The following is a 53030-nucleotide window of genomic DNA, read 5'->3' on the forward strand; positions in this document are numbered from 1 at the left end:
GCGTATGTTCCGCGCCTCTCATTTCGACCGCGCGGAGACCTGCGCGACCACCGCAGGGATACGACCATGGCCAAACCGGCTTCGATCAAGATCCGCCTGAATTCGACGGCGGACACCGGCTTCTTCTACGTCACCAAGAAGAACGCCCGCACCAAGACCGAGAAGATGGTGCTGAAGAAGTACGACCCGGTCGTGCGCAAGCACGTCGAATTCCGCGAAGGCAAGATCAAGTAAGATCGCCTCGTCGCACCGACGATTCTCGAAAACGCCCGGCGGCAACGTCGGGCGTTTTTGTTTTTCCGGTCCCTGGAATAGGTTCATCGCGTGATCGTTCGCCTCGCCCTCGCCTTCTCCGTCATGGCCGCCCTGCCCGCCTGCGCCCAGCCGGCGCCGGTGCAGAGCTACGAGGTGGTCCGCACCTATCCTCACGACCGCCAGGCCTTCACCGAGGGCCTCCTGGTGCGCGACGGCCAGCTCTACGAGAGCACGGGCCTGGAAGGCCGCTCGTGGGTGCGCAAGGTCGATCTGGAGACCGGCGCTGTGCAGCAGCAGGCGGACCTGGATCCCAAGTATTTCGGCGAGGGCATCGTCGACTGGGGCGACCAGATCATCCAGCTGACCTGGCAGAACGGCATCGGCTTCGTGCGCGATCGGGCGACCTTCGCCGTCAAGTCGACCTTCAGCTACACCGGCGAAGGCTGGGCCCTGACCAAGGACGACCGCCGCATCATCATGAGCGACGGCACCGACGAGCTGCGGTTTCTCGATCCCAAGACCCTGAAGGAAACCGGCCGGGTCAAGGTGACCGACGACGGTCGCCCCGTGGACCAGATCAACGAGCTGGAATTCATCAAGGGCGAGGTCTGGGCCAACATCTGGCAGACCGACCAGATCATCCGCATCGATCCCAAGACCGGCAAGGTGGTCGGGCGACTCGACCTGTCGGGCCTGCTGACGCCGCAGGAGGCTCGCCGGGCCGACGTGCTGAACGGCATCGCCTACGACGCCAAGGCGGACAGGATCTTCGTCACGGGCAAGTTCTGGCCGTGGCTGTTCGAGATCAAGGTGGCGAAGTAGGCGGCGCTCAGGCCGCCTTGCAGACCACGGCGTTGCGGCCGGCGGCCTTGGCCTCGTAGACGCCGCTGTCGGCGCGCTTGAGCAGGGCCTCGGGGGTGTCGCCCGCACCGGTGGTCGCCGAGACGCCCACCGAGATGGTCACCGTCAGCATTTCCTGGCCGCCGGCCACGCGGAACGGCGAGCCGGCCACGTGCATGCGGATGCGCTCGGCGATGCGCACGGCGTCGGCCAGCTGGGTGTCAGGCATGATCACCGTGAACTCCTCGCCGCCGTAGCGGCAAGGCAGGTCGATGGCCCGCACGTTCGAGGCCAGGCGCAGGGCGAACTCGCGCAGCACCTCGTCGCCGACGTCGTGGCCGAAGCCGTCGTTGATCTTCTTGAAGTAGTCGATGTCGATCAGCAGGGCCGAGACCGGGTCGCCGCCCATGGTGGCGCGGTTAACCAGAGCCGACAGCTGGCCGGTCATGTAGCGGCGGTTGTGCAGGCCGGTCAGCGGATCGGTGACGGCCAGCTCCAGCGAGTGGTCGAGGTTGTTGCGCAGATAGTCGGTGTAGCGCTTGCGGCGCACCTGGGTGCGGACGCGGGCGGCCAGCTCCTGCGGGTCGATCGGGCGCGGCAGCACGTCGTTGACGCCGATATCCAGCGCCTTGACCATCCGCGGGCGGTCGTCGGGATCGACCACGGCCAGGATCGGCAGGTGCCGGGTGCGCTCGCTGGAGCGCAGCGTCGCGGCGAAACGCAGGCCGTCGAAGCCGCGGGCGGCGGCGTTGACGATCACGAGATCCACCGGCCCGCCGGCGCTGATTTCCGCCTTGGCCAGGTCGGTTTCGATCACCGGGCGGTGCTCGACCGCCAGTTCGGAGGCCACGCGCTGGGCCTGGCGTTCGTTGTCGTCGACGATCAGCACCCGGCCGCCGATGCCGTCGAGGCGGGCGGCGGCGCCGGCGATCACGCCGATGCGGCGGCCCGAGGCCTCGCGCTGGCGCAGTTCGTCGATGACCATCTTCAGGCGGGTCAGGCTGCGCACGCGGGCGAACAGCATGACGTCGTCGATGGGTTTCGTCAGAAAGTCGGCGGCGCCCGCCTCCAGGCCCTGGATGCGATCGGCGCGGCCATCGAGGGCCGTGACCAGCACCACCGGGATATGGCGGGTGGCGGCGTCTTCCTTGAGCTTGCGACAGACGGTGAAGCCGTCCATGCCGGGCATCATCACGTCCAGCAGGATGATGTCGGGCAGTTCCTCGGCCGCCTTCGCCAGGGCCGTCGGGCCATCATAGGCGTAGGAGACCTGATAATACTCGGCCGACAGCTTGGCCTCGAGCAGGCGCACATTGGCCTCGATGTCGTCGACGACGAGGATTCGCGCGCTCACGACCTGTTACCTCTCCAGCAGCCGGCGGATGGTTTCGAGAAAGTGCGACACCGAGATCGGCTTCGAGATGTAGGCCTCGCAGCCGCCCTCGCGAATCCGCTCTTCATCGCCCTTCATCGCAAATGCCGTAACAGCGACCACGGGTATATGTGACAGATCGTCGTCCTCCTTGAGCCACTTGGTCACTTCCAGGCCCGAAATCTCGGGCAGCTGGATGTCCATGAGGATCAAGTTAGGGCGATGTTCACGGGCGATCGACAGCGCCTGCAGCCCTTCACGGGTCTGCAGGGTCTCGTAGCCCTGGGCCTCGAGCAAATCATGAAACAGCTTCATGTTCAGCTCGTTATCCTCGACGATGAGGACCTTCTTCGTCATCCTGACCCCGACCATACGGTCCGTGGCGACACGTGAGGGATTCGCGCCGCTTCTTCATCCTCAGATCGCACGAATATCCTTAAGCCCGCGCTAATCGCGTTTCCAACGACCGATCGCACACAAATGGACGCCCGCTCTCTCGACCTCAAGACCTGCACGCTGGATGCGCACCGTCCGCTCGTCATCGTGGACGTCGACGAAGTCCTGGCCCAGTTCATGGCCGGCTTCGGCGCGTTCATCGGACGGCATGGCTTCGAGCTGCGCGTCGACCGTTTCGCGCTGTTCCAGAACATCTATCGCCCGGGCGAGGCCGAGCACCTGGACCTGATCGCCGGCCGGGCCCTGTTCAACGACTTCTTCCGCGATGGCGGCGAGGACCTGCTTCCGGCCGAAGGCGCGGCCGACGCCCTCGCCGACCTGTCGCTGGACGCCAATGTGGTGATCCTGACCAACGCCCCCGAGCACGGCCGCCAGACCCGCGCGCGGTGGCTGAAGACCCACGGCTTCGACTATCCGCTGATCATCAACTCCGGCCCCAAGGGTCCGTCGGCGGCCGACCTGGCCGGGCGGGTCGAGAAGCCTGTGGTGTTCATCGACGACCTGCTGCCCCAGCTCGAATCAGTGGCCGAGTACGCGCCGAGCGTGGGCCGCTTCCAGATGGTGACGGACGAGCGCCTGCGCCCCCTGGCCCCCAGCGCGCCCGACCGGCACACGCGCATCGACCTGTGGCCCGACCTCAAGGTCGCTCTCCGCGAGGCGCTGGCGCTCGACGGGCGATGAAGGCTCTCTGCCGCGACTGCCTGTGGACCGGCGAGCGCAAGGCGCCGCGCTGCCCGTCGTGCGGCTCGCCGCGCACGGTCTTCCACGAGGAGCTGGGCGTCCTGTCGATGGCCCACCTGGACTGCGACGCCTTCTACGCCTCGGTCGAGAAGCGCGACGATCCCGCCTTGCGCGACAAGCCGGTGATCGTCGGCGGCGGCAAGCGGGGCGTCGTCACCACGGCCTGCTACATCGCCCGGATGAGCGGCGCGCGCTCGGCCATGCCGATGTTCAAGGCGTTGCAGCTGTGTCCAGACGCCGTGGTCGTGAAGCCCAACTTCGCCAAGTACAAGCACGAGAGCGCGCTGATCATGGCGCGACTCTCTAACCTGACGCCGCTGGTCCAGCCGCTGTCGCTGGACGAGGCCTGGATCGACCTGGCCGGCACCGAGCGCCTGCACGGCGCGCCGCCGGCGGTGATGCTGGCCAAGGTGCAGAGAGAGATCGAGGCCGAGCAGAACCTGACCGTCTCGATCGGCCTAGCCCCCAACAAGTTCCTGGCCAAGATCGCTTCGGAGCTGGACAAGCCGCGCGGCTTCTCGGCCATAGGCGCGACCGAGGCGGTGGCGTTCCTGGCGACCAAGCCGGTGTCGATCCTGCCCGGCGTGGGGCCGGCCACGGTCTCGACCCTGGCGGGCCTTGGCCTGCGCACTGTCGGCGACATCGCCAATGCGGATCTGAAGACCCTGGCCCAGGCGCTGGGAACCGGCGGCCTGCGCCTGCATCGGCTGGCCCACGGCCAGGACGCCCGGGCGGTGGATCCCGACAGCGTGCGCAAGACGATCAGCGCCGAGACCACCTTCAACGACGACCTCTTCCGCCGCGAGGACCTCGAGGACCAGCTGTGGCCCCTGTGCGAGAAGGTGGCCCGTCAGGTGCGGCGCGAAGAGGTGGCGGGCCGGGTGGCGACGCTGAAGCTGCGCACCCCCGACTTCAAGATCCACACCCGCCGACGCACCCTGCCCGTCCCCACCCAGACGGCCCAGACCCTGTTCCAGGTGGCGCGGGAACTGTTGGCCGCCGAGCCGCCGGGACGGTCCTATCGCCTGATCGGGGCGGGCCTGACCGAGTTCGTGCCCGCCGCGGGCGCGGCCGACGACTTCTTCGCCGGCGACGAGCGCCGCGCTCTCAAGAGCGAGACCGCCATCGACGCCCTGCGCGGCAAGTACGGCCTTGGCGCCGTCGTCACCGGGCGGGCGCTGAAGAGCAAGTAGCCTCGACCAGCGCCTCGCCCGCCGTCGCCCGCACCGCCGCCGTCAGGCGATCCAGCAGGCGCGCCGACAGCCGCGAACGCTGCCAGTAGAGCGTCACCGCGATAGCGTGGCCCGGCGGCAGTTCGACCAACCGGCCGGACGCCAGGTGCGGCTGCGCGAGCGTGCGCGGGGTCATGGCCCAGCCCAGGCCCGCCAGGTTCATGTCGAGCATCCCTTGCGTGGCCGGCGTCCAGTGCACGGGACCTTCGGGAAGCACGCCCAGCGCCTCCTGCGCCCAGCGGGCCTGAAGTCCGTCGCGGCGGTCGAAGCGCAGCAGCGGCGCATGGCGCAGCCGCTCGGCGCCGAAGCCGTCCGGAAAGACACGCGCCATGAAGGCGGGGCTGGCCGTGGCCACGTACTCGATCGCCCCCAGCGGAAAGGTCTTGCAGCCGGCCACCGGCGCCGGATCGGCGGTGACGGCGGCCAGCACCTCGCCATCGCGCAGGCGCTCGGCGGTGTGGGCCTCGTCGTCCATGACGATATCGAGCATGGCCCCGGTCTCTTCGGCGAAGCGGGCGGCGGCGAGCGGGAACCAGGTGCTGACGCTGTCGGCGTTGACGGCGATACGAACCACGGCCGGCCCCTCGGCTAGATCGGTCAGGCGCGGCAGGTCGGCGACCAGATCGCCCTCCAGCAGCCGAACCTGCTCCACATGGGCGCACAGGCGCGCGCCGATGGCGGTGGGGCGGCAAGGCTGGCCACGGGTCAGCAGCACCGCGCCCAGGCGCTCTTCCAGGGCCTTGACCCGCTGGGACACGGCCGAGGGCGTGACGCCGAGGACGGTGGCGGCCTTGTCGAAGGCGCCCTCGCGCGCGACCGCCGCCACCGCGGCCAGGGAGGCATAGTCCAGCATTAGCTCATCTAATTTCGATTTAGCATCCTTAGTTAGACTACAGACGCCGCCGTCGTCATCAAGACGGCCATGAGCACCGCCCTCCTCCCCGCCTTTGCAAAAGGTTTCGCCCTCTCCGCCGGCCTGATCGTCGCCATCGGCGCGCAGAACATGTTCGTCCTGCGCCAGGGGCTGAAGCGCGAACACGTGCTGCCGATCGTGCTGTTCTGCGCCCTGGCCGACGCCACGCTGATCATCGCCGGGGTCAATGGGCTGGGCGCGGTTCTGGCGCTGATCCCGGGACTGTCGCTGGCGCTGAGCCTTGGCGGCGCGGCGTTCCTGGCCTGGTACGGCGTCGGCGCGCTGCGGCGGGCGGCCAATCCCGAGGCGCTGGCCCTGGCCGAACAGCCGAGCATCACCCTGGGCGCGGCGCTGGCCGGCACGGCCGCCTTCACCTTCCTGAACCCGCACGTCTATATCGACACGGTGATGCTGATGGGGGCGGTCGGCGCCAGCCTGCCCGCCGCCGAACGCCCGCTGTTCATGGCCGGCGCGGCCCTGGCCAGTTTCTCCTGGTTCTCGGCCCTGGGCTTCGGCGCCCGCTTCCTCGTCCCGCTGTTTTCCCGCCCCGCCGCCTGGCGCGTGCTCGACCTCGTCATCGGCGCGGTGATGCTGCTGCTGGCCGTCAGCCTGCTGGTCGCGGCGGCGGGTCACTAGGGTGCCATTCAGAGAACTCTGCTTGACAGAGCTTATCGGCGCAAGCACTCTGTCACACAGAGAGCTTTGAGGCTCACATGGAGGATGTGATGGTGCTGACCAAGGACGAAGCGGCCGCCGCATTGGCCGACATTCAGGAAACCACCCGCCGGGGCGCCACCCTGCGCGGCTACCGCATCGGCGGTCCGATCCTGATGCTGTGGAGCGTGATCTGGATGCTGGGCTATCTCGGCATGGGCCTGCTGCCCTCGCACCAATGGGGCTGGGCGTGGCTGGTGCTCGACACGGTGGGCGCGATCGGTTCGATCCTGCTGGCCCGCCCCGCGGAAAAGGCCGCGCGCGCGGCCGGCGTGAAGGGTGACCGAAGCTCGCTGAAGATGATGGGCGGCATGGCGGTGGCCATCGTCTTCGTGATGTCGACCTTCTACGTGCTGCGCCCCACCGATCCGGCCGCGTACCTGGCTTTCCCCGGCCTGATGGTGGGAGCGATCTATGCGGCGGTCGGCGTCTTCGTGGCCGGGCGCTACCTCGGGATCGGCGCGGTGATGTTCGCCCTGACCCTGGTCGGGTTCTACGCCTTCCCCGACATCCTCGCCTTCTGGATGGCCAGCGCCAGCGTGGCGCTGTTCGTCAGCGGCGTCTGGCTGGCGAGGGCCTGAGCATGGCGCAGGCCGACGACCTGATCCACCAGCCCCTGCGCCTTAAGATCATGGCCGCCCTCTATGCCGAGCGCGACGGCGAGCCGCCCGAGTTCTCGCGCCTGAAGACTGTCACCCAGGCCACCGACGGCAATCTGGGCAGCCACCTGAGCGCCCTGGAAAAGGCCGGCTATGTCGAGATCCTGAAGGACCACGTCGGCAAGCGCCCCCGGACCCGCGCCAAGGTGACGGCGGACGGCGCCAAAGCCTTCCGCGGCCACGTCGCCTACCTAAGGGAACTGGTAGAGGGGATCGACTGAGGCACGCGAAGATTGAAACCGGACATGGCGGGCGTCACATTGACGCTCGCCATGATCGCTTTTCTCCTCGCCGTCGCCCTGCAAGCCGCCCCATCGGCGCCTCCTCCGCCGCCCTCGCCGCCCTCGCCGCCTCCGGGCCCGCACACGGATGAGGTGATCGTCTATCACCCGTCGGGCTCGACAGGGACGAGGGCGGTCTCGGAGCACGCCATCGACGCGGCCGTTCAGCAGATTCGGTTCTACAAGCCGGCCAAGGTCATCGTCCAGTCACACACCGATACGGTCGGCTCCAGCGACAGCAACATGGCGCTATCGACGGGTCGCGCCGAGGCGGTGAGAAGGGCCCTGGTCGAGGCCGGCGTCGACGCCCAGCTGATAGAGCTACAGCCGATGGGCGAGACAGCCCCGGCAGTGAAGACCGCCGACGACGTCGCCGAACCCGTCAACAATCGGACAGTGGTGATCCTTCGCCAGATCACCCTGCCGAAAGGCTGACTACATCAGCGAGCCCTTGCCGCTGGTGACTTCGGTGTAGCGATGGACCCGCACGGCCTGCACGAGGCCAAAGCCGATCATCACCGTCATCATCACGGTGCCGCCGTACGACAGCATCGGCATGGGCACGCCCACCACCGGGGCCAGGCCCATGACCATGGCCCCGTTGATCAGCACGTAGAGGGCGAAGGTCGCCGTCACGCCCGAGGCCGCCAGGCGCCCGAAGTGGCTGTGGCTGATCGAGGCGATGCGCAGGGCCATGAAGATCACCACGCCGTACAGCGCCAGCACCCACAGGCAACCGACGAAGCCGAACTCCTCGGCCAGGGTGGCGAAGATGAAGTCGGTCTGCTTTTCCGGCAGGAAATTCAGCTGGCTCTGCGAGCCCAGGCCAAAGCCCTTGCCCAAGAGGCCGCCGGAGCCCAGGGCGATCTTGGACTGGTAGATGTGGTAGCCCGAGCCCGACTGGTCGGCCTCGGGGTTGAGGAAGGTCAGGACCCGCTTGCGCTGGTAGTCGTGCAGCACGAACAGCACGAAGGGCGGGATGGCCACCAGGGCCCCGATGACGCCGGTGGCGATCACCCGCCAGGAGAGGCCCGCGAGCACGACGATGGCCAGCCCCGTCATGGCGATCAGCATGGCGGTGCCCAGGTCGGGCTGGTGGGCGACCAGCAACACCGGCGCGCCGATCATCGCCAACGGGACCAGAAGCCGCCAGGAGAACCGGGCGCTGTCGGCCGACAGGCCGTGGTAATAGCGGGCCAGGGCCAGCACGACGCCGATCTTCATGATCTCGGACGGCTGGAAGCGGAAGCCGCCGATCGACAGCCAGCGCTGGGCGCCCAGCGACACGTCGCCGACCACCTCCACCGCCACCAGCAGCAGGAGCCCCACCCCGTAGACGGGATAGGCCAGGGTGAACCAGACCCGCAGGTCGACCATCGCCAGGATGATCATCATGATGAAGTAGAGGCCGAAACGCAGCAGGTGCTTGTCGGCCCAGGGCTCCCACGAGGCGCCCGCGATCGAGAACAGCATCAAGGCCCCCGAGCCCGCGATCAGGCACAGGAGCAGGCAGAAGGTCCAGTCGATCTCCATGAACTTGATGATCGGCCGGTCGCGTTCGCCGGGCCGGGAGAGGCCGCCGCTGAGGGTCATATGTGGCCTCCCTGGGGTGGCTGGCCGGTCGTCGGGGTCGTCGCCTCGGGGGGCGGCGGAGCGCCCTCCTCCGGCTCGTCGGGCGCGGCGCCTTCGACGACGCCGTCGGCGGTCTCGACCGGGGCCTCGGGCAGAGGCATGGGACGCTCGATGCGGGCGCGGATCTCCGGATCCTTCAGCAGGGCCACCCGCATCACCTCGCGGGCGCGCGGGGCGCCGGCGGTGGCGCCGCCCAGGCCCCCGTGCTCGACCAGCACCGCCACGGCGTAGCGCGGGTCGTCATAGGGCGCGAAGGCCACGAACAGGTTGTGGTCCTTGAGCTTCCACTGCACCGACGCGCTGTTGCGGCTCTTGGCCTTGTCGTAGCTGCGGACCTGGGCCGTGCCGGTCTTGCCGGCCATCTGCACGTCGCCCAGACCCAGCTGGCTCTGGCGATAGGCCGTGCCGCGCACGTCGTTGGCCACGGCCGCCATGCCGCCGCGCACGTAGTCGAGGTGCTCCTTGGAGAAGGGCAAATCGGGCACGTCGGCGCCGCTGGGCTGCTCAACGCCGCCGACCGACTTGATCAGGCGCGGGTTCAGGGCCTTGCGGCCATTGGCCAGGCGCGCGGTCATCACCGCCAGTTGCAGGGCGTTGACACTCAGCGCGCCCTGGCCGATGCCGTAGCTGGGGGTCTCGCCCGGAAACCAGATCTGGTTGGCCGGATTGCGCTTGAAGGCCCGCTTCTTCCACTCGCGGTCGGGGACGATGCCCTTTTTCTGGCCGGGAATGCCGATGTCGAAGATCTCGCCGAAGCCCATGCCGCGCGCGGCCGTGGCGATGGCGTCGGGGCCAATCTTCAGCGCCGTCTGGTAGAAGTAGATGTCGCACGAGTTCTTGATGGCGTCGTGCATGTTCTGGGCGCCGTGGCCGCCCTTCTGCCAGCAGCGCCAGGTGCGGCCGCCGTAGTACCAGCTGCCCGGGCAGTTGATGCGGATGTTCGGATCGATGCCCGCCGCCAGCGCGGCCAGGCCCACCGTCGGCTTGAAGGTCGAGCCCGGCGGATAGGTGCCGGTCATCGCCTTGTCGAGCAGCGGCTTGCGCTCGTACTCCGACAGCGCCCGGTATTCCGCGCCCGACAGGCCCTTCACGAAGCGGTTGGCGTCGAAGCTGGGGGCCGAGACCATCGCCAGCAGGTCGCCGTTGCGGATGTCCATGACGACGATCGCGCCGCTTTCCTCACCCATCACCTCAAGGGCGCGGTTCTGGATGTCGGCGTCGAGGGTGAGGCGCACTTCCTTGCCGGGCGTGGCCGGGATGTCGCCGGCCGGGTCGAGGCTGACCACGCGGCCCTGAGCGTCGACCTCGGCCTTGATGGCGCCGGCGCGGCCGCGCAGATCCAGGTCGAAGGCCTTCTCCACGCCCTGGCGACCGATGCGGAAGCCGGGGTTGTGCAGCAGTTCCTGGTCCTGGGTCGGATCCTTCTTGGCCGCCTCGACGTCGCGGTCGGAGACCTTGGCGACATAGCCGATGACGTGGGCGAAGGCGCCGCCGAACGGATAGACCCGCACCTCGCCCATGTCGGCGCTGATATTGGGCAGCTCGGGCGCGCGGATGTTGATCCGGGAGAACTCCTCCCAGGTCATGTCTTCCATCACCACCACCGGCGCCTTGCGCGGGGCGTTGTTGATCTCCCTGAGGAGACGCGCGCGGCGCGTGCCGTCGATCGGCACCAGGGTCCCCAGGTCGTCGAGGGTCGCCTCGACGTCCATGCCCTTCTCCTTGATCACCATCAGGCGGAAGTTGGGGCGGTTGGAGGCCAGGGCCACGCCGTTGCGGTCGAGGATCAGGCCGCGCGGCGGCGGCACCAGGCGGTAGTTGAACTGGTTGCCGGCCGAAAGCTTCTGGTAGCGCTGGGCTTCGACCAGCTGCAGCTGGGCCAGGCGCCCGGTCAGGGTAAGGAGGCCCGCGCCGGCCAGGCCGCCGAGCAGGAACGCGCGGCGGTGGAAGACCCCCTGCCGCTCGTTGACCTCGAAGAAGAAGATCGACGGTTCGCTCATCGCCTCACCGGAACCGGACGTCGGCGTCTTCGAAGCGATCGATCAGCCGGTGCGCGAACGGGAACAGCAGCGCCGTGGCCAGGAACTGCCAGAACACGGCCACCAGGCTGGGCATGGCCAGGCTGTCCATCATCGTGAACAGGAAGCCGGCGGTCATGGAAAGCGCGCAGGCGCCGGCGTACCAGACCCACAGCATCGGCCGGCTCTGGCCGGTCAGCATGTTGCGCACCGCCAGCACCGAGGCGTAGGCGACAAGCAGCGACAGGCCCCACAGGCCCGTGGGGCCGCCCCAGAAGGTGTCGAGGAACAGGCCCAGCAACAGCAGGGCGAACGGCGCCAGGATCGATGGGCGGATCACCGCCCAGGCGAAGGCCGGGACCATCGCGAAGATGGGTTCGGGCAGTTGCAGGCCCCACATGCGGATCGGGGCCGCGAACAGGATCGTCGCCAGGATCACGAACAGCATGGGGACGCCCAGCCAGCGCCCCGGATTGAGGGGCCGGGCGCCGGTCATTGCGGCGTCCTGGCCGGCGCGGGCGCCGGGCTGGTGGTCGAGGGCCTCGTCGTCGCGGGCGGCCGTGCGGCGCTCGTTCCCGCAGCCGCGGGCCGAGTCGCCGTCGGAGCGGGCGTGGTCGGCCGGGCCGCGGCCGGGGCCGTCCCCGTCGTGGCGGCCGGAGCCGTCGTCGCCGGGGCGGCGGGCGGCGGGGTCGCGGGACGGGCCGGACCCAGGATCGACTGCTCGGGGTTCTCGGTGATCACCGGCGGCAGCACCTTGGCGGCCAGGGCCTGCTGGTCGGCCAACTGGGCGAAGTCCTTGAACAGCAGGATCCGGATGTAGTCGATCGAGGTGCTGTCGGCGAACAGCACCACGCGCCAGCGGCCGTCCAGGCCCTTGACCGCAGCCCCCACCGGCAGGCCGCGCGGCACGACGCCGCCGTCGCCCGAGGTCACGACGCGGTCGCCGGCCTGGATCGGCTCGGAGCCGCGCAGGTATTCCAGCTTGGGATTGGGGCCGCCGTCGCCGGTCAGGATGGCGCGCGAGTTGGTGCGGTCGATCATCACCGGCGTGCGCGAGGCGATGTCGGTCAGCAGCAGCACGCGGCTGGCGCCGGGCGCGACGCCGACGATGCGGCCCACGAGCCCGCGCTCGTTCATCACCGGATTGCCGACGACGACGCCCTTTTCCTTGCCGGCGTCGGCCAGGCGGGTGTTGGCGAAGGGGCCGCGGCTGTCGGCCACCACGCGGGCGGCGACCATCGGGATCGGCGGATCGGTCTTCAGGCCCAGCAGCGACTTGTAGCGCTCGTTCTCGTCGACGAGAGCCAGGTACTTGTCGCGGTAGGTCCGCATCTCCTTGAGCTCGGCCTTCAGGCGCGCGTTCTCGGAGCCGGCGAAGAAGTAGTTGCGCACCGCGTCGACGCCGACGCCGGTCCAGCGGCCGGGCGCGGCGATGACGCCGCTGACCGGCTTGGCCACGGTGTCCACCGTCTGGCGGGTGACGCCGTAGGCCTGCTGTTGCAGCGTCTCGCGCCGGTCGGCCAGGAGAAAGGCCACCGCGATCACGACCGCGACGATCAGCGCCACGGCCGCGGTCCAGGTGAGCGGCACTTTCAGGTCGCCGAGCGGACCTTCGCGAAAGGGCACGAACTATTCTCCTGGCGCCCGCCGGACGCCGATGCGGATTGTATCAGGGCTTAGGCGAGGGTCGATTCCAGGACGCCCTTCATCCACTTGGGATGCTCGAGCACCTTGCCGCAGCCCAGGGCAACGCACGACAGCGGATCGTCGGCCACGGTCACCGGCAGGCCGGTGTGGTCGCGGATCTCGGCGTCCAGGCCGCGCAGCAGCGCGCCGCCGCCGGTCAGCATGATGCCCTTGTCGGCGATGTCGCTGGCCAGTTCCGGCGGGGTGGCTTCCAGGGCCACCTTCACGGCTTCGACGATCTGCCCGACCGGTTCGGCCAGGGCGTCGGCGGCCTGCTTTTCCGAGATACGGACTTCGCGCGGCACGCCCTGCATCAGGTCGCGGCCCTTTACGTCGATCGACAGGCCTTCGCCGTCGGCCGGCGCGCGAGCGGTGCCGATTTCCTTCTTGATGCGCTCGGCGGTCGTTTCGCCGATCAGCAGGTTATGGTGGCGACGCATGTAGCTGATGATCGCCTCGTCCATCTTGTCGCCGCCGACGCGGACCGAGCGCGAATAGACGATGCCCGACAGCGACAGCACGGCCACCTCGGTGGTGCCGCCGCCGATGTCGACGACCATCGAGCCGGTCGGCTCGTGGATCGGCAGGCCAGCGCCGATGGCGGCGGCCATCGGCTCGTCGATCAGGCCGACGCGGCGGGCGCCGGCGTTCAGGCAGCTGTCATTGATGGCGCGGCGTTCCACGGCGGTGGCGCCCGACGGCACGCACACGATCACCTTCGGGTTCACGAAGCCCTTGCGGTTGTGAACCTTGCGGATGAAGTACTTGATCATCTCCTCGGCGACTTCGAAGTCGGCGATGACGCCGTCGCGCATCGGGCGGATGGCTTCCATGTGGCCCGGTGTGCGGCCCAGCATCTGCTTGGCCTCGATGCCCACGGCGTGGACGACCTTGCGGCCGCCGACGTTGCGCAGCGCCACGACGGACGGCTCGTTCAGCACGATGCCCTTGCCCTTCTGGTAGATCAGGGTGTTGGCGGTGCCCAGGTCGATGGCGATGTCGTTCGAGATGACGCCGAAGAGGGAAGAGAACATCGAAAACCCTGACTGAGGGGTAGAAGGGGCGAGACGTCAAAAACCACGGGGGAGCCCGCGGTGCGGAGCCCTTTCCGCCGAATGACCGGAGGAGCAGGCGAGAAAAAGGCTCCTACTGCAAATCAGGAAGAGGACAACATGATTCCCCGCGTACGCGGATCATCGTCCCTTCCCGCCTTGCGCCTTCTTGTGGCGACGGGAGCGCCGCCGCCGGGCCGCGCCGTCGTCCAACCACCGGAAGAGTGAGGGAGACGCCGCCCGTTTGCACCGCGAAAGCGTTGATTTCAAGGTCTATTCGCCAAGCCTTCTCACCTGTTTCAAACTCGTGTGCGAGCCGGCAGGGGGAACGCATAAAAGTGTCTATTTCTAGCCGAGCGCGGCCATGACGACTCCGACCGCCGTAACGGCCCCTGCGAGGACCTGAAACAGGGTCAACCGTTCGGCGAAAAGCCGTCTTCCGGCCAGGGCCGCCATCGGCATCTCGACGACGCCCACCGCCCTCACCGGCCCCACCGGCGACAGCGCCATGGCCGTGAACCAAAGGCCCGAGGCGGCCGCGCCGCAGAAGCCCGCGCCCAGCGACTTGCGCCAGGCGGCCAGCACGGCGACCACCGCGTCGGGATTGCGCACCATCAGGATCGAGGTCAGCACCGCCGACTGGATGGCCTGGACGACCATCACCGTGACGAAGGCCGAATAGGCCAGGTGCGCAGGATCGAAGGTCAGCGAGGCCTGGCGGAAGCAGTTGGCGCTGAGCGCGAACATCGCGCCCGAACCCAGACCCGCCAGCACCGCGCCGCGCTTGAGGGTCACCGCGCCGCGCGGCCAGGACAGGGCGGCCAGGCCCGCGGTGGCGACCAGACCCCCGCCCCACTGCATGGCGGTGATCCGATCACCGAACAGCAGCGCGCCCCAGACCAGGGCGAACGGCAGGCCGCTCTGCTGCATGGCCGTGCCCAGCGCGAAGGACGAGCGCTGCATGGCGACCAGCAACGCCGCGGTCGCCGCCATCTGCAGGCCCGCGCCCGCGAAGGCGCCGAGCCAGAAGCGCATGGTCAGGTGCGCCTGCGGGTCCTGGGTGACCAGGAACGCGATCCCGGCGAAGACGATCGCGAACGGCAGGCCGAACAGGAACCGCACGAGGGTCGCGCCCCAGGGGCCGGCCCCGCCCATCACCGAGCGCTGCGCCGCGTTGCGGGCGACCTGCAGGGCCGCGGCGGCGATGGTGATGGGGATCCAGATCATGCCGCTCTCTTGGCCGCCACCAGCACGCCCGAGGCCCAGTCCATGCCGACGATCGCGAAGCGCGGATCGCCCGCCAGGCGCAGCACCAGGTCGTCGACCCGGGCCTGGTGGCCTTCAGGCCAGTTCGGCTGGGGCGACATGTCGTCGACCACGTAGACGCCGCCCACCTGCAGCAGGCGCAGGGCGTCTTCCAGGCCTTCGTACTTGCCCGGCATGGCGTCGGCGAAGATCAGGTCGAAACCGCCATCGCTCTGGCCGGCCAGATAGGCCGCGCCGTCCTCGGTGATGAAATCGACGCGGGGATCCTCGCCCAGCACTTCGCGCGCCACGGCCTGGACCTTGGGATCGTTGTCGACGGTGGCCAGGCGGGCGTCCTCGTCCATGCCGTCCAGAAGCCAGGCGGTGGCCGAGCCGGTGCCCGTGCCCATCTCCAGCAGCGCCTTGCGGCCGACGGCGAGCGTGCGGAGCATTTCGCCGATGCGCGCTTCCGACGACATGTCGAAGCCCGCCTCGATGGTGCGCCTGGCGATCTCGTGCCAGCGGGGCGGCGAAGCAACGCTGTTTTCCAAGGTCGAACCCATCGATCGGCTCCTTATGCCGCCCTTACGCCGGCGGCGGGTTTATGAATGGCGCCCTGACGCGGGGCGGCGTCAGAACAGCGGGGTTGGCGCACATAAGCTGCGTTTCCTAACAAGGCGTTCACCATGTCTCTCCATCCGCTCCGTCAAGCCGCTCAGTTTCTGCTGGGCGTCCCGACCGACGGGATCGATCCGACGCTCGACCGTATGCTGGAACTGGCCCAGGCCACGCCGCTGTGCTTCGTGGCGGTGGCCGGACCGGACGCCGCCGAGGCCATGGGACAGCTGTGGCGGCGCGGCTACCAGCGTGTTGAAATCGCCCGCCGGGCCACCTGCGCGGCCGCCGACGAACGCAGCGACGTGCTGCTGGTCGTGGGCAGCCCCACGGCCGACGACATGCGCGCGACCGCGGCCTCGACCCTGGGCCTGCTGCGCCCGGGCGGGGTGATGGTGATCGACGTGGGCGCCCTGGTCGACGCCGCGCAGCGCGCCGCCCTGTGCGAAGGCCTGGCGCAGCTGGGTCTCGACGTGCAGCCGCAGGCGCACCTCGCCGCCGAGATCCTAGCGACGCGCCGCTGGGGCTGGCGCAAGGCGGCCTGAACCACCCTTCCCCTACTCGCCTGCAACGCATCGCCCGGCTCGTCCGGGCGATGTCGTTTCAGGAGCGGATCAGAACCCGCTGGCGATGGCCGCCGGCGCGCTCTTTTCCTTGCGGGCGAAGAGGTTGTTGAGGGCGTTGACGTACGCTTTCGCCGAAGCGGTCAGGGTGTCGGTGTCGGCGGCCGCGCCGGTGGCGATGCGGCCGTCCTCTTCCAGACGCACCGAGACCTGGGCCTGGGCGTCGGTGCCTTCGGTGACCGCGTGCACCTGGAACAGCCGCAGGGCGGCGCTGTGCGGCACGATCTTGTGGATGGCGTTGAACACCGCGTCGACCGGACCGTCGCCCGAGGCCTCGGCGCTCTTGGCCTGGCCGTCGACGTCCAGGGTCAGCTCGGCCGACTGGCCTTCGGTGCCGGCCACCACGCGCAGGTGCGAGACGCGGATCTTCTCCGAGCCGCGGGCCAGGGCGTCGTCGACCAGGGCGATGATGTCGTCGTCGTAGACGTGCTTCTTGCGGTCGGCCAGGTCCTTGAAGCGGCCGAAGGCCTCCTTCAGGGCGTTCTGGCCCAGCTCGTAGCCCAGGTCCTTCAGCTTGGCGCGGAAGGCGTGGCTGCCCGAGTGCTTGCCCATGACCAGGCTGGACGGCGCCTGGCCGACCGACTCCGGGGTCATGATCTCGTAGGTCTCGCGGTTCTTGAGCATGCCGTCCTGGTGGATGCCGCTCTCGTGCGCGAAGGCGTTCTTGCCGACGATGGCCTTGTTGTACTGCACCGGGAAGCCGGTGATGGCCGATACGTAGCGGCTGGCGCGGGTGATGTGGGTGGTGTCGATGCCGGTCTGGAAGGGCAGCTTGTCGCCGCGCACCTTCAGGGCCATCACCACCTCTTCCAGCGCGGCGTTGCCGGCGCGCTCGCCCAGGCCGTTGATGGCGCACTCGATCTGGCGGGCGCCGCCCTGCACGCCGGCCAGGCTGTTGGCCACGGCCAGGCCCAGGTCGTTGTGGCAGTGCGTCGAGAAGATCACCTTGTCGGCGCCCTCGACATTGTTGACCATCCAGTTGAACAGGTCGGCGTATTCCGACGGGTAGGTGTAGCCCACCGTGTCGGGCAGGTTGATCGTCGTGGCGCCGGCCTTGATGGCGGTCTCGATGGCGCGGCGCAGGAACTGGCGGTCGCTGCGGGTGGCGTCCTCGGCCGACCACTCGACGTCGTCGCGCAGGTTGCGGGCGTGGGTCACCGAACGGGCGATGACGTCGATGACGGCGTCCGGCTCCATCTGCAGCTTGTGCTTCATGTGCAGGTCGGAGGTGGCGATCACCACGTGGATGCGGCCGCGTTGGGTCGGGCGCAGGGCCTCGGCGCAGCGGTCGATATCCACCTGGTGGGCGCGGCACAGGCCGGCGATCGTGCTGTTCTTGACGATCTTGGCGATTTCGTTGACCGACTGGAAGTCGCCGTTCGAGGCGATCGGGAAGCCGGCCTCGATGATGTCGACCCCCATCTCCTCGAGGATCTTGGCCAGCTCCAGCTTCTCTTCCAGCGACATCGAGGCGCCGGGCGATTGCTCGCCGTCGCGCATGGTGGTGTCGAAGATGACGACGTTGTCGCGGCCCGACACGATCTTGGAATCAGCGGCGACGGGCGAGATGGGGGCGGTCATGGGAGTGTCTTTCGCGAGGTCCGGAAGGCTGAAGGGCTGTTGTCCCCTGAGCGACCGGCCGCGACGATACGTACGCGCGGCTAGACGGACGCCCAGGGGCGGCTAAGCCCCAGCGCAAGGAGAAGAAGGTTGTCGCGTTCGCGGCACATGCGGTTGTATTACCCAACCACGCCAAATCCAGCAAGCCGTTTGCTCACAAGGCAGTCAATTCGCCGCGCAAGGGGTAGGAAATACCCCGAACCCGATTATTGATCGGCTTGTTCTTCCTTGGCCTTCAGCCAATTGCGGGCGACCCAACCCGCACCGATCCAGATCGCGGCCGCAACGACCAGCAGGACGACGTGCTGCACGCCCCCGCCCCGCATCGCCTGGACGATGGTGTTGCCGGCGAAGGCCGTCAGGGCAATCTTCGGAATGATGCCGATGGCCGTGCCGCTAACGAAGTCTCGCACCCGCATCGGCGTGACGCCGGCGGCCATGTTGACGACGATGAACGGCGCGGACGGCACCAGGCGCACGATCAGGCTGGCCATGAAGCCGTTCTTGCCGATCAGCTTCATGAACTTGTGCACGCCGTCGCTGGGCAGGCTGGCCAGCATCTTGCCGCCGAACGCCCGGCCGACCCAGAAGCCGACCATCGACGAGACCAGGGTGCCGATCCAGCTGTAGGCGAAGCCGGTCCACGGGCCGAAGGCGACCACCGCCGCGGCGATCAGCACGAACTGCGGCACGCCCACGAAGGCCAGGGCCGCGAAGGCGCCGACGGCCACAGGCAGGGCCCAAGGCCCGTGCGCGGCGGTCAGCCAGTGCTCGACCGTGGTCTCGCCATCCAGGCCCAGAAGCTGAGCGCCGAACAGGAAGACGATCCCCACCCCGCCGAACAGCACGAAGGAGACGGCCACCGCGCGCCAGGCGCGGGCGTCCATGTTGGTGAAGAAATCGATGAGACGGCGGATGATCACGGCCCCTGCCTCGCGCATGGCTATCGCCGGGTCAAGCGCCCCGATGGCGTCAAAAGCGTGGCCGGTGCGCATTCGGGGCCAAACTTCGCCGTTCAGGCGGGCGCCTGAGGCAGGATTCCCGCTTCGCGACATTTACGTTGCGATAACGTCGTAGAGCGACGCTACTTATCCACAGGCCTGCAGGGGGACGCGGGCGCTTGGTGAGGAAACGTACGTGAAGACCTTGGCTGTCATCTCGCGCAAGGGGGGCGCGGGCAAAACCACTCTATCCGTCAACCTGTCGATCGCCGCCCATCTGGCCGGCTGCCGCACGATCCTGGCCGACATCGATCCGCAGCGCTCGGCGTCGGACGTGCTGCGCGGCCGCGAGGCCGACGGTCCGGCCCTGCTGGAAAGCAGCGCCGGCAAGCTGTTCCAGGCCCGCTACCACGCCGAACACGAGCGGGTGGACCTGATGCTGATCGACACGCCCGCCTCGCCCGAGGCCGACGTCGTCACCGCCATCAACACCGCCGACCTGTGCCTGCTGGTCTGCCGCCCGACCTTCCTCGACATCGCCGCCGTGGCGCGCTCGGCAGAGGCCGTGCGGCGCCTGGGCAAGAACGGCCTGATCGTCATCAACCAGGCGCCGGCCAAGCGCGGCGGCCAGGAGCCGGCCAGCGTGGTCAAGGCCGCCGAGGCCCTGCGCTTCTGCGGCCTGCCGCTGGCGGCCGTCGGCCTGCGTTCGCGCGCGGCCTTCCAGCAGTCGATCGCCCACGGCCGCTCGGTGCTGGAGTGGGAGCCCGCCGGGGCCGCCGCCCAGGAGATCAGCCGCCTGTGGACCCAGGTCGCCGGCCATCTGGCGCTGCCGGTCGCCGCCCCGGCCGCCCGCGCCAGCTGAACCTTGCCCGCCCCGCCCGACGGCGGGCATGGTCGCGGCTCCTACAGTTTCGGAGTCGCGCATGAACCTTCTCGGCATTTCCGGCAGCCTGCGGGCCGGCTCGTTCAACACCGCCCTCCTCCGCGCCGCCCAGGGCCTGGCGCCTGACGGCGTGTCGATCACCCAGTTCTCGCTGCGCGACCTGCCGTTCTTCGACCAGGACCTCGAGGCCGAGGGCGATCCCGCCGCCGTCGTCGCCTGGAAAGAGGCGGTGCGCGCTGCCGACGGCCTGCTGATCGCCTGCCCGGAATACAACGGCGGGATCACCGGCGTGCTGAAGAACGCCATCGACTGGGCCTCGCGCGGCAAGCCCGCGCCACTGGCCGGCAAGCTGTGCTGCCTGGTCGGCGCCTCGCCGGGCATGACCGGAACCGTCCGCGCCCAGGACGCCCTGCGCCTGTCCCTGCGCCGCTCCGGCGCCCGCACCGAACCGCAGGGCGACGTCCTGGTCGGCCAGGCCCACACCAAGATCGAGGAGGGCGCGCTAACCGACGAGCGCACGATCGAGGCCCTGCGCCGGCACATCGCGGAGTTCGTGGAGTTGGTGCGGGCCTAATGCCCCTCCCCCCGAAGGGGGAGATGGACCGGAGGGCCGGAGGGGGAAGCGGCTGCTGCACTGCCGCAATCACTTCCCCCTCCGTCGCTCTGCGACAGCTCCCCCTTGGGGGAGGGTCCCCTGGAACTACTTCACCTGCGACGGGTCGTAGTTGGCCCCGAAGTCCAGCACGAACAGCGGGCCCAGCACCACGGTCTGCTTGGCCGAGCCCAGGTGCAGCGACACCGCCGCCCCGCCCTTGTCGGCGTCCATCGTGGCGCGGCCGCTGACGGTGTAGATCTTCCAGTCGGGGCTATCGACCTTGATCGCCCCGCCCTCGACGATGCCGCCCCACGGCTCGGCTGACTGCTGGACGCGGACATTGGTCACGGTGGCGGCCGGCGCGCCGCCTTCCACGGCCTCGGCCTTGGCCCAGAAGGCCACGGTGATGACGTCGCCCTTGGTGATCTTGCCGTTGACCGCCTGGCTGCCCGAGACCCGCCAGGCCGCCGCCGGATCGGGCGTGGCGACTGCCACCCGCACCCCGCCGCCGCCGACCACGGCCTTGTCCTTGACGTAGGCGTTGGTCTGGCCGGGTCCGTAGACGTTCCAGGCCGTCGACGGCTTGTTGATGGCGTACTTCATGATTCCCTCGTCGGCCGCCGTGGCGACCGGCGCGGACAGCGACAGGGCGAGCGCCGCGACGGCGGCCCCGAGAATCGTCTTCTTCATATGGCTTCCCCCTTCCGAAAGGCATGATCTTGCTCGCCCGCGCGATGCGAACGAACGGCCGTCTCCTTCCCTGGAGGATTGTCGAAAATGCTCCGACCACGTCCCCCGACGCGGGGTTCCGTCGTGCGCGCGGCGGAACCTTGTTCTCTAATGGTAGCGGTAGCGCGAGCGACACAAACTGGCAAGAAGCCGCGCTTTGCGGCCCCTCCCGCGTTGCACCGCGAGGGGGTCGGGCGTAAAGACCGCCGCAATCCTGAAACCGGTCCTTTCCAGGGGAGTCCAAGACAATGTCGCTCGAGTCCGCCGCACTGCGGCGCATCGCACCGTCGGCCACCATCGCCATCAGCGCCAAGGCGCGCGCGCTGAAAGCCGCCGGTCGCGACGTGATCGCCCTTTCGGCCGGCGAACCGGACTTCGACACCCCGGACAATATCAAGGACGCGGCCATCGCCGCCATCAAGGCCGGCAAGACCAAGTACACCGACCCGGACGGCATGCCCGAGCTGAAGGCGGCCATCTGCGCCAAGTTCAAGCGCGAGAACGGCCTGGAGTACAAGCCGAGCCAGGTGCACGTCGCCCCGGGCGGCAAGCCGGTGATCTACAACGCCTTCGTGGCCACCCTGAACCCGGGTGACGAGGTCATCATCCCGGCCCCGTACTGGGTGTCGTACCCCGACATGACCCTGCTGGCCGGCGGCACGCCCGTGCCGGTCGAGACCACCGCCGAGAGCGGCTTCAAGATCACGCCGCAAGCGCTGGAAGCGGCGATCACGCCCAAGTCCAAGTGGCTGATCATCAACAGCCCGTCCAACCCCTCGGGCGGCGCCTATACCCGCGCCGAGCTGCAGGCGATCGCCGACGTGCTGCTCAAGCACCCTCACGTCTGGGTGCTGACCGACGACATGTACGAGCACCTGGTGTTCGACGACTTCGAGTTCACCACCATCGCCCAGGTCGAGCCCAAGCTCTATGACCGCACCCTGACGATGAACGGCGTCTCGAAGGGCTATTCGATGACCGGCTGGCGCATCGGCTACGCCGCGGGTCCTGAGGCGCTGATCAAGGCCATGGGCAAGATGATCAGCCAGACGACCTCGAACCCCTGCTCGATCAGCCAGTGGGCCGCGCTCGAGGCTCTCAACGGCCCGCAGGACTTCATCAAGCCGAACGCCAAGCTGTTCCAGGAGCGCCGCGACCTCGTCGTGTCGATGCTGAACCAGGCCACCGGCCTGCACTGCCCGACCCCGGAAGGCGCCTTCTACGTCTATCCCTCGTGCGCCGGCCTGATCGGCAAGACCGCCCCCTCGGGCAAGGTCATCGAGAGCGACGAGGACTTCGCCGTCGAACTGCTGGAGACCGAGGGCGTGGCCGTGGTGCACGGCGCGGCGTTCGGCCTGTCGCCGTTCTTCCGTATCAGCTACGCCACCAGCAATGACGTGCTGGAAGACGCCTGCTCGCGCATCCAGCGCTTCTGCGCCAACGTGAAGTAGGCTTTCCGGCCTATCCGGAAACGACGAAGCCGCGGCCCTCAGGCCGCGGCTTTTTCATTGCTCAGTGCTTCTCGCGCCAGCCGGCCTTGGCGTCTTCCTGGGTCATGCTCAGGTGCACCGCGTCGTCGTCGACGTATTCCACCCACGACAGCGGGATCATGTGGTGCTTGAGGCCTGAGCCCAGGTCGAGCTTTGTCAGCTCGATCTCCGTGCCGACCACGTGGTCGACCCGGCCGACATGCTTGCCGTCGGAACCGACCACCTCGAGATGCTCGCGGATCAGAGATGCATCCATCATCGGACATGTCCTCCCGTCGGCGCCGTCTCCACGGCGGCGCCATGGCCCTTGAAACGGCTGTGGGCGACCATTGGTTTCCCGATTGCCGAGCCCATGCGTTCGCCTTACGTTCGCCGGCAGGACCGCAAGGCCAGGCGGTTCAAGGAGACGCGTCATGCTCACCCTCTTCCATGCCCCGCGATCGCGCTCGACGCGCTTCCTCTGGCTGCTGGAGGAACTGGGCGCGCCCTATCGCATCGAGAAGGTCGACATCTTCCGCAGCATGAGCGGCACGGGCGCGCGCGACCCGCGCAACCCCCATCCGCACGGCCAGGTGCCGGCCCTGCTGGACGACGGCGTGCTGATCACCGAAAGCGCCGCCATCGCCCTCTACCTGACCGACAAGTTCCCGACCGCGGGCCTAGGGCCGATGATCAGCGACCCGCACCGCGGCCCCTACCTGTCTTGGCTGGCCTATTATGCGGGCGTGCTGGAGCCGGCGGTGACCAATCTCTGGAAGCAGCGGCAAGACGACCAGGACAAGCTCCAGTACGCGGCCCTGGACGAGCGCCTGCGCACCACCCTGGAAAAGCAGCCCTGGCTGCTGGGCGAGCAGTTCTCGGCGGCCGACATCCTGTTCGTCAGCCTGTTGCAGTTCGCACGCCAGATGCTGCCGGCCCATGCGGTCTATGACGACTGGCTGGCCCGCGCCAACGCCCGCCCCGCCCTCGCCCGCGCCCTGGCCAAGGACGACCTGTCTTGAAAAAAGCCGCCCTCGCCGTCGCCTTCCTGCTGAGCGCCGCCACCCCGGCGCTGGCCGGACGCATCGACGCCGTGCTCAGCGACGACGCCCTGACCGTCACAGAGGACGGCAGGACCGTGCTGGTCTACCGCACCAAGCCGCTGGACCCGGCCAAGGAGCCGGGCCGCTCCAACTACGTCCACCCGCTGTACGCGCCCGACGGCACGGTGCTGACCGAGGATCGGCCCGCCGATCACCTGCACCAGCGGGGGGCCTTCTGGAGCTGGCACCAGGTGCTGGTCGACGGCAAGAGCATCGGCGACGGCTGGTTCATGCAGGGCCTCTCCTTCAACATCCACGACCGCAGCTTCGAGGGCGACGCGGCCGGACGCGGCAAGCTGACGGTCAAGGCCGATTGGCTGGTCAATTCCGGGCCCGAAGTGGTCTATGCCGCCACCGAGACGACCTCGATCATCGTCCACCCGCTGAAGGGCGGCGCGCGGCGGATCGAGTTCGACACCACCATCACCGCCCGCACCGACAGCCTGGCCCTGGGCGGCAGCAACGACGTCAAGGGCTATGGCGGCTTCTCGATCAGGCTGATCCGCCCCGACGCCCTGGTGTTCGGCTCGGACGGCAGGCAGGTCAAAGCCCAGAACGAGCCGGTCGACGCCGGCAAGGCCATGGGCTTCGCCTGGCCCGCGGCGCCGGGCGTCCCGGCCTGGACCGTGGGCCTTAGCTGCAAGGCCAACGGCAAGCCGATCACCCGCTGGATCCTGCGCAACGAACTGTCGATGCAGAACTGCGTCTTCCCCGGCCGCGCGCCCTATGTGATCAAGAAGGGTGAAAGCCTGCGCCTGCAGGAAACCCTCGTCATCCGCCCGGCCAGCAAGCGCACGCCCGCTCCGGCCGCCACGCCCCAATCCCAGCCCCTGTCCCAACCCAAGACCTGAACCATGGCCGAGATCCTCAACCTCAACCACGCCCGCAAGGCCAAGGCCAAGACCAACGCCAAGCAGACGGCCGCCGAGAACCGCGCCCGCTTTGGCCGCACCAAGGCCGAAAAGACCCTCGACTCGGCCCGGGCCGAGAAGCTTTCGCGCGCCCTCGACGGCGCCAAGCGCGAGGAATGAGCGAGCCCTTCCACCGCGACCCGCGGGCGGAATCCTTCACCTCAGGCCAGCGGAAATGGGCGGAGGCGGCGATCTACGCCGGCGTGGTCGGCGCGCTGCTGGTCGGCTGCCATCTGTTCTGGAACTGGATGATCCCGCTGGATCCAGCCTGGTCGCCGCCGCCGCGCAACCAGACCCTCGTCGCCAGCGGCGTCTTCGCCAGCAGCACCGACGCCTTCCAGCCGCGCGGCTATGACTTCGTGGGCCTCGGCGGCGGCCACCTGCGCCTGCGCTGCACGCCCTATGCCGACGCCTCGCCGACCATCAGGGGCAACTGCCTGGCCGGACGCGGTCGCCTGGGCGACTACGGGGGCCAGCGCGTCAGCGTGCGCTACTACGAACTGCCCGGCTTCGATGGCGAACCCGAACGCATCCTGTTGAGCGCCAACGCCGGGCGGCGCTGGATCCTGTCTCCTGAGGACCAGGCCGATCGTCTGGCGGCCGGCGCGGCGAGCCAAAGGCGCAACGAGGTTTCTCCACGCGCCATGACGTCGTTCACGGGCGCGATCATCCTCTTCGTGATCGCCGCCATGATCTTCGATGTGGCGCGTCGCAGGACGCGCCCCCGTCCCGCTCCATCGAACAAATGACCGAACAGCCCCGCTCCCCCTGGCCGTTTCAGGCCCTGGCGTTCCGCTTCGCGCCGGTGCTGGTGGCCGTCATCGCCTGGAACGCGATCTGGGATTGGGCGACACCGGTCGATCCGGCCTGGACCCCGCCGCCCTGCGAACGAACGGTCCTGACCATCGGCGTCTTCAAGACCGCCACCGATGCGCCTCGGGCCGACGGCTACGAATTCGAGACGGTCGACGGACGCCGCCTGCGCCTGCGCTGCCGGCCGGCCGGCGCGGTCGCCGACGATTGCCTGAACGGCGGGGGAAAGGTCGGCGACCATTCGGGCCGCTACACTACAGTGCGTTACTACGAGCGGATCGAAGGCCAGGGCGCCGCGCCCAGGCTTGTGTTGCTGGGCGCAAAGTCGGGCGCGGAGTGGTTGCTGCGCACCGACAACCAGAAAGCGAAACTGACCGCGCTGGGCCAGGCCGAACGGCGGCGCAAGGCGCACTTACGGACGGCGATCTCTACCGTCCTGACCCTCTTGGCCGGTTTCATCGGCCTTGGGCTTTTCCGCCGCTTCCGGCGCTGAGCGGCAGGCTCAGCGCGGAACCAGAAAGCGCGCGCCCTTGGGCAGGCTGTCGCAGCAGCCGACCACGGGCGTGGCCGGAACTTCGCCCATCCGCTTCCAGGCGGCGATCAGGCGCTCGATCGCCCAAACCCAGCCGAACGTGGCTTCCTTATGGGTCTTGTGGAACTCTTCCATGGCCGCATCTCCTATTCCCCGGCGACACTGGGAAGATTGGCCTGATCGAGGCGCGCGACAAACGTGGTTCGTTGAGCTATGGATAAGCCATACTTATGGCTGACATCCTTGCTTCATATTCGCTCGGCGCCATCCGCGTCTTCGAGGCCGCCGCCCGGCTGAAGAGCTTCACGCGCGCCGCCGACGAGCTGGGCGTCACCCAGGCCGCCGTCAGCTGGCAGGTGAAGACCCTGGAACAGCGGCTGGGTCAGCCGCTGTTCGTGCGCAAGGTGCGCGAGGTCGACCTGACCCCGGCCGGCGAACGACTGGCGCGCGCCGCCACCGAGTCCATGGGGCTGCTGCGCGCGGCGCTGTCGGATCTGGTCGAGGCCGACCAGGGCGTGCTGGCGATCACCACCATGCAGAGCCTGGCCAACCATTGGCTGGCCGCGCGCCTGGGCGCCTTCCAGCTGGCCCACCCGATGATCGCCGTGCGGCTGGAAGGCAGCCACGTTCTGCGCGACCTTGGTCGCGGCGAGGCGGACCTAGGTCTGCGCGCGGGAAACGGCGACTGGCCGGGCCTGGCCGCCCACTTCCTGATGCCCTTCGTCCAGACCGCCCTCTGCTCGCCCGAGTTCCTGGCCCGGCATGGCCCGTTCGAGCGCCCCGCCGACCTGCTGGCCGCGCCCCGCATCGGCGCCTCTCGCGAGTGGGAAGTGTGGTTCCGCGCCGCCGGCGTCACGCCGCCGCAAGGCCCCGAGGCCCCGCGCCTGGAAGCCGACGCCCAGTCGATCGAAGTGGCCTCGGCCCTCGCCGGCCAGGGCCTGGCCGTCGGCTCGCCGATCTTCTTCGCCGCCGAGATCGCGTCGGGACGGCTGGTGCAGCCGTTCGACATCGCGCCGCACTACGGCGACGGCTACTGGCTGGTCTATCCGCAGGAGCGTCGGCGCGTGCGCAAGATCGCCGCCTTCCGCGACTGGATCCTCGAGGCCGTGGCCGCCGACCCGTCCATCGCCCGCTACGCGGCGGCCGACGAACGGGCCGACTGAGCCTTTAGCCCACTGACGCGGTCGCCACCGGCTGGGGCGCGCGCCTCAGCACCAGCCGCAGATCCAGCGCCTTGTGGGTCAGCACCAGGGCGTCGCTGTCGGCCAGGCGATAGTCGAACACCAGCTCGGAATCCTCCAGCGACAGCTGGGTGTCGTTGACCAGGTAGGTTTCCGGCGGATCCTCCGCGAAGGTCCCGCCCTTGCGGCGCTCGACGGTCAGGTCCTCGTCGCCGAAGGTCAGGCGGTCGCCGCGCTTGAGGTCGATCTGGCCGTCGCCCTCGATCCTGGCGATCGTCCAGGCGCCCACCAGGCCGGCGGGACCGAGGGCCGGCACCTCGCCGGCATGGCCCGACAGCAGGGCCGTGCGGGTCAACAGCTGGCCGACCAGCTTGCGCTCGGGCGCCAGCTTGGGATCGGTCTCTCCCCGCAGCCGCTCGTCGAACCGCCTGAGCGTCTGGTAGGCCCCCTCCTCGTCGCTGTCTTCGTGATAGAGGGTGGCCACCTTGTGCAGCGACTGGAACTCGTCGATCAGCAGGTGACCCAGGCGCAGACCGGCCGAAGGGGCCTGGGTCGGCGCGGCCACCGCCAGCTGCTGGGCATGGCTGGCCCCGCCGCGATCGACATAGGCCAAGTCGACGTCCAGCAGCTTCTCACCCGCCGCCAGGGCAGGCTCCGGCAGATAGGTCGCGCCCTCGGCCTTGGCCAGGCCGATCATGAGCCCGCCGCCCTCGGTGGACAGGAAGGCCGTCGGCACCGAGATCGACACCGCTCCATCGTCGCCGCGCTTGAGGCCGTCCTCAGGCACGCCGTAGACGCCGGTGATCCGGTAGCCGGGCCGCGCCTTGACGCTGAGGTTCAGGTCGTAGGCCAACTCCGAAACCATGGTGTCGAGCTTGCCGGTGAACACCGCCTTGATGTCGCTCTCGTCGCGCAGAAAGAACAGGTTGCCGCCGCGAACGCTGGAAATCTCGGTGGCCAGCGGCGCGTCGAACTGTTCGCCGACGCCGATGGTGGTCAGCCCGATCCCGCGCCGCGAGGCCTCCCAGGCCATGCCCATGAAGCTGTCGGCGTCGGTCGCGCCGACATTGGGCTGCTCGTCGGTGAACAGCATCACCCGCGTGACGCCCTTGAAGCCCGCCTGGCTGGCGAAGGCGGTGTCGTAGCCGACCCGCAAGCCTTCCTCCATGTTGGTCGAGCCCTCGCTCTCGATGGCGTCGATGGCCCTGCGGATAACCGCCTTGCCGCCGGCCACGGCCGTCGGCTCCAGGTGGCGGTGCGAGCGGTCGCCATAGAGCACGATGCTGAACTGGTCCCCCGGACGCAGTTGGTCGAGGATCTGCCGCAGGCTCTGGCGGACCTGGTCCAGCGGCTCGCCGTCCATGGAGCCCGACTTGTCGACCACAGCCACCAGGTTCAGCGGCTCGCGCTTCCAGGTCGCCGCGTCGATGCTGGAGTTGAAGCCCACGCCCACCAGGATCTTGTCGGCAGGCGACAACGGCAGGTTGGCGCGCATCGCCTCGCCGGTGACGCAAAGCACCCGCGCACAGGCCTCGCCGGGGATCTGCAGGTCGTAGCCGCCCATCAGCCCCTCGGGCGTCAGGGTGTCGGGCATCGGGATCTGGCCGGCCTCGGACTGCCCGCGGAAGTGGTTGATGTCCTGAGCGCCGCCCTGGCGCACCCGCATGCCGGTGACGACGACCATCTCGTCGATGATGGGCTCGTCATCCGGGGGCGGCTGAACCTGGGACCAGGCCGGGACCGAAACCAGCGCCAACGCCAGGACGGAGGCGGCGGACCAAAGGCGACGCGACATCGAAACCTCCCGTTTTGATTGCAGGAAGGCTAACGCCGCGCGCTCAGCGAGAACAAGCGAAATTGCTAAGGTTCAGGCGGCCCGCTGGTAGTGCTCGCGCAGGTCCTGCGGAATGGCCTGGTAGGTGTCCGGAGGCTGGATCCCCAGACTGCGACGCGCCTCGTCCAGCGGCATGGCGAACAGGGCCGGATAGTCGACCTCGGGCAGCCAGGCGGCCTTGCGGCCCGCACGCCAGGCCTCGCGCACGGCCTTGCCGTAGGGCTGGCCATCCTTGAGGCGGCGGAACTCCTGGGCCCCGGCGAGGGCGATCAGCGCGAAACCCAGGCTGCGGGTCTGGGCATAGGAGAAGGCCACCACGCAGACCTCGCCCAGCGCGTCGGTGCCATAGCCGGTCAGCACGTGCCAGACGTCGTGCACGTCGCGCAGGCGGCGGGCGTACCACAGCAGCGGATGGGCCGCGTCCATGTCGGCGTCGGCGACCTTGCGGCTCTCCTCGGCCAGGCCTTCGGCGGTCAGGCCGCGCGGGGCGATGAAGTCGCGATAGGCCGCGCCCACCGTCCCCGGCTGGAACTGAGCCAGCCAGGCCGCGTCCGACAGCCAGTCGGCGAATTCCTCGCGGCGATAGGCGATCGCCCCGCCTTGCGGCGTCTTCAGCAGCCGGGCATAGCCGTTCGGGATCGCACGGCCCGACAGGGCCCGCATGACCTCGAACACCTGGGCCGTGTCTTCCTTGTCGGCGATCAACCGACGGACGGCGCGAAACGCCCGCAAAGGCTGCAGACGGAAGCTCGCATCGCGGGCGCCCAGCGGAGGACGCGCGGAAGTAGCGTCAAGGACTTGCGCGGCTGTGCTCATCAGGCATGCTCCCGGCGTGGCGTCACTAAAGATGACACACCGTCATTTTTAATCAAGAGCCGAACCGTCGTTCCGCCGGAGAGTTGCGCCGATGGGCAGTTTGAAGAAGCGATCGGTGAACCTGGCGGGCCACGCCACCTCGCTGGCCCTCGAGCCCGAGTTCTGGGCGGCGCTAGACCGCATCGCCAAGCAGGACGCCGTCAGCATAGCCGCCCTGATCCAGCGCATCGACGTGGGTCGCGGCGAGCGTCCGCTGGCCTCGGCCTGCCGCGTGTACGCCTTGCAGCGGGCGGGAGGCTAGCCTTTAGGAACCTCCCCCTCTGGGAGAGGTTCACTATGCGCCCCTACCCCGGCCGCGGAACCGGCGACGGCAGCGGCTCGGGGTTGGGCGTCGGCATGGTCGGCAGCGCCAGGTCAGGTAGTCTCAGGTCGGCGATGTCCGGCCGCACGACCAGCAGGCCCGAACGCCAGACGGCGTAGACCAGCAGGGCAACAAGAACCAGAACCGCCAGCAGCGCGGCGCCGCTCCATGCCCCCTCATGATGGGCGCCTTCATGATGATGTCCGTGATGGCGAGCCATGCCCGCCTCCTTTCGTCAGCCCGGCGACTTCGGCGCTTCGGGCGCCTTGGGCGCGTCCGGCAGCTTCGGCGCGGTCGCGGTGATGTCGACATCCACCGACTTCTTCTGGGTGAAGCCGCCGGAGAACATCATGAAGGCCAGCACCGCGACGACGACCACCAGGGCGCCGACGATAAAGGCCAGCCCGCCGGCGCCCCCGCCCGATTTGGATTCTTCCGCCATGATTTTCCTCGCTTTTCTCTGGTGTCCCGACTGGTCAAACGGACCTCGCCGGACAGGGGTTCCAGGCCGACACGAAGGCGAAAACCAAAACAACCTTGACGGTATAGCGCCAATGGCTCAGCTTTAAATAACCATGTTATCCAAGCCTGCCTGGCGCGAGCTCTGGCCGCTCGTTCTCGTTTCGGCCACGGCGGCCGGTTGCGCGTCGGTCGACACCAGCCACGTCGTGGTTGGGCGCTATTTCGGAATGGTCGAGGTTCGCGCCGAACCGCCCGCCGGCGAAGACGGCCAGACGATCGGCCGTACGAAGGTGCGCACGCTTGGCGGCTGGGTCGACCTGTCGCCGCGCGGCGGTCGGCTTGAAAGCCTGGGCGCGGGATGGCGGAGCAGCGCGCGGCTCGCCATTCCGGCGGACTGCCGGCTGGTGGTGGTGGTGCGGACCGACGCCCAACTGGCCTCGGTCAAGGCGTTGCTGGACGCCGATTTGGTGTCGAAGGGGGAAAGATGCGCCGTCAAGGAAGAGGATTGAGCCTCGCTGTTCTGCTCGCGGTCGGCCTGGGGCTGAGCGCCTGCGCCCACAACGACGTGCTGGTGTTCGGCACCGACACCAAGCTCGGGCTCGACGTCGAAACGGGGGCCGCGCAGGGCGCCAGCCCCTCGGTGACCATCGGCTACAAGCGCCAGGAAGCGGTGTGGATGCCGTTGTTTGTAAACGGCGAGGACAGCCGCTATGCGCCGGCGGCGCAGAGACAGCCTGTCCAGGGCCAGGGTGCGAACGTCGGCGGCGGCGGGGAAACCGGAAACGGCGCCGCCAACCCGGCGCTGACCCCCGATCCGGAGATGAAATACCAGTCCGTCCAGGGCGACCGCCGCGACGCCTATTCGGTCTTCGCCAGCCTGGGCGCCGACATAAAGGGCGACGCGCCGAAGGGGCAGGGCTCAATGGGCCTGGCGCAGTTCTTCGCCACCGGCGGCGCGGCGATCAACATCACGCAGAACAAGGCGCTGGTCACCGCCCTGAAGATCGAAAGCGCCGAGGGCGCCGAGCAACAATCGGCGGCCGTGGCCGCGGCCGCCGGCGACCCGGCGATCATCGCCGCCGCCGGCGTGACGCGCACCGAGGCCGGCAAAGCCGCTGATTGCGTGTCCAAGAGGGGCACAAACGACATCGCCGCAAAGGTGAACGCCGCCCATCCCGGCGATCCCGACATCGCGGACTTGAATGCGGAAAACGCCCGACAACTGCTGACCAACAACAGCCGGCTGCGCGCTCGCGTGCTAGCCGTCTGCAACTGAGGGAACAAGGCCATGGCCAAGGTGCTCGCCGTCGAAATCTGCTACACGGAAAAGGATGCGACGGACTCCAAGACCTATTGGACGGCGCTGGGATATTCCCTGAAGCAGAGCTTCACCCCTCCCTATGCCGACATCGCCATCTACGAGCGCAAGAACGGCGAACAGAAGCAGCTGGATGAAAAGTTCGGCGGCAAGCAGCCGGTCATGCTGGTGTTCGAGGCCTAGCTCGCAGCCCTCGCAGAACCGATCGCGGGGCTTAAGCCGGAGGAAGTTTGTGCTACATATGTTCCCATGTCTTCCGGTTACGACTCGACCGACCCGTTCGGCGACCTTCCCGCTCCGCGCATCTCCGACCTCGCCCGTCCGCAGGCTCCCAGCGGCGGCGGGCCCGCGCCCGACTACCTGAGCGGGCTCAACACCGAACAGCACGAAGCCGTCGTCACCACCGAGGGCCCGGTCCTGGTGCTGGCCGGCGCCGGCACCGGCAAGACCCGGGTGCTGACCACGCGCCTGGCGCACATCCTCGCCACCGGCCGCGCCCGGCCCTGGGAGATCCTGGCCGTCACCTTCACCAACAAGGCCGCGCGCGAGATGCGCGAGCGGATCACCCACATCATCGGTCCGGAAGCCGAAGGCCTGCGCTGGCTGGGCACCTTCCACTCGGTGGCCGCCCAGATCCTGCGCCGCCACGCCGAGCTGGTGGGGCTGAAGTCGAACTACACGATCATCGACACCGACGATAACGAGCGCCTGCTCAAACAGCTGATCGAGGCGGCGAACATCGACGCCAAGCGCTGGACGCCGCGCATCCTGTCGGGCCTGATCGACGCCTGGAAGAACCGCGGATGGACGCCCGACAAGGTGCCGCCCTCGGAAGCCGGCGAGTTCGCCAACGGCGAGGGCATCAGCCTCTATCGCCAGTACCAGGAGCGGCTGCGCATCCTCAACGCCTGCGATTTCGGCGACCTCCTGCTGCACAACATCACGATCTTCACCGGCAATCCGGACGTGCTCGCCGACTTCCAGCGGCGCTTCCAGTACGTGATGGTCGACGAGTACCAGGACACCAACGTCGCCCAGTACCTGTGGCTGCGCCTCTTGGCCCAGGGCCGCCAGAACGTCTGCTGCGTGGGCGACGACGACCAGTCGATCTACGGCTGGCGCGGGGCGGAGGTCGACAACATCCTGCGCTTCGAGCGCGACTTCCCCGGCGCCAAGGTCGTGCGGCTGGAGCGTAACTATCGCTCGACCGAACATATTCTGGCGGCCGCCTCGACCCTGATCACCGCCAACAAGGGGCGCCTGGGCAAGACCCTGTGGACCGACGAGACCGGCGGCGAAAAGGTCAAGGTTTCGGGCGTCTGGGACGGCGAGGCCGAAAGCCGAATGGTCGCCGACGAGATCGAGAAGGCCAAGCGCGCGGGCCGTCGCTACAACCAGATGGCCATCCTGGTGCGGGCCAGCTTCCAGATGCGCGCCTTCGAAGAGCGCTTCGTGATGCTGCAGATCCCCTACAAGGTGGTCGGCGGCCCGCGCTTCTTCGAACGGGCGGAAATCCGCGACGCCCACGCCTATCTGCGCCTGATCCAGTCGCCCGACGACGACCTTGCCTTCGAGCGCATCGTCAACACGCCCAAGCGCGGCATCGGCGACACCAGCGTGCAGAAGCTGCTGCAGATCGCCCGCGTCGAGGGGATCTCCACCGTCGAGGCCGCCCGGGTGATCATCGGCAGCGACGACCTGCCGGCCCGCACGCGTACGGCGCTGTCCAACTTCATCCGCGACCTCGACCGCTGGCGCGCCCAGATCGGGAACATGCACCACCAGCGGGTGCTGGAGATGGTGCTGGAGGAGAGCGGCTACACCGACGCCCTGCGCCTGGACAAAGGCCCGCAGAGCCAGACGCGCCTGGAAAACCTCAAGGAACTGGTCCAGTCGATGGGTCAGTTCGACAGCCTGGAGGCCTATCTGGAGCACGTGTCGCTGGTCATGGACCTCGACCGCGAGGCCACCGGCGACGCCGTCTGGATCATGACCCTGCACTCGGCCAAGGGTCTGGAGTTCCCGCTGGTGTTCCTGCCCGGCTGGGAGGAAGGCGTGTTCCCCAGCCAGCGCAGCATGGACGACAAGGGCGAGAAGGGCCTCGAGGAAGAGCGGCGGCTGGCCTATGTGGGCATCACCCGCGCCCGCGAGGAGGCCCGCATCAGCTTCGTTGCCAACCGGCAGGTCTACGGCCGCTGGACCAGCCAGCTGCCCAGCCGTTTCGTCGACGAACTGCCGCTGGAGCACGTCGATGCCGGTTCGGAGACCGGCTACTACGGCGGCGGTCCCGGCATGCAGCAGACGGTCTCTTCGCGCTGGGACGATCCCGGCGTCAGCGCCTTCCAGAGCGGCAGCTACGACAGCCCCGGCTGGAAGCGGGCCCAGGACCGGGTGCAGCAATCGGCCCGCGGCTTCGCCGAAAAGGGCGGCGGCCACGCGGCCTGGCGCGGCGGCGGCTCGGCGGCGCGAGCCAAGCCGATCGAGGGCGAAGGCCGGCTGGTGGCGGTCTCGGCCCCCACCAACAGCGCCTACAGCCGCGGCGACCGGGTGTTCCACGTCAAGTTCGGCTACGGCCAGGTGGCCTCGATCGAGGGCAACAAGCTGACCGTCAATTTCGACAAGGCCGGCGAGAAGAAGGTCATCGACAGCTTCGTCGAGAAGGCCTGATGGCGGCGGGGGCCAAGCGCGGGATCAATCCCGACAGCCCCCTCGCCCGGCTGATCGCCGGCCCGATGCGGCCGGGCCGCCTCGTCTGGATCGGCCTGCGCCCGGCCCGCCGCGCGGCCCTGGTCTCCGTCGAGCGCGCGCAGATCACCGTCGAGGCCGGCCTCGTGGGCGACCACTATACCGGCCGCCCTGGTGGTCCGCGCCAGGTGACCCTGATCCAGGCCGAGGACCTGGCCGCCATCGCCGGCTTCCTGGGCCGCGACGACCCCGTCTCCCCGTTCGACCTGCGCCGCAACCTGGTGGTCACGGGCATCAACCTCCTGGGCCTGTCCGACAAGCGCTTCCGGATCGGCTGCGCGCTGCTGGAAGCCACCGGCGGCTGCCACCCATGCAGCCGCATGAACGAGATCCTCGGCGAAGGCGGCTACAACGCCGTCCGCGGCCGCGGCGGCCTGACCGCCCGGGTCATCGAAGGCGGCGAGATCGTGGTGGGGGATGCGGTGGCGGTGGAGGGCTGAGCCCTGCCCTACCTCAGGCCACGCATGGCTCGGTCTAGGTTGTTGGGATCGTTGGCCACGACGCCGGTGCTGTATTGCGTCGGCCGGCCCGTGGAGTCGTAGACGGTCGACGACACGCCGGGGCCGAACTCGGTCATTTTGCGATTGTCGACGTTCTCGCCGGCCACCTGGATCTTGCCGCTGGCGTCGCGATCCTGCCAGGTCCCCTGCAAGGTGGTGGCTGGCTCGTTCGGCCCCACATCGACATTGACCTCGAAGCCGGCGCCGGCCGGGCCCTTGTCGACGCCAATGGCGATGCCGACGCGGTTGACGTCGCCGTCCAGGCCGGGCGTGTGGCTGTAGGTCCCCGAGAACAGGCCGCCCAGCGGCGCGCTGACCGAGACCGTGCCATCGCGCAGGCTGGTCGATACCGGCCCCATGCCGACCGTCGCGTCCCAGGTCCCCGACAGGCCGGCCGGCCCGCCGAACTCTACCCCTACCATGCCGCCAGCCGCTCCCAGCTGGCCGGTGAAGCCTGCCTGGAAGCCCTCCCAGGCGCGGGGCGACATGTCGGGAGCCTGCGTGAACTTGTCGGTGAAGGTGGCGGCGGCCAGGTCCTGCTCGAACTGGGCCTGCTGCAAGGGGCCCAGCTTGTCGACCACCGCGTCGATCACGGCGGCCCGCACATCCACCGGCGTGGCGGCCACGGCCTGCGCCAAGGCCTGGGTGTCGACGCTGCAGACGGCGCCCAGCGTGCTGACCGCGTCGGCGACCATGGCTTCGGCGGTCTTCTCAGCGGCAGTGCGGCCTGCATCCATGGCGTCGCGCGCGGCTTCGGCCCGGTCGGCGCTGGTGGTCCCGTTCGCGCCGGAAACCCCGCCCACGCCCGAAGCGCCACCGTTGTCGTTGGAATTGTCGGCCATGAACGGACGCCTTTCACTGGAGGGGTCCGTCATCCTGAAAGCGGTGATCGCCGGCCGAAACTGGGGAAAACCCTAGCCTCGCCGGCGTCCCTGCATCAGGCGGGCTCAGGCGCCGGCTGCTTCTTGGGCGCGGCGGCCGCAGCCTTCTTCTTCCGCCGCTTGGGCAGCCCCGACGGATTGCCCCAGAAGGTCACCACCGCCAGCGTGCCCAGCAGCGTCAGGGCCAGGCCCGACACCGTCATGACCAGCCGATAGGCAAGTCCCCCGACCTTGGCCGCGTGCAGCGGGAAGTCGGCATTGGTGATGCGTGAGCCCAGCGGCATGCCTTGCGCGTCGCGCGAGGCGACCATCTTGCCGGTGGCCGGATCGAACCAGGCCATGGTGCGGCCGTTGGGCAGCCACTCGGCCTGCTGGCGCAGGCGGATCGCGACCAGGCCGCCGGTCTTGGCCGGCAGGCCGATGGTGCGCACCTCCGCGCCCGGGAAGCGGGCCTGGGCCTGGCCGATCACCTTGCCCCAATCGAGGTCGGCGGCCAGCTTGCCGCCCTTGATCTTCGGCGCGGCCGAAGCCTTGTCCATCGCCGCCGGAGCCGTGAACGGCGCGCGCAGGGCCTGGGAGAACCATTTCAGGTTCATGGTCGCGCCCGTCGTCAGCGACAGGATCAGCAGCGGCGCCACCAGCACCCCGAGGTCGCGATGGTGGTGGACGACGGCCGCCCGCTTCATCATCCGCGGCCAGGCCCGCAGGTGGAACATCCGCCGGGTCGGCCACCACAGGATCAGGCCGGTGACCACGAAGGCCAGGCCCGCCAGGCCGGCGATCCCGCCGACGATGTCGCCCACGTCGCCGGCGAACAGGTGGTGGTGCAGGTCGAACAGCCAGATCTCGGGCCGGGCCCAGTTGCTGGTCCAGGCCTGGACGATGGCGCCGTCCTGGTCGGCATAGGCGCCCTTCTGCGTCTCGCCGGGATAGGACAGCTTGTGCAGCCCCTTGCGCTCGGTCGCCAGCACGATCGAGCGCGGACGCTCCTGCGCGGCGAAGATCCGCGTCGCGGCGGCCGCCAGGGTCGCCGTATCCTGCCGCTGGGCGTCGGCGGCGTGGGGCACGGTGGCGCGCAGGAAGGCGTCCTCGTGCACCAGCAGCGCGCCGGTCAGCCCCAGCACCGCCAGCAGAAGGCCGATCAGACCGCCCGACCAGCGGTGCAGGAGCCGCAGGATCTTCATCAGAAGCGCGCCGTCCAGCCGAGCGTCGCGGTGCGGCCGCGGCCGGCGTAGAACTTGTCCTTGGCCGGGGCGACGGTGTCGGAGTTGTAGGTGATGTATTGCTTGTTGAGCAGGTTCAGCACCCCCAGCGACAGGTCGCCCACCGGCAGCTGATAGCGGACGAAGGCGTCGGCCAGGGTGTAGCCGTCGAAGTCGTCCTTCACCAGGGCGTTGCCCATGTTGCGTTGCAAATAGGCCCGCACCTGCAGGCGCAGGGCCCACTTGCCCGTGGCGTAGTCGGCCGCCAGGTTGATGCGGTCGGGCGAGATGTTGGCGCCGTCGAGATCGGTGTCCAGGCCGCCGTCGCCGTTGGCGTCGGTCTGGCCGCGCAGGCGGGCGTAGCCGGCCGACAGGTCCAGGCCCTCGACCGAGGTCTTGGTCTTCACATTGATCTCGAGACCTTCGATGGCGACCTTCTGGCGCTGCACGTCGAAGATGCCGCCCGAGTTCTTGACCAGCAGTTGGCCCAGCTTCGACGACGACCAGAAATAGGCGACGCTGGCGTCGATCGGGCCACGCTTCCACTCGCCGCCGATCTCGCGGTTGTTCGACACGATCGGCTCGATGCTGAGATAGGTGTCGACATCGACGTTGGCGACATTGATCGACCGCAGGATCCGGCCGACGTCCGGCACGGTGTAGCCCTCGGCGTAGCTGGCGTAGAGGCGCAGGCCCGAGGCCGGCTCGAACACCACCCCGCCGTTGGCCAGGGTCGCCTTGAAGTCGGGATTGCCGCCGGCCACCTTGCGCGAGCCGTACGAGGCCAGGGTCTCGAAGTCGTCGACCTTCAGCTCGACGTTCTCGAAGCGTACGCCGCCGGCCAGGCGCAGCTTGCCGTCGAGCAGCGCGTAGTTGCCCTGGATGAACGGCGCGACGCTCTGGAACTTGGTCGGCGGCACCCAGGCGCGGCCGGTGGCGATCAGCATCTGCTCGGTACGGTCGCTCATGGCGTCGAGGCCGACCGTGGCGGTCAGGTTCTCGATGCCCGGCGCCTGGCGCTCGTAGTTCATCCGCGCGCCCAGCTTGCGCGAGCGGTTCGTCGACTGGTCGAACAGCGTGCCCGTGGGCGCGATGCGCACGTCCTGGAAGGTGGCGCTGATGTCACCGCCGAAGGTGTCGCGCGAGCGGTTGTAGAAGACCTGGGCGGTGAAATCGCCACCCAGCAGGTCGCTGTCGCTCAGTTGCGCCGACACGGTCTCGACGCGGTTTGCCGCCGGCACGCCGGGCACGTCGCCGTGGATCGAGGTGGTCGGCAGACGCCTGGCGCGGTTGCCGTCGGTGACCGCCGGGGCCGTGCCGGTGATCGTCACGTAGTCGCCGTCGCCCTTAAGCTCGAAGCGGTTGGCGACCACGTCGAGGCGGACGGTGTCGTTCAGCTGCCAGCCCAGGCGGCCGAAGAACGACAGGGCCTTTGAGTCCTGGACGTCGCCCTGGGTGTTGTCCATGCCGATGCGGCGGCCGTTGGCGTCGTAGAAGGCGCCGCGCTTTTCCCAGGCCACGCCGGCCGTGGCGTCGAAAGCGCCCTGGCGCCAGGCCACCAGGCCGCCGACCTTTGCGCCGATGCTGTCGCCCATGTCGTGGCCGATGGTGGTCTGGGTCAGGACCTTGCCCGTGACGCCGTCGCGCTTGGGCGGGCCGACCGTCACCTGGTTGACCACGCCGCCGGTGGCGCCGATGCCCTGCAGGGCGTTCGAGCCATAGATCAGCTCGACGCGGTCGATGAAGAACGGGTCGATGGTGTAGCCGTCGCGCGAGCCGTCGCGGATCGGCGTCGACTGCGGGATGCCGTTGATGGCGAACAGCGGCGAGCGGCCGCGCAGGCTTTCGCCCGAACCCGACAGCTTCTCGCGGGTCGGCGAGAACGAAGCCGACAGGTTGGAGATGGCGTCGACCACCGAGCCGCTGACGGCCAGTTGCTGGTCCAGCGCCTGGCTGTCGATCACGTCCACCGTCAGCGGCAGGGCCGTGACCGGCAGCTTGGTGCGGGCGGCGGTGACGACCACGCGCTCGACGTCGTCGGCCTGGCCCTGGGGGGCCTGGGCGTGGGCGGCGGCGCCCGTCGAGAGCGCCGCCAGGCTGAGCGTCGAGAACAGGGCGCGCCGAGCGGCGGCGCGCGAGAAACGGAGTCGCATGACCATCCCCAGAAAAGAGACGGCGGCTATAGGCGCACCTGCGACTGAGTTTCAATCCTGAAATCTGTCCGACAGGCGATCAGCCGCCCTGCTGCATGGCGGCCATGTCCATGTACATCAGCTCCCAGACGTGGCCGTCGGGGTCCTGGAAGCTGGCGCCGTACATCGGGCCCATGTCCATGATCGGCTTCCAGGCCTTGCCGCCGTTGGCCAGGGCCTTGGCCAGAAGGTCGTCGACCTCCTGGCGGCTTTCCGCCGACAGGCAGGTCAGCACCTCGGTGGCGGCATGGGCGTCGCTGATCTCGCCGGTGATGAACTGGCGGAACTTGTCGTGGGTCAGCAGCATCACGAAGATCGTCTCGGACACCACCACGCAGGCGGCGGTCTCGTCACTGAACTGCGGATTGATCGAGAAGCCCAGGGCCTCGAAGAAGGCCTTGGAACGGTCGAGGTCGGCGACCGGCAGGTTGACGAAGATCATGCGCATTGTGGCGGCTCCCTAGTGTTTGGTTGTCGGGCCAAGGACGCTGGCCGCGGCACCGTCCCGACACCCTGTCCGAACTTTTTGTCGGGCTTTCTGTCAGGCCTTCACGCGGGCCGGATTGCCGACCGCCGTGGCGCCGACCGGAACGTCGCGGGTCACCACCGCGCCGGCCCCGATCACCGCGCCGTCGCCGATGGTGACGCCCGGGACGATGATCGCCCCGCCGCCGATCCAGACGTCCTTGCCGATGACCACCGGCCGGCCGAACTCCAGCCCGGTCTTGCGGGTCTCGAGGTCGCGCGGATGGTCGGCGGCGAAGATCTTCACGTGCGGCCCGATCATCGTGCGGTCGCCGATGGTCACGGCCACCACGTCGAGGATCACACAGCCGAAGTTCATGAACACCCCGTCGCCCAGGGTGATGTTGTAGCCGTAGTCGCAATGGAACGGCGCGCGGATGTTGGCGCCCTTGCCGACGCTGGCGAACCGCTCGGCCAGCAGCGCCTGGCGCTGGGCGATGGTCTGGCCCGGGGTGTTATAGCGCTCCATCCAGGCCAGGGCCTGCTCCTGGTCGGCGACGATCTCGGCGTCCATCGGATCATAGAGACCACCGGCCAGCATGCGCTCTTTGTGGGTGCGATTGTCGGTCAAGCCGGTCTCCATGGGCGATACGAGCCCGGATTGGACCCGGGGCCGCCTGCAAACAATGAAAATGTCACGCTTGGGCCAGCCGCTGCGCCAGGGCCGCCACGAAGAGGCGCACCTTGGCCGGCGCCTGGCGCGCGGCGGGATAGACGGCCCAGATCGACCAGCCCGGCAGGACCGCGTCCGCCAGCGGCAGCTCGACGAGGCGGCCGTCGGCGACCTCGTCGCGCACGTCCCAGGCCGACAGCGGCGTGATCCCCGCCCCGCCAAGGCAGGCCTGGTGCAGTCCTTCGACGCCGCTGGCGGTGAAGCGGCCGGCGACCTTCTGCTGGACCTGCCGCCCGCCGGAGAGGAAGGCCCAATGGGTCGCCCCGCTCATCGTCAGGCAGTCGTGCTCGGCCAGGTCGGTAAGCTTTCCGGGCGCACCGCGCCGCTCCAGATAGTCGGGCGAGGCGTAGAGGGCGCGTGGATTGTCGGCCAGACGGCGGGCGACCAGCGAGTTGTCGCGCAGCGGCGCGATGCGGATGGCCAGATCGATCCCGCCCGCGACGATGTCGACGACGCTGTCGGTCAGCAGCAGGTCGACCGACACCTCGGGATTGGCGTGCATGAAGGCCGCCACGGCCGGGGCCACCACCTTGCGGCCGAAGGCGGCCGAAGCCGTGATCCGCAGCAGGCCGGAAGCCCCGGCGTCCGACGGCCGGATCGCCGCGCGTCCGGCGGCCTCGCCCTCCAGCATGGCCTGGGCGTGCGGCAAGAAGGCTTCGCCCTCGCTGGTCAACGACAAGGCCCGGGTCGTGCGGTGAACCAGGCGTGCGCCGACATCCTGCTCCAGCGCCGCCATGCGCCGCGAGGCGGCCATGGGCGTGATCCCCAGCCGTCGCGCCGCGCCCGCAAGGCTGCCGGCCCGGGCCGCTTCCACGAAGACGCCGACGTCGGCGAGGTCCATTCTATCGAAATCCGTTATGCCAGCTTACCGCAAGGCCATACTATAAACAGTGGCGGGATGCTCTATATAGCTCAGCGACTGACACGGAACGCCGCCCCCTCCCCCACCTCGGGCGGCCTGGAGCCGATCATGAGCACCGCCGCCCTATCATCCCCCAATGACACCGGCGCCTCGCCCGCCCTGGGCCGGGGCCTGACTTTCGCCATGGCCGCCGCCGCCGGCCTGGCCGTGGCCAACATCTATTACAACCAGCCGATGCTGGGCCTGATCGAGCGCGACCTGCCCGGTCCGCTGACGGCCTTCGTGCCGACCGCGACCCAGCTGGGCTATGCCGCCGGCCTCTTCCTGCTGACGCCGCTGGGCGACCGCATGGAGCGCAAGAGCCTGATCGTCGGCCAGTTCCTGGTGCTGGCGATCGCCCTGGTCGCCGCCGCCCTGGCCCCCAGCACCGCCCTCTTGCTGCTGGCCTCGCTGCTGGTTGGGGCCGGGGCGACGGTAGCCCAGCAGATCGTACCCTTCGCCGCCCACCTCTCGGCGCCGGAAAAGCGCGGAGCCACGGTCGGCACGGTCATGTCGGGCCTGCTGTGCGGCATCCTGCTGTCGCGCACCCTGGCCGGGTTCGTCGCCACACACGGCGGCTGGCGGGCGATGTTCTGGCTGGGCGCGCCGATCGCCCTGGCCGCCGCCGCGCTGATGGCTCTGGCCTTGCCGCGCAGCAAGCCGGACACCGACCTCTCCTATGCCGACCTGCTGGCCTCGCTGGGCAAGCTGTGGCGCGAGTTCCCGGAGCTGCGCCTGGCCGCCCTGACCCAGGCCAGCCTGTTCGCCGCCTTCACCGCCTTCTGGACCATCCTGGCCCTGCAATTGCAGCAACGCTTCTCGCTGGGCGCGGACGTCGCCGGCCTGTTCGGGATCGTCGGCGTGGTCGGCGTGCTGGCCGCCCCGGTCGCCGGTCGCATCGCCGACAAGCGCGGTCCGCACCTGACCATCGCGCTGGGCGCGGTGCTGACCCTGGCCTCGTGGATCCTGTTCGGAACCTGGATCTCGATCGCCGGCTTGCTCGTCGGCGTCGTGCTGCTGGATTTCGCGGTGCAGGGCTCGCTGGTCTCGAACCAGCACCTCGTCTACGCCCTGCGGCCGGAGGCCCGAGCGCGGTTGAACACCCTATTCATGGGCGGCATGTTCCTCGGCGGCGCGGCCGGTTCGGCCGCCGCGGCGGCGGCGTGGAACCTGGGCGGCTGGAACAGCGTGGCCTTGATGGGCGCGGGCCTGGCGGCCATCGCCACCGTGTTGCAGGTGGCGAGCCTGAAGCGGCGGCGCTGAGCGTCCCCACTTCGTCATCCCGGAAACGGCGCAGCCGTTATCCGGGATCCAGGGAGACTGGGCTCAACGAATGGCAACTCACCGTCGCGGTAGCCGACGCAGTGCGGCGCCCCCTGGATCCCGGCTCTACGCGCTGCGCGCTGCGGCCGGGATAACGATGAAAAGGCGCCTCAATCCACCGAATGCTCGACCGCCAGCGCCAGGTCGAGGGCCCGAGCGGCCTCCTCCCCCGTCACCACCGGACGCGGGGCCTCGCCGCGCACGGCCTTGAGGAACCCGGCGACGCTCTGGCCCAGCGGGTCCTTGCCGGCCGGGGTCTCGGTGAAGTCCTCGATCAGCGGGAACGGCGTGGTGTTGCGGAAGGTGCGGGCCAGGAAGTCGATCTCGACCTCGCCCGACGGGAAGACGACCTTCATCGTCCGTTCGCGGGCCTCCGCCACGCGCGAGCTGTCGAACACGGCGGTGAAGCCGTTGGCGAAAGTGGCTTCAACCTTCACCCAGTCCAGGCCATAGCCGCGATCGGCCTCGCCCTCGCCTTCCACGGCCACCGGGTCGGCGGCGCACAGAGCCAGGGCCAGGTCGATGTCGTGGATCATCAGATCGAGCACCACGGAAACATCGAGGTTGCGGTCCGACGGCGTGCCGCGACGCACCGCTTCCAGGCGCGTGGGCTGCTCGGGAATGTCCAGCAGGCCCATGGCCTGAAACACCACCCGCTCCTGGTGGCCGCAGGCCAGCGGCGCGCCGGCCTTGGCGGCGGCGGCGATCAGGGCGTCGGCGTCCTCGGGCGAAACCGCCAGCGGCTTTTCGGAATAGACCGGCTTGCCCGCCTTCAACGCGGCCAGCGCGGCCTTGGCGTGGTGCACGGCGGGGGTGGCGACGGTGACCACGTCGACCGCGGCCAGGAAGGCGTCCATGTCGTCATAGGCCGTCGCGCCCAGCGGGCCCGCGAGCGCCTCGGCGCGGGCGAGGTCGATGTCGAACACGCCGACAAGCTCGACGCCCGGCAGTTCGACATACTTCTTGGCGTGATAGCCGCCGAACACGCCGGCGCCGACAACACCAGCCTTCAGAACTTGGACTTGCGCTTCTTGGGTCATGGCCCGTCTCTAGCCGCTTCGAGTTGTCGCGAAAAGCTTTGGCGACTGGCGCTAGCCAGGGCTAAACATTCGTTTGAACGAGAACATAAAGGGAGGTCGCCATGACCACGTCGCGTGAGATCCGCCTCAAGAGCCGCCCCGTCGGCGTGCCGGCCGTCGACAACTTCGAGCTGGCCAGCGTCGAGCTGCCGCCGCCCGGCGACGGCGAGATCCAGGTCAAGAATCTCTGGATGTCGGTCGACCCCTACATGCGCGGCCGCATGACCGACCGTAAGAGCTACGTGCCGCCGTTCGAACTGGGCAAGGCGCTGCAAGGCGGCGCGGTCGGCGAAGTCACCGCCTCCAATGATCCCGACTTCAAGGTCGGGGATATCGTCAGCTCGATGTTCGGCTGGCGCGAGGCCTACAACGCCAATCCAAAGGCGCTGGCCGCCGCCGGGCCGATGGGCGGGATCATGAAGCTTTCCACCCACGGCATGCCGCCCCAGGCGTTCCTGGGCGTGGCCGGCATGCCCGGCATGACCGCCTATGCCGGCCTCTTGCGGGTCGCCGCGCTGAAGGAAGGCGACATCGTCTTCGTCTCGGCCGCCGCCGGCGCGGTCGGCTCGGTCGTCTGCCAGATCGCCAAGATCAAGGGCCACACCGTGATCGGATCGGCCGGCGGACCCGAAAAGGTCGCCTTCCTCAAGGAGATCGGCGTCGACCACGTGATCGACTACAAGGCCACCCCCGACGTGACCGCCGAACTGGCCAAGGTCGCGCCCAAGGGCATCGACGTCTATTTCGAGAATGTCGGCGGCGTGCACCTGGAGGCGGCGCTGAACTCGGCCCGCCCCTTCGGCCGCTTCGCCCTGTGCGGGATGATCTCGCAGTACAACGAGACCGGCCGCCCGACCGGCCCGGCCAACATCATCCAGGCGGTGGGCAAGAGTCTTCGCCTGGAGGGCTTCATCGTCTCCAACCACTACGACCTGTTCCCGGCCTTCGTCCGCGACATGGCCGACTGGATCAATTCCGGGAAGCTGACCTGGAAGGAGACCGTGGTCGAAGGCGTCGACCGCGCCCCCGAGGCCTTCATCAAGCTGTTCTCGGGCGAGAACCTCGGGAAGATGCTGGTCAAGCTGTAGGAGCTTAAGATCCTCCCCCTGTGGGGGAGGTGGCCCGGAGGGCCGGAGGGGGGAGGTTTTCAGCTTCCGCGGAGGCTGGAGCTCATCAGCCCCTTCCCTCTCCGTCCGCTGCGCGGACACCTCTACCACAGGGAGAGGGCCTTTTTACCGCCCCCGCATCTCGGTCAGTTCCCAGCCCTCGCCGACGGCGACCTTGCGGAACTTGAAGGTCACGCGGGCGCCGGGTTCCAGCGGGGCCTCGGCCAGGACGTCGCCATAGGACTGGAAGACAGTGCGGCCGGCGGCGAGCGGCGCGGCGCTCGCGCCGTCGTGATCGAGCGTGAGCACCTGGCCCTCGACGCTGGCAATCACGCCCTGAGTCTCATGCTGCGGCGCCGTCGAGATCGGCGGCGCGGGCTGGGCGGCGGGCGATTTCGAGCCCTCGCTCTCCCCCCCCGGGCCACAGCCGACCAGAGCCGCAACCGCGAGAAATCCCAAAACCGCCTTGCATTTCATAATCTTGACCTGTCTCCGGCGGGCTCCCCGCAGCCCATCTTTGCGCATTTGCACAGATTTTTCACCGCACCTGCGAAATGGATCACATTTTCGATAGCGATTTCGTGATCAAAGTTTTACCCTAGGTGCGTCGGCGGTTTTCGTCCGCCGGACTTCGTTCAACGCCAGACCCTTGCTGAACGCGACCGATCCCTAGCGGACCGGAGGCGTCCCGTGAAGGCGTTCGGCGCGAAATCGAAGCTCTGCATTTCGTCCGACCACGGTCGGATCACCGAGACGGACCCGATGACCGAACGCGGCGCCTTCTTCGACCTGGCCACCTCCACCCCGGTGGCCTTCGAAACCGTGATCGCCCCGCGCGATCGGGTCGAGATCCCCACCGAAGCTCCCCTGGCCATGCCGGTCCAGCCGCTGGGCTTCTGGCAGGGCGCGGCGCGCGCCGTCCGCGGCCCGGGTTCGGAAACGGTCATGCGCCGCTGGGTGATCTTCGTCGCCACGGCGATCATGGGCGCGGCCGGCTGGAAGGCCACCTTCGACACCGTGGCGCTCGGCGGCGTCACCCGCCTGGAAGCCGTCTGCCTGACCCTGCTGGCCCCGCTGTTCCTGGCGCTGGCGCTGTGGTTCGTCACCGCCGTCGCCGGCTTCGTGGTGCTGCTGCGCACGCCCAAGGATCCGCTGGGCATCGACAGCAGCAAGCCCATGCCCAAGCCGCGCGCCCGCACGGCGATCCTGATGCCGGTCTACAACGAGGACGCCCAGGCGGTGTTCGCTCGTCTGCGGGCCATGGACGCCTCGATCGCCGAGACCGGCGCCAGCCGCGCCTTCGACATCTTCATTATCTCCGACACCCGCGACGCCGCCGTGGCGCTGGCCGAGCAGGCCTGCTTCGCCCGCTTCCGCCGCGAGGCCTCCAGCCACGTCTTCTATCGCCGCCGCGCCGACAACACCGGCCGCAAGGCCGGCAACGTCGCCGACTGGGTCGCCCGCTGGGGCGGCGACTACGAGCACATGCTGGTGCTCGACGCCGACAGCCTGATGACCGGCGACGCCATGGTCCGCCTGGCCGACGCGATGGAGCGTCACCCGGGCGTGGGTCTGATCCAGACCATGCCGACCATCATCAACGGCCAGACGATCTTCGCCCGCACCCTGCAGTTCGCCACCAAGCTCTACGGCCGCGTGGCCTGGACGGGCCTGGCCTGGTGGTCGGGTTCGGAAAGCTCGTTCTGGGGCCACAACGCCATCATCCGCACCAAGGCCTTCGCCCAGACCTGCGGCCTCCCCTCGCTGAACGGCCCCAAGCCCTTCGGCGGCGAGGTGATGAGCCACGACGCCCTGGAAAGCGCCCTGCTGCGCCGCGGCGGCTGGGCCGTGCACCTGGCCCCCTACCTGGAAGGCTCGTACGAAGAGAGCCCCTCCAACCTGCTCGATTTCGCCACCCGCGATCGCCGCTGGTGCCGGGGCAACGTCCAGCACGTGCCGCTGATCGGCCTGCCGGGCCTGCACTGGATGAGCCGCCTGCACCTGGTGATCGGCGTGCTCAGCTACGCCCTGTCGCCGATCTGGTTCGTCGCCCTGTCGGCCGGCGTCATCTCGCGGGCCCTGATGCCCGAGGTGAAGAAGGCCGCCTTCACGATGGCCGACCTGCAGGCCGCCGCCCACGCCCTGATCGACTGGCGCGAGATCCAGGCCACGGCCTGGGCGATGATCATCACCTTCGTGCTGCTGTTCGGCCCGAAGATCCTGGGCGCCACCCTGATCTTCATGCGCAAGCACGAATTGAAGGGCTTCGGCGGTCGTCGCCGGGTGATGGCCGGCCTGGGCGTCGAGATGCTGCTCTCGGCCCTGGTCGCCCCGATGCTGATGTTCACCCAGACCCGCGCCGTGGTCGAGATCCTGGCCGGCCGCGTCGGCGGCTGGAGCGCCCAGCGCCGCGACGCCGATAAGGTCGCCTTCAAGGAAGCCTGCGCCGCCATGGGCTGGATCAGCGCCACGGGCCTGACCCTGGCCGGCCTGTTCTGGTTCACCCCGGACCTGCTGACCGCCACGGCCCCGATCCTCGCCGGCCTGATCCTGGCCGTGCCGCTGACCATGCTGGGCGCCAGCAAGGCCGCGGGCCTGGCCCTGAAGGCCAACGGCCTGTTCATGACCCCCGACGAGCGTACGCCGCCGGCCATCGTCCGCGCCGCCCTCGGCCCGGTCTGCGAACCGCCGGTCCGCTGGAACGTCGGCAAGGCCAAGGCCCCCGCCCTGGCGGCCGCCGAGCAGACCGCGGCCTGAACGCCCGAACATCGAACTTGAAGAGCCTTGCCCCTCACCGGGCGAGGTTTTTTATTGGCCGTTGATACGGGCCCCGCAGAAACACCTACTCAAGCTTCGCAACGGCTGGCGGCTCGCCCTTTGGGGGAGTAGAAGCGCGCTTTGTTTGGATTTGACGGAGCCTCCGCCGTGTCGCGGCTTTTCAGCGCCTATGTGATCGTCGACTGGAGCGCGGCGGCCAAGCCGACCACCGGGGCCGACTCCGTCTGGATCGGCGTGCTCAAGCGCGACGTGCGCTTCCGCCTGACCTTCGAGAGCTACAACCCCGCCACCCGCAACGAGGCCGAGGCCAAGCTGGCCGTCATCCTCGACGACCTCAAGAAGCGCGGCGAGCGTGCGCTGGTCGGCTTCGACTTCCCGCTGGGCTTCCCGCGCGGCTTCTCCCAGGCCCTGAACCTGCCGGGCGAGACGCCCTGGCGCGCGGTCTGGGACCAGCTGAACAAGATGGTCAAGGACAAGGCCGACAACACCAACAACCGCTTTGGCGTCGGCTCGGAGATCAACCGCCGCCTTACCGGCGGGCCGTTCCCGTTCTGGGGCTGCCCGCCCAAGGACGCCCTGACCACGCTGCAGCCCAAGCGCACGCGCGAGCATGGTCCGGACGACCTGCCGGAGTTCCGCCATGCCGACGTGGCGGCGAAAGGCGCGCATTCTATCTGGAAGCTCTATTACAACGGCTCGGTCGGCGGCCAGGCGATCATGGGCATCCCGGCGGTGCGTCGCCTGAAGGACGCCCGTGGCGAGGCCGTGCGGGTCTGGCCGTTCGAGACCGGCTTCAAGACCCTGACCGAGGCCGACCTCGACGGCGTCGAGGCCGTGCTCGCCGAGGTTTATCCGTCGCTGATCAAGGCCGTTCCCGGCCCCGGCGAGATCAAGGACCTGGCCCAGGTGCGGGGCCTTGCCGAACATTTCGCCAAGCTCGACGAAGCCGGCAAGCTGGCCGCCCAGTTCGGGCCGTCCAAGGACGCGTCGGCCGAACTGGTCAATGACGTGCAGACGCAGGAAGGCTGGATCCTGGGGGCGTAGCCCAAGACCCTCCCCCTTCAGGGGGAGGGTCTTGTATCCAGCATCCGATACCGCCCCAGCAGCATCGCCGCCGCCGCGAAGCTGGTGACGATCACCGACCAGACGATGCCGTCCAGGCCCAACTTCATCGGCAGGGCCAGCCACCAGGCCAGCGGCCCCATGATCAGGGCGTAGGCGACCATGTGGGTGCCGGCGGGGATCCAGACCTCGCCGCGGGCCCGCAACGCCTGGGCGCAGACCACCTGCACGGCGTCGGGCACCAGGAACAGGCAGGTCAGCACCAGCGCCGGCGCGATCAGGGCGATGGCGGCCGGATCGGCGGTATAGGCGCCGGCCACCAGGTGGCGCAGCGGATAGAGCAGCAGGGCCACGACCAGCGCGAAAACGGCGGTGACCGCGAACGAGATCCAGCCCGCCCGGCTCATGCCCGCCGGGTCACGCGCGCCGTGGGCGCGGGCGACCTGCACGGCCGTGGCCGTCGCCAGGCCCAGCGGGACCATGAAGATCACGCCCGCCACGTTCAGCACCACGGCCCAGGCCGCGACGTTCAGGCCGCCCAGCCAGCCGGCCACCAGGCTCATGCCGGCGAAGGCCGAGACCTCGAACAGGTTGGAGCTGCCCGCGCCGTAACCGACCCGGCGCTGCTCCTTTTCTGCGGCGCGGTCGCGCGGCGGCTTGTCGAACACGCCCATGGCCCGGGCGTCCTTGAGGCGCCAGATCACCACCGCCAGCATGATGGTGAAGGCCGTACGGGCGACGAAGGTGGCCCAGGCCGCGCCCACCGCCCCCAGGGCCGGCAGGCCCATGACGCCGGGCACCAGCAGCAGGTTGACCGCCAGGTTGATCAGGTTGGCCACCCACATATTGACCGTCACCAGGCCCGGCCGCCCCAGCCCCTCAAGCCAGAAGCTCAGGGCCACGCTCAGCGCATAGGGGGTCAGCGACAGCGAGAACACGATCAGCGGCGCGGTCGCCCCGTCGGCCAGGGCCTTCTCGATGCCGACGTGGTGCAGCAGCGGCGGCGCGGCGATCGCCAGCAGGGCCGAACCGGCCAGGCCCAGCCAGAAGGCGTAGACCACGCCCCGGCGCAGCACCGCGCCGGCCTCGTGGGGCTTTCCGGCCCCCATGGCGCGCGAGCCCATCACCTGGGTCCCGACCAGCAGGCCAACGGTCACGGTGACGAACACCGAGGTCGGGGCCCAGGCCATGGCGTGGAAGCCCAGTTGCTGGGCCGAGAAGTGGCCCACGACGATGGCGTCGGTCAGGCCCATGACCATGATTCCCAGGCGCGACAGCACCACCGGCCCGGACAGGCGCAGCAGTTCGATCAGGTCTGTGACGATGACGCCGCGCGGCTTCCCGGAAGCCGGCGCGGCCGCGGGACGCGACATGGAGTGGGCCTTTCGAAACGGGGCCGGAAGGTGGCTGATGCCCATCGATTGGGCAAGGGGCGCCTCTAGATCCTTCCCCGGAAGGGGGAGGGTCTCATTCCGCGTACAGCCGCAGCGCCTGCAGGCACATCTCCAGCCCAGTCAGGTCGTGCAGCGGCTCGGGGGTGACGATGACGAACAGCCGCCGCGCCTCGGCCCACAGCATCACGCTTTCGGGCAGGCCCAGGTCCTCGACCACGCAGCCGTTCTCGTCGCGCCAGGTTCCATCCTCGCCGCGCTCGGCCCCGACCAGCACGTCGACCCGGTCGACATATTCGGCCAGGCTTTCGTCCTCGACGTTGAGATAGGCGAAGACCGGCTTGCCCAGGCCCGCCAGCACCCCGGCCTCGAAGGCTGCGCCCGTGTCGCAGGACGGCCCGCGCCAGGGGGTCAGGTTGACGATCGCCGCATCGACCTGACGCAATTGGGCCATGCGGTCCATGTAGAGTTCGCGGGCCTGGATTTCGGAGCTGAAATCGTCGCCCGGCGCGGCCTGGCCGCCCGAGAACGGCGTGAAGCCCGCGTCCAGGCACAGGGCCTTGCGGCGCAGGTCTTGAGCTTGGGCGTCAGGGAGCCAGGCTTCGGGGCCGGCCAGCCAAAGGGAACGGACAGGTCGCATCCGGCCTTAGAGCGGGCGACCGGGTCGCCCTGTCAACCGTCTTGGAGCCAGAACCCGCCCACGATGACCTCCCTATCCCGCCGCTCCGCCCTGGCCCTGGGCGCCGCCGCCCTGACCACGCCGGGCCTGGCCGCCGCCGCTTCCGCCCAGACCTACCTCGCCTACGAGCGCCGCCTGCGCGAGCAGATGGCCGCGCGCCGGGGCGATTACGACGCCGATTTCGAGCGCGAACTGCTCGACCAGGGCGACGCTTTCCGGGAGGCCCGGGGCCTGCCGCCGCTGCGCTTCGATCCCGGCCTGGCCCTGGCCGCCCGCGCCCACGCCGCCGACATCGCCCGCAGCCAGATCTACGACCACATGACCCGCGAGGGCTTCGGCCCCGCCGCCCGCGTGGGCCTCCTGGCCCGCGACCTGGTCGGCGCCCCGGCCGAGAACATCGCCATGCGCCGCAACGCCGCCGGCCAGGTGCGTCCCGACCAGATCATGGGCCAGTGGAAGACCAGCCCCGGCCACCGCGCCAACCTGCTGGCGCCGGGCTTCACCCATGTGGCCTACGCCGCCCTGCGCGAAGGCCCGCAGGTAATCGCCGTGGGCGTCTATGCCGAGGTCTCCGCGCGCCTGGCCGCTCCCGCCCCGCTGCGCGCGGCCAGCGTCGAGGCGATCGCCGCCGCCCTCTCGCGCGCCAGCCCGCGCATCGACCAGTTCTCGCTGTCCGACCCCGGCGGCGACGTGCTGACCCAGACCTATGTCGAGCGCCCGCAGCCGGTCAGCATCCCGCCCGGCGCCTGGCAGCTGCGTCCGCACCTATCGAGCGGCACGCACAAGCACCAGGTGGCCTGGGGTCCGGTGTTCGTGCTGGGCTGACGCCCCAACGAAAAACGGCGGGCCCTTGCGAGCCCGCCGTCGTCCGTTCCGCCGTGAGGCAAAAGCTTAGTTCTTGGTGACGTCCACCAGCTTGTTCTTGGCGATCCACGGCATCATGCCGCGGAGACGCGCGCCGACTTCCTCGATCTGGTGCTCGGAAGCGCGACGGCGGGTCGCCTTGAAGGACGGCTGGCCGACGGCGTTTTCCAGCATGAAGTCGCGGACGAACTTGCCCGACTGGATGTCTTCCAGCACGCGCTTCATCTCGGCCTTGGTCTCGGCGGTCACGACGCGCGGGCCGGTGACGTACTCGCCGTACTCGGCGGTGTTCGAGATCGAGTAGTTCATGTTGGCGATGCCGCCTTCGTAGATCAGGTCCACGATCAGCTTCAGCTCGTGCAGGCACTCGAAGTAGGCCATTTCCGGCGCGTAGCCGGCTTCAACCAGCACTTCGAAGCCGGCGCGGATCAGCTCGACCGTGCCGCCGCAGAGAACGGCCTGCTCGCCGAACAGGTCGGTTTCGCATTCCTCGCGGAAGTTGGTCTCGATGATGCCCGAGCGGCCGCCGCCGATGGCCGAGGCGTAGGCCAGGCCGAGGTCCAGCGCGTTGCCGGTGGCGTTGTGGTGCACCGCGATCAGGCAGGGCACGCCGCCGCCCTTCTGGTATTCGCCGCGGACGGTGTGGCCCGGGCCCTTCGGCGCGACCATCAGCACGTCGATGGTGTCCTTCGGCTCGATCAGGCCGAAGTGGACGTTCAGGCCGTGGGCGAACAGCAGGGCCGCGCCGTCACGGATGTTGGGGGCGATGTCGTTCTTGTAGATCGCGGCCTGATGCTCGTCCGGCGCCAGGATCATGATCAGGTCGGCCCAGGCGGCGGCGTCGGCCACCGACATGACCTTCAGGCCTTCGGCTTCGGCCTTCTTGGCCGAGGGCGAGCCCGGACGCAGGGCGACGGCCACGTTCGGCACGCCGCTGTCACGAAGGTTGAGGGCGTGGGCGTGGCCCTGGCTGCCATAGCCTACGATGGCGATCTTCCGGTCCAGGATGCGGGCGAGGTCGGCGTCGCGGTCGTAGTAGACGCGCATGATTTCTTCTCCAGGACTGGTCAATCTGCCCGCCTCACGCAATCAGGAAGCGGGAAAGGCGGGCGTTTGAGCGTTTTTTTGCCGCTTCGTCAAGGCGGGGCGCGCCATGAGCGACGTTCGGCGACGCTTAAATACCGCGAGTGAGGCGAAAAAGCCCTCCCAAAGGCAGGGCGCCGGCCC

At 69.0% G+C, this 53030-nt stretch carries 59 protein-coding genes; 29 read left to right on the top strand and 30 right to left on the bottom strand.

Annotated features, from left to right (window positions below; all coding sequences use genetic code 11):
• Window positions 1-66: 66 nt before the first annotated feature.
• Both rpmG and SGCZBJ_RS02795 read left to right on the top strand, forming a co-directional pair.
• Window positions 67-234, top strand: a complete 168-nt coding sequence (rpmG, locus tag SGCZBJ_RS02790) for a 50S ribosomal protein L33 (RefSeq protein WP_004620056.1) — start codon at window positions 67-69, stop codon at window positions 232-234.
• A gap of 90 nt (window positions 235-324) precedes the next feature.
• Complete coding sequence (locus SGCZBJ_RS02795; RefSeq protein WP_276308914.1) at window positions 325-1077, top strand: glutaminyl-peptide cyclotransferase; 753 nt, start codon at window positions 325-327, stop codon at window positions 1075-1077.
• 7 nt (window positions 1078-1084) lie between these two features.
• Here SGCZBJ_RS02795 and SGCZBJ_RS02800 read toward each other — a convergent pair whose 3' ends face one another.
• Both SGCZBJ_RS02800 and divK read right to left on the bottom strand, forming a co-directional pair.
• A complete protein-coding gene (locus tag SGCZBJ_RS02800; protein WP_101716511.1) occupies window positions 1085-2449 on the bottom strand; it encodes a PleD family two-component system response regulator in 1365 nt (454 codons plus the stop codon).
• Window positions 2450-2455: 6 nt separating this feature from the next.
• The gene (gene divK / locus SGCZBJ_RS02805) at window positions 2456-2824 is read right to left on the bottom strand and encodes a cell-cycle response regulator DivK (RefSeq protein ID WP_058348522.1); all 369 of its coding nucleotides are present in this window, start codon (window positions 2822-2824) and stop codon (window positions 2456-2458) included.
• Window positions 2825-2947: 123 nt separating this feature from the next.
• Here divK and SGCZBJ_RS02810 point away from each other — a divergent pair, with 123 nt between their 5' ends.
• Together SGCZBJ_RS02810 and SGCZBJ_RS02815 are read left to right on the top strand one after the other, a co-directional pair.
• Window positions 2948-3604: an HAD family hydrolase gene (locus SGCZBJ_RS02810; RefSeq protein ID WP_101716512.1), complete on the top strand. Its 657-nt coding sequence runs from the start codon at window positions 2948-2950 to the stop codon at window positions 3602-3604.
• The gene (locus tag SGCZBJ_RS02815) at window positions 3601-4857 is read left to right on the top strand and encodes a DNA polymerase IV (RefSeq protein WP_101716513.1); all 1257 of its coding nucleotides are present in this window, start codon (window positions 3601-3603) and stop codon (window positions 4855-4857) included. The genes SGCZBJ_RS02810 and SGCZBJ_RS02815 overlap by 4 nt, the downstream gene beginning before the upstream one ends.
• Here the strand turns inward: SGCZBJ_RS02815 and SGCZBJ_RS02820 are convergent.
• On the bottom strand, window positions 4829-5749 hold the full coding sequence (locus SGCZBJ_RS02820; protein ID WP_101716514.1) for a LysR family transcriptional regulator ArgP: 921 nt from the start codon (window positions 5747-5749) through the stop codon (window positions 4829-4831). The genes SGCZBJ_RS02815 and SGCZBJ_RS02820 overlap by 29 nt on opposite strands.
• A gap of 69 nt (window positions 5750-5818) precedes the next feature.
• Here SGCZBJ_RS02820 and SGCZBJ_RS02825 point away from each other — a divergent pair, with 69 nt between their 5' ends.
• The 4 genes from SGCZBJ_RS02825 (at window position 5819) to SGCZBJ_RS02840 (ending at window position 7898) form a co-directional block, all read left to right on the top strand.
• Window positions 5819-6445, top strand: a complete 627-nt coding sequence (locus SGCZBJ_RS02825; protein WP_101716515.1) for a LysE/ArgO family amino acid transporter — start codon at window positions 5819-5821, stop codon at window positions 6443-6445.
• Between the two features lie 77 nt (window positions 6446-6522).
• The gene (locus tag SGCZBJ_RS02830; RefSeq protein WP_101716516.1) at window positions 6523-7104 is read left to right on the top strand and encodes a hypothetical protein; all 582 of its coding nucleotides are present in this window, start codon (window positions 6523-6525) and stop codon (window positions 7102-7104) included.
• A gap of 2 nt (window positions 7105-7106) precedes the next feature.
• Entirely contained in the window at window positions 7107-7403 is a 297-nt protein-coding gene (locus tag SGCZBJ_RS02835; protein WP_101716517.1) for a winged helix-turn-helix domain-containing protein, read from the top strand.
• A 51-nt stretch (window positions 7404-7454) separates the two neighbouring features.
• The gene (locus SGCZBJ_RS02840) at window positions 7455-7898 is read left to right on the top strand and encodes an OmpA family protein (RefSeq protein ID WP_165799224.1); all 444 of its coding nucleotides are present in this window, start codon (window positions 7455-7457) and stop codon (window positions 7896-7898) included.
• On the opposite strand, the gene rodA is transcribed toward SGCZBJ_RS02840, so the two are convergent.
• The 7 genes from rodA to SGCZBJ_RS02875 all read right to left on the bottom strand — a co-directional run bounded on the left by rodA (window position 7899) and on the right by SGCZBJ_RS02875 (window position 15659).
• The gene (gene rodA / locus SGCZBJ_RS02845; protein ID WP_101716519.1) at window positions 7899-9056 is read right to left on the bottom strand and encodes a rod shape-determining protein RodA; all 1158 of its coding nucleotides are present in this window, start codon (window positions 9054-9056) and stop codon (window positions 7899-7901) included.
• Complete coding sequence (gene mrdA, locus SGCZBJ_RS02850; protein WP_101716520.1) at window positions 9053-11095, bottom strand: penicillin-binding protein 2; 2043 nt, start codon at window positions 11093-11095, stop codon at window positions 9053-9055. Before mrdA ends, rodA begins: the two co-directional genes overlap by 4 nt.
• Before the next feature lie 4 nt (window positions 11096-11099).
• On the bottom strand, window positions 11100-11609 hold the full coding sequence (locus SGCZBJ_RS02855) for a hypothetical protein (RefSeq protein WP_058348486.1): 510 nt from the start codon (window positions 11607-11609) through the stop codon (window positions 11100-11102).
• Window positions 11606-12739: a rod shape-determining protein MreC gene (gene mreC, locus SGCZBJ_RS02860; protein WP_101716521.1), complete on the bottom strand. Its 1134-nt coding sequence runs from the start codon at window positions 12737-12739 to the stop codon at window positions 11606-11608. The genes SGCZBJ_RS02855 and mreC overlap by 4 nt, the downstream gene beginning before the upstream one ends.
• Before the next feature lie 50 nt (window positions 12740-12789).
• Window positions 12790-13833, bottom strand: a complete 1044-nt coding sequence (locus SGCZBJ_RS02865; RefSeq protein ID WP_010919417.1) for a rod shape-determining protein — start codon at window positions 13831-13833, stop codon at window positions 12790-12792.
• 366 nt (window positions 13834-14199) lie between these two features.
• Entirely contained in the window at window positions 14200-15078 is an 879-nt protein-coding gene (locus SGCZBJ_RS02870) for a DMT family transporter (RefSeq protein WP_101716522.1), read from the bottom strand.
• Complete coding sequence (locus SGCZBJ_RS02875; RefSeq protein WP_101716523.1) at window positions 15075-15659, bottom strand: O-methyltransferase; 585 nt, start codon at window positions 15657-15659, stop codon at window positions 15075-15077. Before SGCZBJ_RS02875 ends, SGCZBJ_RS02870 begins: the two co-directional genes overlap by 4 nt.
• 123 nt (window positions 15660-15782) lie before the next feature.
• Between SGCZBJ_RS02875 and SGCZBJ_RS02880 the strand changes: the two genes are divergently transcribed.
• Window positions 15783-16256, top strand: a complete 474-nt coding sequence (locus SGCZBJ_RS02880; protein WP_101716524.1) for a hypothetical protein — start codon at window positions 15783-15785, stop codon at window positions 16254-16256.
• Between the two features lie 69 nt (window positions 16257-16325).
• On the opposite strand, the gene SGCZBJ_RS02885 is transcribed toward SGCZBJ_RS02880, so the two are convergent.
• Together SGCZBJ_RS02885 and SGCZBJ_RS02890 are read right to left on the bottom strand one after the other, a co-directional pair.
• The gene (locus tag SGCZBJ_RS02885; protein ID WP_101716525.1) at window positions 16326-17915 is read right to left on the bottom strand and encodes a 2-isopropylmalate synthase; all 1590 of its coding nucleotides are present in this window, start codon (window positions 17913-17915) and stop codon (window positions 16326-16328) included.
• A gap of 245 nt (window positions 17916-18160) precedes the next feature.
• Window positions 18161-18874 (bottom strand): TVP38/TMEM64 family protein, encoded by a 714-nt coding sequence (locus SGCZBJ_RS02890; RefSeq protein WP_101716622.1) that lies wholly within the window; start codon window positions 18872-18874, stop codon window positions 18161-18163.
• Window positions 18875-19091: 217 nt separating this feature from the next.
• Between SGCZBJ_RS02890 and SGCZBJ_RS02895 the strand changes: the two genes are divergently transcribed.
• Both SGCZBJ_RS02895 and SGCZBJ_RS02900 read left to right on the top strand, forming a co-directional pair.
• Window positions 19092-19757: a ParA family protein gene (locus SGCZBJ_RS02895; protein WP_101716526.1), complete on the top strand. Its 666-nt coding sequence runs from the start codon at window positions 19092-19094 to the stop codon at window positions 19755-19757.
• A gap of 61 nt (window positions 19758-19818) precedes the next feature.
• Entirely contained in the window at window positions 19819-20352 is a 534-nt protein-coding gene (locus SGCZBJ_RS02900) for an NADPH-dependent FMN reductase (RefSeq protein WP_101716527.1), read from the top strand.
• Window positions 20353-20478: 126 nt separating this feature from the next.
• On the opposite strand, the gene SGCZBJ_RS02905 is transcribed toward SGCZBJ_RS02900, so the two are convergent.
• Window positions 20479-21063, bottom strand: coding sequence for a hypothetical protein (locus SGCZBJ_RS02905; protein WP_101716528.1), 585 nt, complete (start codon window positions 21061-21063; stop codon window positions 20479-20481).
• Between the two features lie 287 nt (window positions 21064-21350).
• Here SGCZBJ_RS02905 and SGCZBJ_RS02910 point away from each other — a divergent pair, with 287 nt between their 5' ends.
• A complete protein-coding gene (locus SGCZBJ_RS02910) occupies window positions 21351-22553 on the top strand; it encodes a pyridoxal phosphate-dependent aminotransferase (protein ID WP_101716529.1) in 1203 nt (400 codons plus the stop codon).
• Window positions 22554-22614: 61 nt separating this feature from the next.
• On the opposite strand, the gene SGCZBJ_RS02915 is transcribed toward SGCZBJ_RS02910, so the two are convergent.
• Window positions 22615-22851: a DUF2171 domain-containing protein gene (locus SGCZBJ_RS02915; RefSeq protein ID WP_101716530.1), complete on the bottom strand. Its 237-nt coding sequence runs from the start codon at window positions 22849-22851 to the stop codon at window positions 22615-22617.
• 154 nt (window positions 22852-23005) lie between these two features.
• Between SGCZBJ_RS02915 and SGCZBJ_RS02920 the strand changes: the two genes are divergently transcribed.
• Genes SGCZBJ_RS02920 through SGCZBJ_RS02940 form a run of 5 tightly spaced genes read left to right on the top strand, consistent with a single transcriptional unit; the run spans window position 23006 to window position 25891 of the window.
• Complete coding sequence (locus SGCZBJ_RS02920) at window positions 23006-23593, top strand: glutathione S-transferase family protein (RefSeq protein WP_101716531.1); 588 nt, start codon at window positions 23006-23008, stop codon at window positions 23591-23593.
• The gene (locus tag SGCZBJ_RS02925) at window positions 23590-24525 is read left to right on the top strand and encodes a DUF6807 family protein (RefSeq protein WP_101716532.1); all 936 of its coding nucleotides are present in this window, start codon (window positions 23590-23592) and stop codon (window positions 24523-24525) included. The genes SGCZBJ_RS02920 and SGCZBJ_RS02925 overlap by 4 nt, the downstream gene beginning before the upstream one ends.
• 3 nt (window positions 24526-24528) lie before the next feature.
• Window positions 24529-24705, top strand: coding sequence for a DUF4169 family protein (locus SGCZBJ_RS02930; protein ID WP_101716533.1), 177 nt, complete (start codon window positions 24529-24531; stop codon window positions 24703-24705).
• Entirely contained in the window at window positions 24702-25334 is a 633-nt protein-coding gene (locus SGCZBJ_RS02935; protein WP_101716534.1) for a hypothetical protein, read from the top strand. Before SGCZBJ_RS02930 ends, SGCZBJ_RS02935 begins: the two co-directional genes overlap by 4 nt.
• Window positions 25331-25891: a hypothetical protein gene (locus SGCZBJ_RS02940; RefSeq protein ID WP_101716535.1), complete on the top strand. Its 561-nt coding sequence runs from the start codon at window positions 25331-25333 to the stop codon at window positions 25889-25891. Before SGCZBJ_RS02935 ends, SGCZBJ_RS02940 begins: the two co-directional genes overlap by 4 nt.
• A gap of 9 nt (window positions 25892-25900) precedes the next feature.
• Here the strand turns inward: SGCZBJ_RS02940 and SGCZBJ_RS25535 are convergent, their stop codons facing one another.
• Window positions 25901-26065 (bottom strand): hypothetical protein, encoded by a 165-nt coding sequence (locus tag SGCZBJ_RS25535; protein ID WP_165799225.1) that lies wholly within the window; start codon window positions 26063-26065, stop codon window positions 25901-25903.
• A gap of 95 nt (window positions 26066-26160) precedes the next feature.
• Here SGCZBJ_RS25535 and SGCZBJ_RS02945 point away from each other — a divergent pair, with 95 nt between their 5' ends.
• On the top strand, window positions 26161-27093 hold the full coding sequence (locus SGCZBJ_RS02945; RefSeq protein WP_101716536.1) for a LysR substrate-binding domain-containing protein: 933 nt from the start codon (window positions 26161-26163) through the stop codon (window positions 27091-27093).
• Between the two features lie 4 nt (window positions 27094-27097).
• On the opposite strand, the gene SGCZBJ_RS02950 is transcribed toward SGCZBJ_RS02945, so the two are convergent.
• Window positions 27098-28906, bottom strand: a complete 1809-nt coding sequence (locus SGCZBJ_RS02950; protein ID WP_101716537.1) for a vWA domain-containing protein — start codon at window positions 28904-28906, stop codon at window positions 27098-27100.
• Between the two features lie 72 nt (window positions 28907-28978).
• Window positions 28979-29761 carry a Coq4 family protein gene (locus SGCZBJ_RS02955; protein WP_101716538.1) on the bottom strand — a complete coding sequence of 261 codons (783 nt, stop codon included), beginning with the start codon at window positions 29759-29761 and terminating at the stop codon, window positions 28979-28981.
• A 91-nt stretch (window positions 29762-29852) separates the two neighbouring features.
• Between SGCZBJ_RS02955 and SGCZBJ_RS02960 the strand changes: the two genes are divergently transcribed.
• A complete protein-coding gene (locus SGCZBJ_RS02960) occupies window positions 29853-30062 on the top strand; it encodes a ribbon-helix-helix domain-containing protein (protein ID WP_101716539.1) in 210 nt (69 codons plus the stop codon).
• 43 nt (window positions 30063-30105) lie between these two features.
• Here SGCZBJ_RS02960 and SGCZBJ_RS02965 read toward each other — a convergent pair whose 3' ends face one another.
• The gene (locus SGCZBJ_RS02965; protein WP_101716540.1) at window positions 30106-30342 is read right to left on the bottom strand and encodes a hypothetical protein; all 237 of its coding nucleotides are present in this window, start codon (window positions 30340-30342) and stop codon (window positions 30106-30108) included.
• Between the two features lie 15 nt (window positions 30343-30357).
• Window positions 30358-30564, bottom strand: coding sequence for a hypothetical protein (locus SGCZBJ_RS02970; protein WP_101716541.1), 207 nt, complete (start codon window positions 30562-30564; stop codon window positions 30358-30360).
• A gap of 133 nt (window positions 30565-30697) precedes the next feature.
• On the opposite strand from SGCZBJ_RS02970, the gene SGCZBJ_RS02975 reads away from it, so the two are divergent.
• From SGCZBJ_RS02975 to SGCZBJ_RS02995, 5 genes are all read left to right on the top strand, one after another.
• A complete protein-coding gene (locus tag SGCZBJ_RS02975; RefSeq protein ID WP_133149170.1) occupies window positions 30698-31093 on the top strand; it encodes a hypothetical protein in 396 nt (131 codons plus the stop codon).
• A complete protein-coding gene (locus SGCZBJ_RS02980; RefSeq protein ID WP_101716543.1) occupies window positions 31090-31860 on the top strand; it encodes a hypothetical protein in 771 nt (256 codons plus the stop codon). The genes SGCZBJ_RS02975 and SGCZBJ_RS02980 overlap by 4 nt, the downstream gene beginning before the upstream one ends.
• Window positions 31861-31872: 12 nt before the next feature.
• Window positions 31873-32085, top strand: coding sequence for a hypothetical protein (locus SGCZBJ_RS02985; protein ID WP_101716544.1), 213 nt, complete (start codon window positions 31873-31875; stop codon window positions 32083-32085).
• Between the two features lie 66 nt (window positions 32086-32151).
• Window positions 32152-34569 carry a DUF3553 domain-containing protein gene (locus tag SGCZBJ_RS02990; RefSeq protein WP_101716545.1) on the top strand — a complete coding sequence of 806 codons (2418 nt, stop codon included), beginning with the start codon at window positions 32152-32154 and terminating at the stop codon, window positions 34567-34569.
• Window positions 34569-35087 carry an MOSC domain-containing protein gene (locus SGCZBJ_RS02995; protein WP_101716546.1) on the top strand — a complete coding sequence of 173 codons (519 nt, stop codon included), beginning with the start codon at window positions 34569-34571 and terminating at the stop codon, window positions 35085-35087. The genes SGCZBJ_RS02990 and SGCZBJ_RS02995 overlap by 1 nt, the downstream gene beginning before the upstream one ends.
• 8 nt (window positions 35088-35095) lie before the next feature.
• On the opposite strand, the gene SGCZBJ_RS03000 is transcribed toward SGCZBJ_RS02995, so the two are convergent.
• The 6 genes from SGCZBJ_RS03000 to SGCZBJ_RS03025 form a co-directional block, all read right to left on the bottom strand.
• Window positions 35096-35989 carry a hypothetical protein gene (locus SGCZBJ_RS03000; protein WP_101716547.1) on the bottom strand — a complete coding sequence of 298 codons (894 nt, stop codon included), beginning with the start codon at window positions 35987-35989 and terminating at the stop codon, window positions 35096-35098.
• A gap of 95 nt (window positions 35990-36084) precedes the next feature.
• Window positions 36085-37212: a PepSY-associated TM helix domain-containing protein gene (locus tag SGCZBJ_RS03005; RefSeq protein WP_101716548.1), complete on the bottom strand. Its 1128-nt coding sequence runs from the start codon at window positions 37210-37212 to the stop codon at window positions 36085-36087.
• Complete coding sequence (locus SGCZBJ_RS03010) at window positions 37212-39383, bottom strand: TonB-dependent receptor (protein ID WP_205685308.1); 2172 nt, start codon at window positions 39381-39383, stop codon at window positions 37212-37214. Before SGCZBJ_RS03010 ends, SGCZBJ_RS03005 begins: the two co-directional genes overlap by 1 nt.
• Before the next feature lie 79 nt (window positions 39384-39462).
• Entirely contained in the window at window positions 39463-39870 is a 408-nt protein-coding gene (locus SGCZBJ_RS03015; protein ID WP_101716550.1) for a VOC family protein, read from the bottom strand.
• A gap of 93 nt (window positions 39871-39963) precedes the next feature.
• The gene (locus tag SGCZBJ_RS03020) at window positions 39964-40518 is read right to left on the bottom strand and encodes a sugar O-acetyltransferase (RefSeq protein ID WP_276308916.1); all 555 of its coding nucleotides are present in this window, start codon (window positions 40516-40518) and stop codon (window positions 39964-39966) included.
• A 64-nt stretch (window positions 40519-40582) separates the two neighbouring features.
• A complete protein-coding gene (locus tag SGCZBJ_RS03025; protein WP_101716552.1) occupies window positions 40583-41461 on the bottom strand; it encodes a LysR family transcriptional regulator in 879 nt (292 codons plus the stop codon).
• Between the two features lie 129 nt (window positions 41462-41590).
• Here SGCZBJ_RS03025 and SGCZBJ_RS03030 point away from each other — a divergent pair, with 129 nt between their 5' ends.
• On the top strand, window positions 41591-42784 hold the full coding sequence (locus SGCZBJ_RS03030) for an MFS transporter (protein ID WP_101716553.1): 1194 nt from the start codon (window positions 41591-41593) through the stop codon (window positions 42782-42784).
• Window positions 42785-42954: 170 nt separating this feature from the next.
• Here SGCZBJ_RS03030 and SGCZBJ_RS03035 read toward each other — a convergent pair whose 3' ends face one another.
• Entirely contained in the window at window positions 42955-43884 is a 930-nt protein-coding gene (locus SGCZBJ_RS03035) for a Gfo/Idh/MocA family protein (RefSeq protein ID WP_101716554.1), read from the bottom strand.
• 101 nt (window positions 43885-43985) lie between these two features.
• Here SGCZBJ_RS03035 and SGCZBJ_RS03040 point away from each other — a divergent pair, with 101 nt between their 5' ends.
• Window positions 43986-45011, top strand: coding sequence for an NADP-dependent oxidoreductase (locus SGCZBJ_RS03040; protein ID WP_101716555.1), 1026 nt, complete (start codon window positions 43986-43988; stop codon window positions 45009-45011).
• Window positions 45012-45155: 144 nt separating this feature from the next.
• Here the strand turns inward: SGCZBJ_RS03040 and SGCZBJ_RS25970 are convergent, their stop codons facing one another.
• Window positions 45156-45362 (bottom strand): hypothetical protein, encoded by a 207-nt coding sequence (locus tag SGCZBJ_RS25970; RefSeq protein ID WP_240621396.1) that lies wholly within the window; start codon window positions 45360-45362, stop codon window positions 45156-45158.
• A gap of 429 nt (window positions 45363-45791) precedes the next feature.
• Between SGCZBJ_RS25970 and mdoH the strand changes: the two genes are divergently transcribed.
• Window positions 45792-47786 carry a glucans biosynthesis glucosyltransferase MdoH gene (gene mdoH / locus SGCZBJ_RS03050; protein WP_101716624.1) on the top strand — a complete coding sequence of 665 codons (1995 nt, stop codon included), beginning with the start codon at window positions 45792-45794 and terminating at the stop codon, window positions 47784-47786.
• Window positions 47787-47954: 168 nt separating this feature from the next.
• The gene (locus SGCZBJ_RS03055) at window positions 47955-48851 is read left to right on the top strand and encodes a cobalamin biosynthesis protein CbiG (protein ID WP_101716556.1); all 897 of its coding nucleotides are present in this window, start codon (window positions 47955-47957) and stop codon (window positions 48849-48851) included.
• Window positions 48852-48868: 17 nt separating this feature from the next.
• Here the strand turns inward: SGCZBJ_RS03055 and SGCZBJ_RS03060 are convergent, their stop codons facing one another.
• Together SGCZBJ_RS03060 and SGCZBJ_RS03065 are read right to left on the bottom strand one after the other, a co-directional pair.
• Window positions 48869-50242: an MATE family efflux transporter gene (locus SGCZBJ_RS03060; RefSeq protein WP_101716625.1), complete on the bottom strand. Its 1374-nt coding sequence runs from the start codon at window positions 50240-50242 to the stop codon at window positions 48869-48871.
• Between the two features lie 94 nt (window positions 50243-50336).
• Window positions 50337-50900, bottom strand: coding sequence for a nucleoside 2-deoxyribosyltransferase (locus SGCZBJ_RS03065; protein ID WP_101716557.1), 564 nt, complete (start codon window positions 50898-50900; stop codon window positions 50337-50339).
• A 63-nt stretch (window positions 50901-50963) separates the two neighbouring features.
• Between SGCZBJ_RS03065 and SGCZBJ_RS03070 the strand changes: the two genes are divergently transcribed.
• The gene (locus SGCZBJ_RS03070; protein WP_101716558.1) at window positions 50964-51764 is read left to right on the top strand and encodes a CAP domain-containing protein; all 801 of its coding nucleotides are present in this window, start codon (window positions 50964-50966) and stop codon (window positions 51762-51764) included.
• 66 nt (window positions 51765-51830) lie between these two features.
• Here the strand turns inward: SGCZBJ_RS03070 and ilvC are convergent, their stop codons facing one another.
• Window positions 51831-52850: a ketol-acid reductoisomerase gene (ilvC, locus tag SGCZBJ_RS03075; protein ID WP_101713690.1), complete on the bottom strand. Its 1020-nt coding sequence runs from the start codon at window positions 52848-52850 to the stop codon at window positions 51831-51833.
• Between the last annotated feature and the right edge of the window lie 180 nt (window positions 52851-53030).

The sequence above is a fragment of the Caulobacter zeae genome (genome assembly GCF_002858925.1).
GTDB lineage: Bacteria > Pseudomonadota > Alphaproteobacteria > Caulobacterales > Caulobacteraceae > Caulobacter > Caulobacter zeae.

Bases quoted from the DNA above. Each gene is read 5' to 3' on its own strand.
- divK (WP_058348522.1), bottom strand. From the start codon at position 2,824: ATGACGAAGAAGGTCCTCATCGTCGAGGATAACGAGCTGAACATGAAG.
- SGCZBJ_RS02820 (WP_101716514.1), bottom strand. From the start codon at position 5,749: ATGCTGGACTATGCCTCCCTGGCCGCGGTGGCGGCGGTCGCGCGCGAG.
- SGCZBJ_RS03005 (WP_101716548.1), bottom strand. From the start codon at position 37,212: ATGAAGATCCTGCGGCTCCTGCACCGCTGGTCGGGCGGTCTGATCGGC.
- SGCZBJ_RS02940 (WP_101716535.1), top strand. From the start codon at position 25,331: ATGACCGAACAGCCCCGCTCCCCCTGGCCGTTTCAGGCCCTGGCGTTC.
- SGCZBJ_RS03030 (WP_101716553.1), top strand. From the start codon at position 41,591: ATGAGCACCGCCGCCCTATCATCCCCCAATGACACCGGCGCCTCGCCC.
- SGCZBJ_RS02835 (WP_101716517.1), top strand. From the start codon at position 7,107: ATGGCGCAGGCCGACGACCTGATCCACCAGCCCCTGCGCCTTAAGATC.
- SGCZBJ_RS02875 (WP_101716523.1), bottom strand. From the start codon at position 15,659: ATGGGTTCGACCTTGGAAAACAGCGTTGCTTCGCCGCCCCGCTGGCAC.
- SGCZBJ_RS02915 (WP_101716530.1), bottom strand. From the start codon at position 22,851: ATGATGGATGCATCTCTGATCCGCGAGCATCTCGAGGTGGTCGGTTCC.
- SGCZBJ_RS03040 (WP_101716555.1), top strand. From the start codon at position 43,986: ATGACCACGTCGCGTGAGATCCGCCTCAAGAGCCGCCCCGTCGGCGTG.
- SGCZBJ_RS02935 (WP_101716534.1), top strand. From the start codon at position 24,702: ATGAGCGAGCCCTTCCACCGCGACCCGCGGGCGGAATCCTTCACCTCA.
- SGCZBJ_RS03025 (WP_101716552.1), bottom strand. From the start codon at position 41,461: ATGGACCTCGCCGACGTCGGCGTCTTCGTGGAAGCGGCCCGGGCCGGC.
- SGCZBJ_RS02855 (WP_058348486.1), bottom strand. From the start codon at position 11,609: ATGACCGGCGCCCGGCCCCTCAATCCGGGGCGCTGGCTGGGCGTCCCC.
- SGCZBJ_RS02870 (WP_101716522.1), bottom strand. From the start codon at position 15,078: ATGATCTGGATCCCCATCACCATCGCCGCCGCGGCCCTGCAGGTCGCC.
- SGCZBJ_RS02950 (WP_101716537.1), bottom strand. From the start codon at position 28,906: ATGTCGCGTCGCCTTTGGTCCGCCGCCTCCGTCCTGGCGTTGGCGCTG.
- SGCZBJ_RS02830 (WP_101716516.1), top strand. From the start codon at position 6,523: ATGGAGGATGTGATGGTGCTGACCAAGGACGAAGCGGCCGCCGCATTG.
- SGCZBJ_RS02815 (WP_101716513.1), top strand. From the start codon at position 3,601: ATGAAGGCTCTCTGCCGCGACTGCCTGTGGACCGGCGAGCGCAAGGCG.
- SGCZBJ_RS02880 (WP_101716524.1), top strand. From the start codon at position 15,783: ATGTCTCTCCATCCGCTCCGTCAAGCCGCTCAGTTTCTGCTGGGCGTC.
- SGCZBJ_RS02975 (WP_133149170.1), top strand. From the start codon at position 30,698: ATGTTATCCAAGCCTGCCTGGCGCGAGCTCTGGCCGCTCGTTCTCGTT.
- rpmG (WP_004620056.1), top strand. From the start codon at position 67: ATGGCCAAACCGGCTTCGATCAAGATCCGCCTGAATTCGACGGCGGAC.
- SGCZBJ_RS02810 (WP_101716512.1), top strand. From the start codon at position 2,948: ATGGACGCCCGCTCTCTCGACCTCAAGACCTGCACGCTGGATGCGCAC.
- SGCZBJ_RS02955 (WP_101716538.1), bottom strand. From the start codon at position 29,761: ATGAGCACAGCCGCGCAAGTCCTTGACGCTACTTCCGCGCGTCCTCCG.
- SGCZBJ_RS25535 (WP_165799225.1), bottom strand. From the start codon at position 26,065: ATGGAAGAGTTCCACAAGACCCATAAGGAAGCCACGTTCGGCTGGGTT.
- SGCZBJ_RS02920 (WP_101716531.1), top strand. From the start codon at position 23,006: ATGCTCACCCTCTTCCATGCCCCGCGATCGCGCTCGACGCGCTTCCTC.
- rodA (WP_101716519.1), bottom strand. From the start codon at position 9,056: ATGACCCTCAGCGGCGGCCTCTCCCGGCCCGGCGAACGCGACCGGCCG.
- SGCZBJ_RS02995 (WP_101716546.1), top strand. From the start codon at position 34,569: ATGGCGGCGGGGGCCAAGCGCGGGATCAATCCCGACAGCCCCCTCGCC.
- SGCZBJ_RS02965 (WP_101716540.1), bottom strand. From the start codon at position 30,342: ATGGCTCGCCATCACGGACATCATCATGAAGGCGCCCATCATGAGGGG.
- mdoH (WP_101716624.1), top strand. From the start codon at position 45,792: ATGACCGAACGCGGCGCCTTCTTCGACCTGGCCACCTCCACCCCGGTG.
- SGCZBJ_RS02900 (WP_101716527.1), top strand. From the start codon at position 19,819: ATGAACCTTCTCGGCATTTCCGGCAGCCTGCGGGCCGGCTCGTTCAAC.
- SGCZBJ_RS03015 (WP_101716550.1), bottom strand. From the start codon at position 39,870: ATGCGCATGATCTTCGTCAACCTGCCGGTCGCCGACCTCGACCGTTCC.
- SGCZBJ_RS02945 (WP_101716536.1), top strand. From the start codon at position 26,161: ATGGCTGACATCCTTGCTTCATATTCGCTCGGCGCCATCCGCGTCTTC.
- SGCZBJ_RS03070 (WP_101716558.1), top strand. From the start codon at position 50,964: ATGACCTCCCTATCCCGCCGCTCCGCCCTGGCCCTGGGCGCCGCCGCC.
- SGCZBJ_RS02985 (WP_101716544.1), top strand. From the start codon at position 31,873: ATGGCCAAGGTGCTCGCCGTCGAAATCTGCTACACGGAAAAGGATGCG.
- SGCZBJ_RS02930 (WP_101716533.1), top strand. From the start codon at position 24,529: ATGGCCGAGATCCTCAACCTCAACCACGCCCGCAAGGCCAAGGCCAAG.
- SGCZBJ_RS03060 (WP_101716625.1), bottom strand. From the start codon at position 50,242: ATGTCGCGTCCCGCGGCCGCGCCGGCTTCCGGGAAGCCGCGCGGCGTC.
- SGCZBJ_RS03065 (WP_101716557.1), bottom strand. From the start codon at position 50,900: ATGCGACCTGTCCGTTCCCTTTGGCTGGCCGGCCCCGAAGCCTGGCTC.
- SGCZBJ_RS02905 (WP_101716528.1), bottom strand. From the start codon at position 21,063: ATGAAGAAGACGATTCTCGGGGCCGCCGTCGCGGCGCTCGCCCTGTCG.
- ilvC (WP_101713690.1), bottom strand. From the start codon at position 52,850: ATGCGCGTCTACTACGACCGCGACGCCGACCTCGCCCGCATCCTGGAC.
- SGCZBJ_RS02825 (WP_101716515.1), top strand. From the start codon at position 5,819: ATGAGCACCGCCCTCCTCCCCGCCTTTGCAAAAGGTTTCGCCCTCTCC.
- SGCZBJ_RS03035 (WP_101716554.1), bottom strand. From the start codon at position 43,884: ATGACCCAAGAAGCGCAAGTCCAAGTTCTGAAGGCTGGTGTTGTCGGC.
- SGCZBJ_RS02865 (WP_010919417.1), bottom strand. From the start codon at position 13,833: ATGTTCTCTTCCCTCTTCGGCGTCATCTCGAACGACATCGCCATCGAC.
- SGCZBJ_RS03000 (WP_101716547.1), bottom strand. From the start codon at position 35,989: ATGGCCGACAATTCCAACGACAACGGTGGCGCTTCGGGCGTGGGCGGG.
- SGCZBJ_RS02960 (WP_101716539.1), top strand. From the start codon at position 29,853: ATGGGCAGTTTGAAGAAGCGATCGGTGAACCTGGCGGGCCACGCCACC.
- SGCZBJ_RS02885 (WP_101716525.1), bottom strand. From the start codon at position 17,915: ATGACCGCCCCCATCTCGCCCGTCGCCGCTGATTCCAAGATCGTGTCG.
- SGCZBJ_RS03010 (WP_205685308.1), bottom strand. From the start codon at position 39,383: ATGCGACTCCGTTTCTCGCGCGCCGCCGCTCGGCGCGCCCTGTTCTCG.
- SGCZBJ_RS02990 (WP_101716545.1), top strand. From the start codon at position 32,152: ATGTCTTCCGGTTACGACTCGACCGACCCGTTCGGCGACCTTCCCGCT.
- mrdA (WP_101716520.1), bottom strand. From the start codon at position 11,095: ATGAGCGAACCGTCGATCTTCTTCTTCGAGGTCAACGAGCGGCAGGGG.
- SGCZBJ_RS02910 (WP_101716529.1), top strand. From the start codon at position 21,351: ATGTCGCTCGAGTCCGCCGCACTGCGGCGCATCGCACCGTCGGCCACC.
- SGCZBJ_RS02840 (WP_165799224.1), top strand. From the start codon at position 7,455: ATGATCGCTTTTCTCCTCGCCGTCGCCCTGCAAGCCGCCCCATCGGCG.
- SGCZBJ_RS02970 (WP_101716541.1), bottom strand. From the start codon at position 30,564: ATGGCGGAAGAATCCAAATCGGGCGGGGGCGCCGGCGGGCTGGCCTTT.